Genomic DNA, 55,272 nt, shown 5'->3' with positions numbered 1-55,272 from the left:
GGTTCTGACCTGCGAATATGCACACAGCAAGTCCGGGAGGAACGATGACGGGCAGCACCGTGGCAGGCCACGAGGAGCATCCGGGGCGAGCACTCGCCGAGTTACTGAGGAACTGGTGGGAGTCGTCCGCGCGCGACGGCCGCGAGAAGCCCACTCAGCAGTCCCTCGCCAAGCGGCTGGGGGTCGATCAGACCACCCTGTCGCGTTACCTGAATCCCGCTCACGCCTCCACCGCTCCGCGCAGGACTGTCGAGCGGTTGCATGCGGTGCTGCGGGCACCGGCCGATGACCTGGTCCGGGCGTGCGCCCTGGCCGACGCCGCGGCCGGAGCCTCGACGGCCCGGAAACGCCCGGCACCCACGCCGCCGCCCGTGACCGCAGAACCTGCCGGGTCCGAAGCACCTGCCGGGTCCGAAGCACCTGCCGGATCCGCCGGACCCGCCACGGAGCGGAACGCGGAGCGGAATTCCAGGGCCCGTTGGCGGGACCGCTCCCCCATCGCGTTCCCGGCCCTGGCCGTCTCGGCGTTTCTCGTCCTCGTCCTCGGCTGCCTCGCGTGGTGGGTGGCTCCGACCACGGGACAGAGCGATGCGAAGGCCACCGCGAAGGTGTCGGACCGTCCCTCGCAGGACACGGAATGGCCGTTGGCGCGCAAGGGCAATGTGCTCTGGAAGGCCCGTGTCGTGCAGCTTCTGCTCCGGGCGAACGGCTTCGACGTGAAGGTCGACGCGGACTACGGACCGGCCACGGCGGAGGCGGTGAAGAAGTTCCAGGCCGCTCATGGCCTGACGCCCGACGGCAAGGTCGGGAAGGACACCTGGCGACTGCTGATCACGACGATCGACTCGCGGACGCCGAAGTCCGAGGCCATCACGGCCGTGCAGTACCTGCTTCACCACGCGGGGGTGCCGACCGACAGCACCGGCACGTACACTCCTTCGACCATGCGGTCACTGAAGGAGTTCCAGGCCTCCCGGAAACTGCCCGTGACGGGCATCGGGGATGAGGACACCTGGCGCGCCCTGCTCAACGCCCAGGGCCCGGACCAGCACAAGTAGCGTCGGCGGCGGGGCGGCGCACGCTCTCGGGTCGGAGTGGTCCCGGCGGGTCAGAGCGCCCAGGCCACCAGCGTGCAGATCATCGAGACGACCCAGGCCGCTCCCGCGAGAATGCCGAGCGTCATCCCCACCGCGACCCGGCGCTGGGCGAGGTAGACGGTTCCGGGTCGCGTGGATGTTCGGTGTTCGTTCATGTGTACCAGTCTGCCCGTCTTGATCGGCGGGCGTTATCCGTACGCATACTCAGGCGATCGCTCAGGCGGTCGCTTCCCGCAGGGCCTGGCGGCAGAGTGCGTCGGCCCTGCGGGTGGTCTCCGGCTGACGGAAATCACGGGCCAGCAGCAGAGTGTGGGCGCAGGCGTTGTCCAGGCCGGTCCGGTGTCCGACGGAGACGAAGACCGGCTTGACGCCATCCTGGGTACGCAGTGCCCGGCCCACCTCCTCCTCGCCGTCGAGCAGCGGCGACCAGTCGCCCCGGCGGGGGCCCGGTTGCTCGTACGAGAAGGTGAACGGGTTCTTGGCGACGCCGATCACCGGGAGTCCGGTGAGCACTCCGAGGTGGCTGGCGAGACCGAAGCGGCGCGGGTGCGCCAGGCCGTATCCGTCACAGATCACCAGTCCGGGGTCGACCGGCAGCGACTCCAGCGCGGCCAGCACGGTCGGGATCTCCCGGAAGGCGAGGAGGCCGGGGATGTACGGGAAGCTGATCCGGCCGACGGCGGTGGTCTCGGCGACCACGTCGAGCGTCGCCTCGTCCAGGACGACGGCTGCCGCCACGACGACATCGCGCTCGTCGTCGTAGGCGACATCGACCCCGGTGACCCGGCCGGTGCCGGGCGGCGGGCCGGGTTCGTCGAGCACCACACGGGAGCGCAAGGCGTCCTGAACGGCTCGGGCTTCGGCCTCGTCGGCAGGCATCGGGAGCGTTGTCATAGTGCCGTCAAGTCTAGGCAACGGGTACGACAGCCGACTCGGCGACGGGGGACGGTTGCGGTGACGGCTGCGGACGGTTGCGGTGACGGCTGCAGGCACGGCGGCGGGCCTGCCGGATACTGCCCGGGGTCGGCTCGCCCCCGTCCCGTAGCCTGGCGATCATGTTCGTACTCGAATTGACCTACACCGCCCCCGTCGAGCGCGTCGACGCGCTGCTGCAGGACCATGTCGCCTGGCTGGACGCGCAATACGCGGCCGGGGTGTTCATCGCGTCGGGCCGTAAGGATCCGCGCGACGGTGGCGTGATCCTTGCCGTCGGGGACGACCGTGCGCAGATCGAGCGGATCGTGGCGCAGGATCCGTTCACGGAGCAGGGCGTGTGCGCGTACCGGATCACGGAGTTCATCGCGACGAAGACCTCGGACGAACTCGCCCCGTACCGCGAGCAGTTGCCCGCGCAGCGATAGCGAATAACCGGCCCCGCTCCTCGATCGGCTGCCGGGCTCTCGGCGCCGCCCCCCATGGGTCCGGTCAGCAACGTCCGCTCTCCCGCTCATGTTCGTCCCAGACGATCCCGAGGGACCAGCGGCAGCAGCGCTCGCATCGCCTCCTCGGGGTCGGGGACGGAGATCGCGAGCCGGCTGAACGGTGCACTCCTGCGCAGTTCCACGCACAGCACCGGCCTGCCGGCCCGTACCCACACGAAGTCCTGTCCCTCCTGAAGGAGGCGGATACCCGCGCACAGCCGTGCGGGAATCCAGGTGCCCCGACCGCACCCACCGCGAAGCGCCCGCCACCAGTCGGGCTCGAGATACAGCCGGCGCAGCGCCGACACCGGAACCCGCACATCGCGGTGGCGTGCCGCCACCTTCTCGCGCCAGGTCAGGCGCACGACGATATCGGTGCCCTGCACCACCACCCGCGCCATGTCCTCTCCTTCGATGTCGCGGTGCGCCTGAGGCAGCCGCCGGGTGCGGATTCCTTCTACGTTCACCGTTGGATACCTGCTGCAACTGTCCCGGGTCTCGGCGGAGTCCGCCTCCGGGAATACCTGCGCAGTCCGGGTCTTCGCCGCTGGACAGCCGTATTCGTTCGGGTTTCGATGGATATCTGCCGTATTCGTTGAGCGGCCCTGCGAAGAGCGGCGGCCGGGTTCCTGGTCGCGCGTCGGCGCATGGCGCTCCCGCGGCAGATCCGGGCGGGTGCGCACCCGCCCGACAAGGAGGTGTTCCCACCATGGAGCGAGGAAGCAGCCGTGTGAGCCCCCATGAGGACGACCAGCGGAAGCACGAACTGCTGGGCTTCCTGCGGTCCGGCCACAACACCCGCACGAACGAGGCGTACGACCCCGAGCCGCCCGCCGACGACGACGTGCGCGTGGACCCGGGCGGCCCCGTCCCGCCACCCGGTGAAGAACGGGAACGGGCGCGCGCCGAGACCGCGGCCGAGGAACTCAGAGCTGAACTCGCGCGTCGCCTGAGCCGCACGGCCTTCCCGGCGGACCGCACGTCCCTCGTGCGGACTCTCTCCGGGGCGTACGCTCCGGACACGCTGGTGGACGCGGTGCGAGAACTTCCCGCGGACGACCGGTATGCGAACGCCGGAGAGATCGCCAGGGCGCTGGGATACCGGCCACGCGTCTAGGGTCTTTCGTCTGGATCAGGCCGGATCAGGGAGCGGCCCGCCGCGCAGCGGCTGATGTCACCGCGGTGCCGTGCATCGCAAGGCGGAGGAAAGAGCCGGATGGGGTCTCCCCTGCTCGGGCAGGGCCGAGAGCCTGGGGAAGACCGACGACAACGCGGCGAGGCGCGGTGCCGGGGCACGCGAGCCCGGCCTGATCCGAACGGTGCACCGGCGCGCAGCGGGCACACGGCCGGTGCGGTGGCGTGCGGTGATACAGCTCACGCCACCGACCGGTGCACGGATGAGGGAATTCCGTCGTCTCCATCAGTGCCGGAAACCGTTCATCTGGCCGAGATGAGATAGGGAGCAGGTCTTGTCCACCGTTATCGAGCAGTCCGTGCAAGCCCGCATGGTCGCGTCCGCACCGCGGATGGAGACCCTTCCTGCCACCCTGATGTACGACCGGAGGGATCCGTTCGCCGTGCGCATGGCGTTCCCCGCGACGGCAACCCTGGAGGGAACCGATGTGTCCTGGGAGTTCTCCCGCGAACTGCTCGTTGCGGGTGTGGACGGAGCCGCCGGTGTCGGCGACGTACGCATCAGGCCGTTCGGATACGACCGTACGGTCCTGGAGTTCCATGCCACCGAGGGAATCGCGATGGTGCATGTCCGGACCGCGGAGCTGCGCCGCTTTCTGGAGCGGACGCAGGAACTTGTACCGGCCGGCGACGAGCACCGGTTCCTGGATCTCGACCGGAGCCTGACCGATCTGTTCGGCGGGACCTGCTGACCGGGCGTGTTGAAGGGGGCGTTTTCGTGGCGGCATCACGGCCACGTGACATCACCGCCGGGGAGGGATGTCCGGGCCTGTGAGCGTCGGGGGACGATCGGTGCGGGGGCATCTGTGGAGCAGTGCCCAGGTCCTGCAGCCGCCGGACGAGGTCAGCGCGGGGGTCGGTCCCCGGTCCCCGCCGTGCGAATCGACCGCGGCTGCCAGCAACCACATGCCCAGTCGACGACCAGGGCAAGGCGTACATCGACTCCACCACGGACACGGCACCAATGTCAGTGACTCCGTGGAGGCACTGCGGGCACTGATCCCCGCGGTGAAGTCCGGCGCGGCCGACCACCTGCTCCGACCGTCCGGCCCGACCGGGCCCCGCACCCCGCACCCCGCGCCTCCGCACCGCGTCCGCTCCGGGTCCGCTCCGGGTCCGCCGACCGCTCCGAGCGCTCCGCGGGCGGGGGCCGGCCCGCCCCGGCCCGGCCCGGCCCCGGAAAATCCAGACAGAGGCTGTCCGGTATCGCGGATAGCTTCGGCCGCATGGATCGGAAATCGGACCGGAACATCGTCATCACCGGGGCACGCGCGAACAATCTGCGCGATGTCTCCCTCACTGTCCCCAAGGGGCGGATCACCGTCTTCACCGGAGTCTCCGGGTCTGGCAAGTCGTCGATCGTCTTCGACACCATCGCCGTGGAATCGCAGCGGCAGCTGAACGAGACCTTCACCTGGTTCGTCCGCAACCGGCTGCCGAAGTACGAGCGGCCCCATGCCGACTCCATCGACGACCTCTCGGTGGCGATCGTCGTGGATCAGAAGCCGCTCGGCGGCAACGCCCGCTCCACCGTCGGCACGATGACCGACATCTGGTCGGTGATCCGGGTGCTGTTCTCGCGGTACGGGACGCCGAGTGCGGGCCCGGCGACCGCGTATTCGTTCAACGACCCCGGCGGAATGTGCCGGGAGTGCGACGGTGTGGGGCGCACGGTCCACCTCGACATCGAGCGGGCGATCGACGTCACGAAGTCGCTCAACGAGGGCGCGCTGTTGTTGCCGGGCCTGTCCGTGGGCAGCTGGGAGTGGCAGCTGTACGCCGGTTCGGGGCGCTTCGACAACGACAAGCCGCTCGCGGATTTCACCGCGGATGAGCTTCACCTCCTGCTGCACGGAAGTGGGTTCACCGTACGGCTGGAGCTGAAGTCGGCCTCGGCCGACATGCGGTTCGAGGGGATCGCCGAACGGTTCACCCGGCTCTTCCTGAAGCGGGACACCGAGGCACTCTCGGAGCGGCGGCGGGAGGCCGCCCGGCGCTTCACGACCGAGTCGGTGTGCGCGTCCTGCGACGGTGCCCGGCTGAACACGGCCGCGCTCGCCACCCGTGTCGACGGTCTCTCGGTGGCCGACTACGGGCGGATGGAGGTGGCCGATCTGGTGGGGGTTCTGGGCAGGATCGACGATCCGGTGGCCGGTCCGATCGCCTCGGCCGCCCGCGAACGGCTGGAGCGCCTGGTGGGCATCGGCCTCGGCTATCTCAGCCTGGACCGGGAGACCACCACGCTGTCGGGCGGCGAGGGGCAGCGACTCAAGATGGTCCGGCACCTGGGCAGTTCGCTGACCGGCCTGACGTTCATCTTCGACGAGCCGAGCGTGGGCCTGCATCCGCGCGATGTCAGCAGGCTGAACGATCTCCTGGTACGGCTGCGCGACCGCGGCAACACCGTCATCGTCGTCGAGCACGACCCGGATGTGATGGCTGTCGCGGATCACATCGTCGACATGGGCCCGGGGGCGGGCACGGAGGGCGGACACGTCGTGTTCGAGGGCCCGGTGGACCGGTTGCGCGGGGCGGACACCCTCACCGGCCGGTGTCTGCGCCGCCGTACGCCGCTCAAGGAGTCCGTTCGCTCGCCCACCGGGCGACTGCCGGTGACCGGCGCCGCACTGCACAACCTCAAGGGCGTGGACGTGGCGTTTCCCGAGGGCGTGCTGACGGTGGTGACCGGGGTGGCGGGATCCGGCAAGTCGACACTGGTCTCCCGGGTGTTCACAGCGGCGTACCCGGACGCGGTGGTCGTCGACCAGGGAGCGATCACCGCGTCGTCCCGCTCCACCCCGGCCTCGTACCTCGGCGCACTGGACGCCATCCGCAAGATCTTCGCCCGGGAGAACGGCGTCGAGCCCGGCCTGTTCAGCTTCAACTCGTCGGGGGCGTGCGGGCACTGCCAGGGGCGCGGCATCATTTTCACGGATCTCGCGTTCATGGACCCGGTGACCACCACGTGTCAGGGGTGCGAGGGACGGCGGTTCCACGACGACGTGCTGAAGCATCGGGTCGGCGGCGCGTCCATCGTCGACGTACTGGAGATGACCGCCGCCCGGGCGGCCGGAATCTTCGACGACCGGGCACTGCTGCGGAAGCTGCACACGCTCGACGAGGTCGGTCTGACGTATCTGACGCTCGGCCGGCCGCTCAGCACGCTCTCCGGTGGCGAGCGCCAGCGCATCAAGCTCGCCACACAGTTGCACCGGACGGGCAGTGTGTACGTGCTGGACGAGCCGACGACCGGACTGCACATGGCGGACACCGGCACGCTCGTCGATCTGCTCGACCGGCTGGTCGACGGGGGCAACAGCGTGATCTGCGTGGAGCACAACCTCGATGTGCTCAAGCGCGCGGACTGGGTGATCGACCTCGGCCCCGAGGGCGGCAGAAACGGCGGCGAACTGGTCTTCGAGGGAACCCCTGCGGCACTGCTCGGTCATCGCACCTCGTTCACGGCCGAGTATCTGCGCCGGGATCTCGGCCTGGAGCGGCGCCCCGGCGACGGGGCGTGACAGCGCCGCGACCCCGTATCGGTGGATCCGAGGAAGTCGCGAACACCCCGGCAGTCGGGCGGACCGCCAGTCCCCGCACCCCCTCGACCTGCGTACATAACGTTACGTAATCGGGCATCCCGGGGGCCGGCTTGGCGGTGGCCTTACCGCCGCTTTAACCTACGGTCTCGTAACCTACGTATCCGTAGGTACTTCTCCCGTCCCCAGGAGTCCCCCGTGACGATCACCGCTCCCCACCTCGGCAGTCCGAAGGCTTGGACCGACGCCCAGCTGCTGTACGCACTGGAAGAGGTGGTGGAGAAGGAGCTCAACCGCCATCTCAAGGTCGCCAAGGACTGGATGCCCCACGAGTACGTGCCGTTCTCCGACGGGCGGAACTTCCCGGGGATCTTCGAGGACGGTGAGGCCTGGCAGGCCGACCAGTCCAAGGTCACCGACATCGGCAAGATCGCGCTGGTCGTGAATCTGCTGACGGAGGACAATCTCCCCAGCTACCACCACGAGATCGCCTCCCTCTTCGGCCGTGACGGCGCCTGGGGCACCTGGGTGCACCGCTGGACCGCGGAGGAGGGCCGGCACGGCATCGTGATGCGCGACTACCTGCTCACCTCGCGCGCCGTCGACCCGGACAAGCTGGAGCAGTTCCGGATGGCGCACATGGCGGAGGGCTTCGAGTCCGACAACCGTCACTCGATGCTGCACTCCGTGGCGTACGTCGCCTTCCAGGAGCTGGCCACCCGCGTCTCGCACCGCAACACCGGCCACCAGTCGGGCGACCCGGTCTGCGACCGCATGCTGGCGCGCATCGCGACCGACGAGAACCTGCACATGGTCTTCTACCGCAATCTCCTCGGTGCGGCCTTCGAGCTCGCCCCGGACCTGACGATGCAGGCCGTGCGCGATGTCGTCGTCAACTTCCGGATGCCCGGTCACGGCATGCCGGGCTTCGAGCGGGCCGCCGCGCAGATGGCGATCGGCGAGATCTACAACATGCGCATCCACCACGACGACGTGATCCAGCCCGTGCTGCGCTATCTCAAGGTCCTCGACATCGACGGCCTGGGCCCCGACGGCCTGAAGGCCCAGGACGAACTGGGCCTGTACATGGGCGGTCTGGACAGCGAGGCGTCGAAGTTCGACGAGAAGCTCGCCGCCCGCAAGGCGCGGGTGGCCGCGCGCGCCCGGGCCTGACGTCCACACGGTCGTCGCCGGCCGCCGGACGGGCCACCGCTCCGCAAGCCTGTCCGGCGGCCCGGGGCCTGTCCCGCGGCCGGAAGGGTGCCTCCGGCCGCGGCCCTGTCCAGCGCCCCAGGGGCTGCGCGGGGCGGCCGAGGGCCGGGCGCCGTGCGCCCGGGTCACATCGTTTCGTGCAGGTCCCGGGCGTAGTGCTCGATCGCCGCACGGTACTGCCGCACCTGCGGGTCCTCGCTGGTGGCGGCGAGCAGTCCCAGCAGCAACTGCGTCGACTCATGGTGCTCGCCGGTGTTGAAGAGGGCCATGGCGAGAAACGTTCGCAGCGCCCCGTCGTCGGGAAACCGCTCGACGCCGCCGCGCAGCACCTCGACGGCTCTCTCGTACTGTCCGAGCACCCGATGGGTGCTCCCGAGGCCGAGCAGCGCGCCCCGGTGGTCCTCCTCCGACAGCCCCGTCCCGTCGAGACAGCGTTCGTAGAACGGCACGGCCTCGGCTTCCAGCCCGAGCACATCATGGACCCAGGCGGTCTGGTAGGCGACTTCCGCGTCCGTGGGGAAGGCAGCGGAGAGGGCGAGCAGTCGCTGTCGGGCCTCCTCGGGACGGCCTTCGGTGCGCAGCCGCACGGCCGTAGCGAGCAGGGTGTCTCTGTCGTGATCAATCATGCGGACATTGTCCCTGGTCAACGGGCCCGTCCGGCTGCGTCGGCGCCGCCCGCACGACGGGGCTGCGGCCCTGTTCCGGACGGGCCTCGGCGTTGCACGGGCGGGGTGTGTTCAGGCCCGCTCGCGACCGGTTCTGCGCAGTCGGTCCCGCTCCTTCTCCGAGAGGCCACCCCATACGCCGAACCGTTCGTCGTTGGCAAGGGCGTACTCCAGGCAGGCTTCGCGCCCCTCGCAGGCGTTGCAGAGCTGCTTGGCCTCACGTGTGGAGCTGCCGGGGGCGGGAAAGAAGAATTCGGGCCCCGCCTGTGCGCACAGCGCTGTCTCCTGCCAGGCGAGCGCGGGGTCGGCCGCGGTGTTGATCAGCATGGCACCCACGGTGCCCGGTCGCGATAAACGACTGATCAACGCTCCATCAATGCGGCGCGCCGATGGCTTCCGGTCAACTCTCCGGAGTCTGCGTCTGCGCCGGCTTCGCACTCTTGATCAGGGCGAATTCCGCGCCGTCCGGATCGGCTGCGTCGGCGAACTTGCCCACGCCTTCCATCTCCATCGGCTCCAGGGTCAGTTTGCCACCCAGCCGCTCCACCTCCGCGACGGCCGCGTCGCAGTCGTCGACCTCGAAGTAGGGCAGCCAGTGCGGTCCGGCGACCGCCCTGGTCGCAACGGCGTCGAGCGGAACCAGACCGCCGAAGCTCGCCTCCTCACCACCGCCCCTGGTCCGGATCACCGTGTAGGACCCGCCGCCTCCCGGGTACGGCGCCAGGGCGGTCTCCCAGCCGAACACGGTGCCGTAGAACGCGGCGGCCGCCGGGACGTCCGGGGTGTACAGCTCGGCCCAGCACAGGGAGCCCGCGACGCCCACGACACCGAGGCCCGGATTCTCCTTCGGCTGCCAGACACCGAAGAACGCCCCCGCCCGGTCCTTGAATCCGGCCATCGTGCCGAAATCCAGGACGTCCATCGGGGCGAACGGCACACTGCCGCCGGCCTGCTCCACGGCCTTCGCCGTGGCGTGGGCATCCGGCGAGTGGAAGTACACCGACCAGGACGGCTCCGCCTGCTCCGCGGTGACCGTCAGCACGCCCCCGGCCGTCTTCCCGTCCAGCATGAACATGCCGTAGCCGCCGGTCTCCGGGCCGCCGGCCAGATACTCCCAGCCGAAGAGGCCGGTGTAGAACGCGATGGCCCCGTCGAGGTCGGGCGTGCCCAGATCGATCCAGTTGGGCGCTCCGGTGACAAAACGGGTGGTGAGCATGGCGAGCTCCTTCGACGAGGCCCGTTCTCGCGGTGCAGGCACGTCTTCCCTGACGTTCCGAGTCTCGCACCGGCCACTGACAGCCGCAGCCCACGCGTCGATCCTTGCCGGTGGTTCGGTCACCGTTCCTGGCCAGTGTGCATGAGTGAGTCCTGGACCCGCCGATGTGTACTGGGCGCATCCCGAACGGTGTTGGGTGCACTCGGTCCCCGCTTTCTCTTCCCGTTCGGCGGCACGCCTCCAGGGGCGTTGTCCGTTGCGGGTGGGCGAGTTCCGTCACGCCCCCGTGCACCTGGCCCGGCCCGGACGGTCCGATGCCCCGCACGATCTTCCCCAAGCTCTCAACTCCGTTCGAGCAGGGGAGACCCCATCCCGGACCGGGTGGCCGAGGGCGCGTCGTCCGATCGCGATACCGGCGGCATCATGACGGGACATTCTGCGGTGCGGGGTGGCCAGCGCTTCGCCCTCGCGGTCCGGGCCACGCCGTCCGTGATCACGGACGCGCGCACCGAGTGGTTCCTGTCGCAGGCCCGCTCCTGCGCGCGGGCCCTGGAGGTGCTGCTGCTCTCCCCGGCGGAACGCCGACCGCCCACACCCTGAGCCGAAGGCTCTGTCGGCGCCGCGTGGCACGATATGAATCGCCCGGGGCAGGTGCCGGGCAGGACGGCAGCCGGGCTGCGCGGACAGAGGGACGTACATGACAGAGGCCGGACCGACGGAGGCCGGGGCGCCCACGGGAAGGGCCGCCCGGGAGCTGCTGGCGCAGGCCGAGCGGCTGCTGGACTTGGCACGCGCGGTGCTGACCGATCACGCCCGCGCCGTCGATGCCGTGCACACCGCGCTGACGCCGCTGCTCGACTCCCTCATCCGTCGCGAACTGTCGGCCATCCCGGTCTCCAGGCTCAAGGACGTCACCGAGGGCCGACTGCGGCTGGGCGCGGTCGAGCAGGCCGGCTTCGCGACCGTCGGCCAGGTTCATGCGGCGAACCGTTACGAGCTCCGCCAGATCCCCGGCGTCGGCGCACAGACGGCCGACCAGGCGCTGGCCGCGGCCGGCCAGATCGCCCACGCGGTACGGGACACGGTCGCGGTGCGGATAGACGTGGACACCCCGGACGACTCCACGACCGCGCTGGTCACCGCCCTGCACCGGCTGGTCGAGGCCGGTCCCGACGTCCGCCGGGCGGTGGATGCGGCGGGCCGGCTCGTCGGGCGTCTCGATCCGTTGCTGGCCGCGGCGGGACCGGCGCGGAGGCGGCTGCGCATGTGGTTCACCCGGCGCCGGGCCCGTGCCCAGGCACGGGAGGCCGTCACCTCGGTACGGGCCGCGGTCGACGAGGCGGCCGCGCGCGAGCTTCCGCTGCTGTTCGGTCAGGTGTCCGTCGATCTGCTGCGGGCCCCGGATTCGGACGTCGCGGCGTGGGTCGACTTCGAGCTGCGGTCCGCCGAGTACTACAGCCTGCTCGCCGAGATGTCGGGCACCGGCCCCGACCGGGACGCCGCCGAGGGGTTCCTGCCGTCCGGGATCGCGGACCGGGTCCGCGGCCTGCGGCTGGACGACGCCCATCTGCGCGTCTCCCTGCGCGGCTACCAGTCGTTCGGCGCCCGGTTCGCGCTCGCGCAGAAGCGGGTGATCCTCGGTGACGAGATGGGGCTCGGCAAGACCGTCCAGGCCATCGCCGCGCTCGCGCACCTCGCGGCGCGGGGCGAGACGCACTTCCTGGTGGTCTGCCCGGCGAGCGTGCTGATCAACTGGGCGCGCGAGGTCCGTGCCCGCTCGACCCTGCGCGCGCTGCCGGTGCACGGTCCCGAGCGGCAGGGCGCCTTCGCCGAGTGGCGCGAGAGCGGCGGGGTCGCGCTCACCACCTTCGATGCCCTGCACACCCTGCCGGCCGCCCGGGACTGCGGCATGAGGCCCGGCATGCTGGTCGTCGACGAGGCCCACTACGTCAAGAACCCCGAGACGCGCCGCTCCCGGGCGGTGTCCGGCTGGACGCAACGCACCGAGCGGGTGCTGTTCCTGACCGGCACGCCGATGGAGAACCGGGTCGAGGAGTTCCGCAGCCTCGTCCGCCATCTCCAGCCCGAACTGGCCCCCTCGATCCACACCACCCACGGGGCCGCCGGATCGCACGCGTTCCGCAGGGCCGTCGCCCCGGCCTATCTGCGGCGCAATCAGGAGGACGTGCTGACCGAGCTCCCGGCGCTGGTGCAGGTCGACGAGTGGGAGGAGTTCAGCGCCGCCGATCTCGACGCCTACCGCGAGGCGGTGGGCGCCGGGGAGTTCATGCGGATGCGCCGGGCCGCGTACGCCCGGCCCGCCACGTCCGCGAAGCTCAACCGGCTGCGCGAGCTGGTCGCCGAGGCTGCGGAGAACGGCCTGAAGGTCGTCGTGTTCTCGTACTTCCGCGAGGTGCTCGGCACGGTCGAACAGGCCCTGGGGCCGGGGGTGTTCGGTCCGCTCTCGGGGAGTCTCCCGGCCGCCCGGCGCCAGCAGTTGATCGACGGGTTCGGTGCCGTCGACGGCCATGCGGTCCTGTTGAGCCAGATCCAGGCGGGCGGTGTCGGACTGAACATGCAGGCCGCCTCCGTCGTCATCATCTGCGAACCGCAGATCAAGCCGACGATGGAGCATCAGGCGGTGGCCCGCGCCCATCGGATGGGTCAGATACGGACCGTCCAGGTGCACCGGCTCCTCGCGGCCGACAGCGTCGACGAGCGGATGCTCGGCATCCTGGCCCGCAAGGAGCGGCTGTTCGACCTGTACGCACGGCGCAGCGACGTCGCCGAGACGACGCCGGACGCCGTGGATGTGTCGGACGGGGCTCTCGCCCGACGCATCGTCGAGGAGGAACAGCTGCGCCTCGCCACGGGAGCGGCCGGAGTGGCCGCGGCGGTTTCGGAGAGCTGACCCGTCAGGACCTGTGCGCCGCCGGGTCGTGGCCGGCCGCGCCCTTCGCCGCATCGCCGGAAGCGGTCCCGCCGGAAGCCGTCTTGTTCGGAGCCGTCTTGTCTGGAGCCGCCTTGTCCGGAGCCGCCTTGCCGGGAGCCGCCTTGTCCGGAGCCGCCTTGCCGGGAGCGGTGTCGCCCGAAGCCGTCTTGCCCGGGGCGGGCACGTCGTGGTTCGTCTTGGCGTGCGGGTCGTAGCCCGGCACGGTGCCGTCGGCCTTGGCGACCAGGAGCAGCCCGGCCATGCCCATGTCGGAATGACTCTGCACATGGCAGTGGTACATCCAGGCACCCGCTCCCACGTGTTCGCCCGCGATGACCTGGAAGCCGAAGGAGTCCGCCGGGCCGCAGATCTTCGTGTCGATGACGCGGCTCGGGTCGTCCGGGCCGGTGAGCAGCCCGGTCCGGTTGTCCGCCCAGCGATGACCGTGGACGTGGAACGTGTGGTAGGACTCGCCGTGCGTGATCATGACCACTTCGAGCCGGTCCCCCACCGTGGCCCGGAAGTCGGGGGCCTCATGGGCCGCCTTGTTGTTGATCTTCATGTCGTTGAAGACGATCGTGATCGTCTTGTCCGGCAGGATGTCGCCCTTGCGACGGACGATCAACGGACCGTAGAGGCCCTTCCGGATGCCGCCGGTGCCGTGATCCGTACCCACGACATGGTCGTGGTAATGCCAGTAACCCGCGCTGCCCGGCTGCCAGGTGCCGTCCTTGCGGCGGCCCGCCGCATGGGTGCGCCAGGTGTAGGTGCGGGTGTCACCCGGCTCGACGATGCTCTTGTTCATCCGGGTGCCGTCGCTCGCGATGTCGTAGTCGACGCCGTGCGGGTGCAGGCTGACCGGCACATCCATCGTGTTCTCGAACTCGATGTGCAGGGTGTCGCCCTCATTGATCTCGATGAGGGGACCCGGGATCGATGCCTTGCCCATCTCCGGGCCGTATCCCATCTGACCGTCCGCCAGCTTCTCCGCGTACAGCTTGAGATGACGGACGACGCCCCCCGCCGGTGCGGTCTTCGGTGGGGGTTCCGCCGAGCTGGCCTCGATCGCACCGAGGGACAACGATGTCACCCCGGTTGCGGCCGCCATCCCGCCGCCCACCAGGAACCGCCGGTTGAAGCTCCTTCTGTCCATGACGAACTCCCCACTGCACTAAGGATTTACGGAGTTTTACGCACACACCCGGATCGCGGGGACTGCCCGGATCACGGAGACTGCCAGGTCGCGGAGACTGCGGGACTGCGGAGGTTACGGAGGTTACGGCGATCGCGGCGGCTTCGGACGTCACCGAGGTTGGCGGGGCGCGGGTGCCCCCCGGACGGCCCACACCGTAGCCGGGGGATGTTCGTTTATCCCTGATGGTGCTGGGGCTGACCTCGACGGCGGCGTACGGCCGTACGGCGGCTCCGGCAGCCGCGGCGGCGGCCGACCAGGTCCTCACCTGGACGGCGGGCGACTCCATCGACCGCTATCTGTCCGCCCCGAAGACGGCGGTGGCCGGCAAGGCGACCATCGTCTTCGAGAGCAGCGCGGCGACCGGCAACACCACGGGGATGCCACACACCCTGACGGTACCGGCATCAGGTGGCCGTGGCCGCGTGCTGAGGCATGCGGTCACGGCCTCCCGGGTGCCGGTGTCGCCATACCCAGAACACCGTGCAGGAGACCAGCGCCCATCCGGCCAGCACCAGGTACGGGAAGACCCGCTGGTGTCCCTGGTAGTAGACGGCGGCGTGCTGGGCGTTGACCGAGGCGCCCGGGGGAAGCCAGCGGCCGATGAAGCCGAGCACCGACGGCAGCAGCGGCCAGGACACCGCACCACCGGAGGACGGGTTTCCCAGCATCACCATCAGTCCCCAGGTGGGAAGCATGGCCCAGCGCCCGATCAGGGTGTTGAACATGGTAAAGACCATGCCCGTGGTGAACATGGTGAAGGTGAGGATGAACCACGACTGGACGAAGGGCAGGTCGACGGAGCCGAGCAGCCAGTCCACCACGGCGGCGATGGAGAACCCGCCGAGCAGGGCGTAGGCGACGGTGAACCCGATCCGCTCCAGGGGCTCCAGCCCCTTGGCGTGCACACTCAGCTGGATCGCGCCGACGAACCCGACGATCACCGCGGCGAGCGAGATGTAGAAAAGAGCCAGACCCCGCGGGTCACCCCGCTGCAGGGGTTTCACGTCCGTGACCTTCACCGGCACATGGGCCGCCGCCCCCACCTTCAGCGTGGATTCGGCGAGCAGTTGGGCGACCGACGCTCCGGACGCGCTCGCGATGTCCATGCCGACTCCGCCGTTCTCGGACCGCAGGATGGCGAAGACCTTCTGCTCCTCGAGCGCGGTTCGGGCCTGGGCACCGGTGGCGTACTCGTTCAGCACCAGCGAGGTGTCGAGCGCGCCCTCCAGCCGGTCGAGGAAGACCTTGTCACGCGGAGTGTCGAGCCGGCCGACCACGGCGGCCGGGATGTTGCGCGGGGTCGGGTTGGCCATCGCGTACGTGTAGGAGCCCGCGAAAAGACCGGCCGAGGCCGCGATGATGAACAGGAGCACGACGGCGGGCAGATACGGGGACGCCTTGAACGCCGCCCATCGGTCACCGCGGGCCGGGGGCCGGGCGTGTTCCCCGTGCGGAGCGGAGGGCTCCAGGTCGGGTGCGCTCATGCAGCGCCGTCCTCGTCGTGCCGGGCCCGGCTCGGCTGGACCCGTTTCGGTTCGCCGGGCATCTTCGGGTACTCCGGCGGGTACGGCAGTTCACCGAGCCCGTGCTCCCGCTCGTCCCGGTCGGCCAGCTCCAGCAGCCCGTCGAGCCGGAACGCGTGCTCGTCCATGTCCGCGTGCACGTCGCCGGCCTCGGCGTAGCGCCCGGGCATGGTCCGGATGTCGAAGTCGCGCGGTTCGGCGTCGTCGATCTCCTCCCAGCGCAGCGGGGCGGAGACCGGGGCGTGCGGGAAGGGGCGTACGGAGTAGGCGGAGGCGATCGTGCGGTCGCGGGCGGTCTGGTTGTAGTCGACGAAGATCCGCTCGCCGCGCTCCTCCTTCCACCAGGCGGTGGTCACCCGGTCCGGCATCCGGCGTTCCAGTTCCCGTCCGGTGGCGATGGCGGCGCGCCGGACCGCGGTGAAGGTCCACTTCGGCTCGATGGGGACGAAGACATGGATGCCCCGGCCGCCGGAGGTCTTGGGCCAGCCGCGCAGACCGTGCTCGTCGAGGAGGGACCGCAGCTCGTGGGCGGCCCGCACCGCGTCCGCGTAGTCCGTTCCGGGCTGTGGGTCGAGGTCGATGCGCAGTTCGTCCGGGTGGTCGGTGTCGGCCCTGCGGACGGGCCAGGGGTGGAAGGTGAGCGTGCCGAGGTTGGCCGCCCAGATGACGGCGGCGAGTTCGGTGGGGCAGATCTCGTCGGCGGAACGGCCGCTGGGGAAGTCGATCCTGGCGGTGGGGATCCAGTCGGGAAGGTTCTTCGGGGCCCGCTTCTGGTAGAAGAACTCGCCCTCGACACCGTCGACGAAGCGCTGGAGGGTGGTCGGCCGGTCGCGCAGGGCGCGGGTGATGCCGGGGCCCACGGCCAGGAAGTACTCGGCCACGTCCCTCTTCGTATAGCCCTTGGCCGGGAAGTAGACCTTGTCCGGACTGGACAGCCGTACGGCCCGTCCGCCGGCTTCGAGTTCCACCGCTTTTCCCGCTGCGCCCATGACGGTCACGGTAGGCCGGGTCCGCATATGCCGCATATCGGGAGACGCAGGCGCGTCCGTCGGCAAGAATCGGGGCCATGGATCTGCCGGTGATGCCGCCTGTGAAGCCGATGCTCGCCAAGTCCGTCCCGAAGATCCCGCCCGGTATGCAGTACGAGGCCAAGTGGGACGGTTTCCGCGCGATCGTGCACCGCGACGGCGACGAGGTGGTGATCGGCAGCCGCACCGGAAAGCCGCTCACCCGCTACTTCCCCGAGCTGGTCACCGCCGTACGCGACAATCTGCCGCCGCGCTGTGTGATCGACGGCGAGATCGTCGTCGTGTACGAGGGCCGGCTGGACTTCGACCGGCTCAGCGAGCGCATCCACCCCGCCGATTCCCGGGTGCGGCTGCTCGCCGAGCGGACCCCGGCCAGTCTGGTCGCCTTCGACATCCTGGCGGTGGACGACGATTCGCTGCTCTCCCTCCGGCAGTCCGACCGGCGTGCTGTGCTGGAGGCGGCCCTGTCCGCCGCGTCGCCGCCCGTCCACCTCGCGCCTGCGACCACGGACCCGGCTGTGGCCCAGGAGTGGTTCGACCGGTACGAGGGCGCGGGGCTCGACGGTGTGGTCGCCAAACCGCTCGATCTGCCGTACCGCCCCGACACCCGGGTGATGTACAAGATCAAGCACGAGCGGACCGCCGACTGCGTGGTGGCGGGCTACCGCCTCCACAAGAGCGGCCCGGTCGTCGGCTCGCTGCTGCTCGGTCTGTACGACGCCGAGGGCGTCCTGCAGCACGTCGGGGTCTGTGCGGCCTTCTCGATGAAGCGGCGCGCCGAGCTCCTGGAGGAGCTGGAACCACTGCGCATCGAGCCGGCCGACCACCCGTGGGCGGCCTGGACGGACGCGGCGGCGCACGAGGGGTCACGGCTGCCCGGGGCACCGAGTCGCTGGTCGGGCAAGAAGGACCTGTCCTGGGTGGCGCTCAGCCCGGAGCGGGTGTGTGAGGTGGCGTACGACCACATGGAGGGCGACCGTTTCCGGCACACCGCGCAGTTCCGCCGGTGGCGTCCGGACCGCGCCCCGGACGGCTGCACGTACGCGCAGTTGGAAGAGGTGGTGCGGTACGACCTGGCCGAGGTGCTGTCAGTCGGCGGGCGCTGAGCCCGAGGGCGTGGCGCACGGCTCCTCGGTCGTGCCCGGATCGGGCGTCGGGGACTCGGTGGTTCCGGTCGAGCCGGTGGGGTCCGGTGACGGCGAGCCGCTCGGGCAGCCGGGGTCCGTTCCCGGATCGGGGGCCGAGGTGCTGGGGTCGGGGCTGGTGCCGGGGTCCGGGGAGGCCGGTGCGCTGCCGGTCGGGTCGGGTGAGGCGGTGCCCGGATCGGTGGGGTCCGGGGAGCCGGTCGGGCCCGGGGAGCCGGTCGATGAGCCGGAGGGCTTCGGGGAGGTGGAGGGCGAGGGTCCGTGCGAACCGCCGGGCTGCGGGCCGATGACGATGCCGCCGCCCGGGGCTCCGGGACCGCCCACCGGGTGCGTCGGCTTGTTCGGTCCGCCCGCGCCGGGACTCTTCGGGACGTTGCCCTTGCCGTCGGCCACCGGGTGACTGCCCTTGCGGTAGAACTCCAGCCAGGACAGCACGGTGCGCAGGTAGGTGTCCGAGTGGTTGTAGCTGAGGATCGCCCGGTCCAGGTCGGCCTTCACCGACAGCTCGCGCGGTCCGGCACAGAGGTAGTACCCGGCGGCGAGGGCGGCGTCGTAGACGTTGTTCGGATCGCGGCGGCCGTCGCCGTTGCCGTCCTTGCCCCAGTGGGCCCAGGTGGACGGGATGAACTGCATCGGGCCGACCGCCCGGTCGTAGGTGCTGTCGCCGTCGTACTCGCCGCCGTCGGTGTCCGGAATGTTGGCGAATCCGGCGCCGTTCAGCACCGGCCCCAGGATCGGGACGGGCGTCGTGCCGTGGGCGTCGACCCGTCCCCCGCCCGCCTGGCCCGACTCGACCTTGCCGATCGCCGCGAGCAACTGCCACGGCAGATGGCATCCGGGGTCGGTACGTGCGAGCGCGCTCTCCGCCTTGCGGTAGGCGGCGAGCACCGTGGCCGGGATGCCCGCCTCGGCCCACGACCGCGCGACGGCCGGGCTCTGCTTCACACCGGCGTTCGGCGGCGTCGGCGACTGCAGCGGCGGCAGTTCGGTGTGGTAGGAGTCGTCGTTGGACACGTGCGACCACGTGACCTCGTCGGACTCCTGGCGCTCCTTCGCGGTCGGTTCATGGCGGACGAGTCCCGGTGCCTGGGACCCGGTGAGCGCGGCCATCGCGGCGACCGCGGCTGCCGTGCCGCCGATTCCGCGGCGCATGGTGCCGTTGAACCTCATGCGTGCTCCCCTCTCCCCCGGGTCACCGGGCGAACGTATCGATGCCGGAGATCCGCCAGGTGTCGCCGCGGCGGACAGCGTCCACGGCGAACATGGCCGCCGCGTAGGTCGTCTCGTCCGACGTGCCGGTACGGGTGTTGCTCTGGTCGGCGTAGATCAGCAGCCGGGCCCGGTCGCCGTCGAGGAGTTCCACACCGCTGTCCGTGACGGTCGTGGTCAGCACGAGCTTCTGCTTCTGCCCCTGCGCCCGTACCTGCGCGAGCATGTCCGCGTGCTGCTGGACCGCCTTGCCGACCAGGTAACTCTTCACCGAGCGCTCGGACTTGGCGGGCGAGGCGTAGTTGTACGAGAACACCGCGCCCACCGCCTCGGAGATCTGCCCCTTCACCTCGCTGGTGCGGCCGATGTCGGTGAGGGCCGTGTTCCGGCGGGCCGGGTCGTCGCGCAGGCTCGCGGCCGAGCCGAACGCCCAGGCGGCGAAGGCGCCGAGGAGCACCGTGAGGGCGCAGAGGACGGCGGGCAGCCGGAGACGGAGGCGGGGCGGCCGCTTGCGTCGCGGTGCCGCCTCCTCCTCCCGCTCCCCCGTGTCGGCGTCGTCGGTGACCGCGTCCTCGACCGTGGTGTCTTCCCCGGCCGTGGTCCCTGCGGGCTCGTCCCGTGCGGCGCCGGGGGGCGCGGGCTTGCCCGGCGGGGCGGCAGCGGTGGCGGTGGCGCGTTCCGCGGCGACGGTGGCCAGACGGCGTTGGCGGTTGACGAGGTGACGGGTCGTCGACATGTCCGGGGTCCTCTCGGGTGGCGGGGTGGGAGTCGGTGGCGTCAGAGGCTGTCGGGTGACCTCGGATCGGAAAGCGGACGCGGTCTGGTGCGTGCGATTCCAAGGCGGAGGAGGGAGGCGACGCGGAGCGTCGTCGACCGACGACAACGCAGGAAGCGTGCGTGCCAGGGCGTGGCCGCCCGGTCAGAGGTCACCCGACAGCCTCTCAGCCGGCCGTGTTGCCGACGGGCGCCTGGCCGAGAGCGCTGAGCTTCCACCCCTCGGAGGTACGGGTGAGCTGCCCGAGCATCCGGCTCTCCTTCACCGCGGGCTTGCCCTTGGGCGCGGTCACGGTGACGCGCAGCGCCACCATCACCCCGGCCTTGCCGGCCCGGTCGTCGAGTTCGGTCACCGCCCCGGACAGGATCTGGGCCGTGCTGACGGTTTTCGCCTGCTGGATCTGCTTCACGAACGCGTCGCGTCCGTCGACGAGTTGCCGGTGCAGATCGCCGGTGGTGGAGTCCTCCCAGCTGTCGAGGCCCTTCGCCAGCTTCCGGTGGTCCAGGGTGTTCATGTTCTGCACGGCCTGTTCGCCCGCGGCCAGCGCGTCGTCGCGGGCCCGTGCGTACGCCGCCGATTCGTCGTGCGCGGCGTCGTACCGGGACACCCCGCCCCAGCCGGCCGCGACGGCCGCCGCGACCGTCAGCGCGATCGCCACCGCCACCAGCGGGTTCCTCGTCATCCGTACCCGTGCCATTGCTGTCTCTCCCCTGCGGCCGATCCGTGCTGAGCTGGACGAGTGTGGGCTCTGCTATCTGGAGGTGATCTCGACGACGGTCCAGTGGCCGTCTTGCAGTTCGGCCGTGACGGAGAGCTGTGCCGCCGCCGTGGTGGCCGGTTTGCCTTCGCGTTCGTAGACCTGGTCGAGGAAGACGAGCAGGTGGGCGCTGCTGTCCGTCAGCCGGGTCACTCCGGCGCGTACGACCTGGGTGGTCAGTGTCAGCTTCTGGTCGGCGGCCTGCTTCTCGACCTGGCCGAACAGGGCCGCGTACTGCTTGAGCGCCGTCCCTGCCAGGAGTTCTTTCGCCGACTCCTTGGTGACGCCGGTGGCCTGCGGGCTGTACGAGAAGACCTTGCCGAGCGCGTTGCTGACATCGCCGGCGACCCGGGTGGTCGCCGCGCTGTCGGTCAGCGCCCGGTTCGAGGTGGCGGGGGTGTCGCGCAACTGCCTGCCCTTGGCGAAGAGTCCGCCACCGGCCGCGAGGAGTGCCACGACCAGAACCGCTGCCACGACATGCGGCCACCGGCGGCCCGCCCCGGGCGGGACCGTGCCGTCCTCATCGGCGCCCGCGTCGAGTTCCTCCGTTTCCTCGACGGCCTCCGCGTCCACGTCCGTGCTCACGACCGCCGCCCCTCCCCGCTCCTTCATGCGCCGCCCCCGACCGGAATCGCCGTGAGGGCCTTGACCTTCCAGCCGTCCGCGGTACGGGCGAGCGTGGCCTCGAAGCGTTTGCGTTCGGTGCCGCCCTTGCCGGTGCGCGGGGTGACGTCGACATCGACCGTCGCGATCAGTGCCGCCGTACCGGTGCGCTCGTCGAGTGCGGTGAGCGCCGCGTCGGTGACCTTGCCGCGGGCGGTGGAGCCGGACTTCGTCAGTTCGCTCGCGTCCTTGCTCCGGGTGCGCCCCAGCTGGTCGTGCAGCGGCCCGGTGGAGGAGTCGAGCCAGGTGCCGAGGCCCGCGTCGACACTCTTGGCGTCCTTCCCGTCGAGGCTGTTCAGCCGGGCGAGGTGGCGCTTTCCGTCGGCCAGCGCGACATCGCGGTTCTTCGCGTACGACAGGTCTTCGTCGCCGCGCGCGTCGGCGTACGACCAGCCGCCGAGTGCGCAGATCACCGCCGCGGCGAGCAGCGCCGCCCAGCCGCTCAGGGTCTTCGTACGGGGCGTCATGCGCCGCCTCCCTGTCCGAGTCCCAGCAGGCCGGCCATGCCGTCGGCGGCCGGCGGGGTGGCCCCGGTGACGCCGAGGGTGCCGGGGAGCCGGTGCGCCGAGCCGTGTCCGAGGAGCATCGATCCGGGTTTGGCGGGCTCGGGCACGGCGCCGCCCTTCGGTGCGTTGGCGCTGCCCCGGACGTTGATGCCGGTGCCGGACGCCGAGGTACAGCGGGCCTTGGTGTTGACGGGTGGTCCGGCTGAGGTGTCGAGACCGCTGCGGTAGACCGTGGAGCCGTATCCGGCGGTGCAGGGCAGGGGTTCGAAGAAGGTGACCGACATGCCGAACCGGGCTCCGTTCCGGTCCACCGCGCTCGATCCCGCGGCTGCCACCGCGGGCAGTTTCACCAGGAGTTCCTCCAGTCCGCGCTGCCGGGTGACGGCGACCTCGGAGGTGGTGAGGAGGTTGGCGACGACGACGCCGAAGCTCGGGTCGAGGTCCCGCAGCAGTCCGCTGATCTGTCCGGTCGCGTCGGGGGCGACCGCGATCAGCCTGCGCAGGTCGGTGTCCGATCCCTTGATTTCGGCGGCCAGTTGCTCGGCGCCGGAGGCGAAGCCCTTGAGTGCTTCGCCCTGTTCGGCCTGGGTGCGCAGCACGGTCTCGCCGTCGGCCATCAGCCGGGTGTTGACGGGCAGTGCGTCGTCGGCCGCCCGGACGAAGTCGCTCCCGGTGTCCAGGAGGACCTGGAGGTCGTCGCCGCGCCCCTCGAACGCGGCGGCGAACTCGTCGACGACCGTGCGCAGGGATTCCAGGTCGACGGAGCCCGCCAGGTCGTTGACGCTGGTGAGGACGTTGGTGACGGGGGCCGGGACGGTGGTGTCGGCCTGGTCGATGACCGACCCGTTCGCCAGGTACGGGCCGTCGGTGCGGGTGGGCCGCAGGTCGACGTACTGCTCGCCGACCGCGGAGAGGTTGGCGACTACCGCCGTGAGGCTGTCCGGGATCTTCGGGGCGTCCTTCTCGATGCGCAGTTCGGCCTCGACTCCGTCGTCGGTGAGCGCGATCGGCCCGACCCGGCCCACGGACACGCCCCGGTAGGTGACGTCGGAGTGGGTGTACAGGCCGCCGGTGCGCGGGAGTTGGACGGTGACGGTGTAGTAGCCGCGCAGGCCGATGTAGTGGCCGAGGTCGGCGTACCGCACCCCGAGGTAGCCGAGGACGAGCACCGCGACGACCAGGAAGGCGATGTTCTTCAGCCGGATGGCGAGGGTGATCACCGGCCGCTCCCGTCCGTGACCGCCGTGGAGAGGGGGGGCAGTGGCAGGGGCGGCGCCGAGCCGGAATTCGCGCTCGTGGCGCCCGCGGTGGGCTGGGCGGTGTCCGGGACCAGCGGCGGGATGATCTGCGTGCCGGGCATGGCCGTCACATCCAGGTAGACGTTGAGGTAGTCGCCCTTGACCCCGCGGAGCACCTCGTCCGTGAACGGGTAGGTGAGCAGCACCTGGAGGGAGTCCGGCAGGTCGCTCCCGGAATCGGCGAGCGCTTTGAGGGTGGGGGCCAGGGCCTTGAGGTCGGCGATCATGTCGGCCTTGCTCTTGTTGACCGTGTCGACGGCGACGGCGGAGAGGGTGTCGAGCGAGCGGAGCATGGTGAGGAGCGAGCCGCGCTGTTTCTCCAGGACCTTCAGGCCGGGGCTGAGCCCGGTGAGGACCGTGCCGACGTCCTGTTTGCGGGTGGCGAGGGTGGCGGAGAGCCGGTTGACGCCGTCGAGTGCGTCGGTGATGTCTCCCTTGTGGCCGTCCAGGTTCGTGACGAGGGTGTCGACCCGGTCGAGCATGGAACGGACCTGGGGTTCCTTTCCGGCGAGCGCCTTGTTGAGTTCGGTGGTGATGGTCTTGAGCTGGTTGACGCCACCGCCGTTGAGGAGCATCGACAGGGCGCCGAAGACCTCTTCGACCTCGGGGTTGCGGTTGGTCCGGGTCAGCGGGATCCGGTCTCCGTCGGCGAGCCTGCCCCGGGCGGTGCCGCTCGTCGGCGGCGAGAGCTGGATGTACTTCTCGCCGAGGAGGCTGGACTGTTCGAGGTGGGCGTAGGCGTTCTCGGGCAGTTCGACCTTGCCGTTGACCCGCATGGTGACCTTGGCGTTCCAGCTGCCCGAGTTCAGGGAGATCTTGGTGACGCGGCCGACGGCGACGTCGTTGACCTTCACCGAGGACTGCGGGGCGAGGCTGAGGACGTCCGCGAATTCCGCGGTGATCTCGTACGGGTGGTCGCCGAGGTCGGCGCCGCCGGGCAGCGGCACCTGGTCGATGCCGGTGAACGACGGCAGGCCGGTGCCGGTGACGACCAGGGCCAGGCCGATGCCCACGGCCAGCACCGCGACGACGCCGGTCGTGCGGGCTCCGGGTCTGCGCAGGGCGCGGCTCATCGGTTCGCCCCCTTCTTCTCCGTGGCGGTCTTCGCCGGGGTGCCGTAGACGGTGCCGACGGGCGGGAGCGGCAGGGCGGGCAGCGCCTTCTGGCGCGCGGTGTCCACCGGTGCGAGTCCCGCGAGTGCGGGGGTCTCGGTGAGCGGCCCTCCCATGGAGAGCTCATTGAGGTTCGTACGGCCGTTGAGGGTGCGGTTCACCGGGTCGTAGGCGTTGACCACGTTGTCCGCGGCGAGCGGCAGCGTGTCCATCGACTCGGCGAGCGAGGCACGCTGGTCGACCAGGGTCTGGGTGAGCGGCACCAGGGCGTCCACGTTCGACTTCAGGGCGCCGCGGTTCTTCTGGATGAAGCTCTTGACCTGGCCCAGGGCGGTGCCCAGCTCCTTCAGTGCCGCGCTGAGGTTCTCCTTGTCGTCGGCGAGGAATCCGGTGACGGAGTTCAGTTGCTGTTCGGCGGCGCGCACACTGCCGTCGTTGTCCTTCAGCACGGTGGTGAAGGTCTGCAGGTAGGACAGTGTGTCGAAGAGGTTCCCGCTGCTCTTGTCGAGGGTCTTGGTCGCCTTGCCGAACTGTTCGATGGAGTTCCCGATGGCCTTTCCGTTGCCGTCGAGGTTCTTGGCGCCGGTGTCGAGGAGCCCGGAGAGCGCACCGTCCGCGTTGGCTCCGTCGGGGCCGAGGGCCGTGGAGAGTCTGGTGATGGACTCGTACAGTTGGTCGACCTCGACGGGGGTGGCGTTGTTCGCGGCGGGCAGTACGGCGTTGTCCGCGATCTGCGGGCCGCCGTTGTACGCGGGGGCGAGCTGGACGTAGCGGTCGGCGACGAGGCTGGGGGCGACGACCACGGCGTGCGCCTCCTTGGGGACCTTGATGCCCTTGTCGACCCGCAGGGTGACTTCGACCTCGCCGCCGCGCGGCGTGACCGATTCGACCTTGCCGACCCTGACGCCGAGGATCCGCAGGTCCGATCCGGCGTACACACCGGTGGCCTGGTCGAAGAAGGCGGTGATGGTCGTCGTTCCTTCGTCGTCCATCGCCATCACACCGGTGGTGGCCGCGACGGCCACGACGGCGAGTCCGGCGCCGATGCCGACGATGCGCGTCATTCTCATCTCATCGGCCGCCTTGCTGCTCGGGTGGCTTGCATTCGGGTCCTGCGGGGGTCCCGGCGGGCAGGTAGTTCTTCGGGACGACCCCGCAGACGTAGTTGTCGAACCACCGGCCGCTGCCGAGGGTGTTGCCGACCAGCCGGTTGTACGAACCGGCGAGCGACAGCACCTTGTCGAGGCTCTTGCGGTTCTTCACCAGGACCGCGGTGACCCGGCCGAGCGACTCCAGGGTGGGCCTCAGCTGTTTGTTGTTGTCCTCGACGAGGCCGGTGAGCTGGGTGCCCAGGTTCCGGGTGCCGGTGAGCAGCAGATGGATGGAGTCGCGGCGCGCCTGGATCTCGCCGAGGAGCAGATTGCCGTCCTCCAGCAGGGTTTCGAAGCTGCTCTTCTTGTCGGCGAGGGTCTTGGTGAGCTGCTTGCTGCCCTTGAGGAGGGTGGCGAGCTGGGCGTCGCGCTCGGAGACCGTCCTGGAGAGGGCAAAGAGCCCGTCGGCGGCGCTCTTCACGTCCGGCGGGGAGTCCTTGAAGGTGGCGGAGATCGTCTCGAAGCTTTTGGCGAGCTGCCGGGTGTCGATCTCCCCGATGGTCTCGCCGAGTCCGTTGAATGCCTGGGTGACGTCGTACGGGGAGGTGGTGCGGCTGACCGTGATGCGCTCGTGCGGATCCTGCGGGGCGTCGCCGAGCGGGTCGACGGCGAGGTACTTCTCGCCCAGCAGTGTCTTGATGGCGATGCCGACGGTGGAGGAGTTGCCGATCCAGACGTCCTTGACCTTGAAGCGGACCTTCACCTTGGAGCCGTCGAGCGACACGCCGGTGACCTCGCCGACCTTCACTCCGGCGACCCGTACCTCGTCGCCCTCGGCGAGTCCGGCGGATTCGGTGAAGTCGGCGCTGTAGGTGGTGCCGCCGCCGATGAAGGGCAGCGAGTCGGCGCGGTAGGCGGCCAGGCCGACGAGGGCGAGGACGATCAGTCCCACGAGGGCCACGGCGACGGGATTGCGTTCCCGTACGGGTTTGATTCTCATGCCTGGCACCTCGGCTTCGCGACCACGATGCCGGTGGGCGGTGCGCTGCCGTCGTCGGTGCTCACGCCGCTGACCTTGGCCTCGCAGAGGTAGAGGTTGAGCCATGAGCCGTACGAGGCGAGGCGGCTGATCGCTTCCATCTTGGCCGGTGTCTTGTGCAGGAAGTTCTCGATCTGCGGGGTGCCCTTGCCCAACTGGTCGGAGAGGCGGCCGAGTTGTCTGATGTCGTCCTTGAGGGGTTTGCGGCCGTCGTCGAGGAGGTCCGCGGTGACGGTGGTGAGCGAACCCATCGCGGTGACCGCCCGGCCGAGCGGTTTGCGGTCGCCGGAGAAGCCGGTGACGAGCTTCTGGAGGGTGACGACGAGGTCGTTGAAGCCGGCCTCGCGATCGTTGACGGTCTTCAGGACCGTATTGAGGTTCTTGATCACCTCGCCGATCACCTTGTCCTTCGCGGCGACCGTGCCGGTCAGCGAGCCGACGTGCTGGAGGATGCTGTCGACGGTGCCGCCCTCGCCCTGGAGCACCTGGACGATGGAGCCCGCGAGCTGGTTGACGTCCGGCGGGGAGAGCCCTTCGAAGAGCGGCTGGAAGCCGTTGAAGAGCTGGGTGAGATCGAGCGCCGGGGTGGTGCGCGAGAGCGGGATGGTCGCCCCGGCGGCGAAGCTGCGGCCGACCGGTCCGGCGCCCTGGTCGAGGTCGATGTACCGCTGGCCGACCATGTTGAGGTATTTGATCGAGGCGGTCACCGAAGCGGGCAGCCTGCGCCCCTTGCGGACGGCGAAGCCGACCTCGGCGAGCCGCTTGTCGGCCACCTCGATGGACTCGACCTGCCCGACCTTCACCCCGGCGATCCGGATGCTGTCACCGACGATCAGTCCGGTGACGTCGGTGAACCTGGCCTTGTACGTGGTGGTGTCGCCGACGCCCGTATTGGCGATGGACAGGGCCAGGACGGTGGTGGCCAGAACGGTCACCAGAATGAAGACGATCGATTTCGCGAGCGGCCCGGCGAGAGAGCGGCGCTTCACTTGAGCTTCACCTCCGCGCCGCGGAAGGCCGGACCGATGAGCACGCTGCTCCAGTCGGGCAGGGTCTGCGGCTGGACTTTCAGTGAGGGGGCGACCAGTTCGTTGACGAGTCGGCTCTCCTGCGGGGAATTGGGCATGCCGAGGGCGGAGTCCGTGTCCGGGGGCGCGGTGCCGGTCGGCTCATCGGCGCGTGGCCGGCCGGCCGGTGCGAGCGCCCCGGCCGTACGGGCGTCGGCGGTCGGTACGGTCCGGCCGACGTACGGCACGGAGTAGCAGTGCGGTCCGCCGGTCGCGTCGTACACCGGGGTGTCCTTGCCGGGCACGTACTTGCCCTTGGACTTCACGGCCTTGACGGTGACGTGGAGTCCGGGCCGGTTCGTGCCCTTGCCGAGCGCCTTGTCCATGGCCGGGACGAAGCCGGCCATGGTCCGCAGGGTGCAGGGGAATTCGTCCGAGTACCGTGCCAGCAGTTCCAGCGTCGGCCGGCCCGTGGCGGAGAGCCGGATCAGGTTGTCCTTGTTCTCCCGGAGGAAGGACGTGATGTCCTGCGCGGAGGCGGTCGTGGACCCGTACAGGTCGGCGAGTTCCGCCTGCTGTTCGGCGACGGTGCCGCTGGTGGTGGTGAAGTCGGTGAGCGCGTCCAGGACATCGGGCGCGGCATCCCCGTACACCTTGCTCACCTTGACGAGTTCCTTGATGTCGGCGTTGAGGGTGGGGAGTTGGGGGTTGAACTTCTTGAGGTGGGCGTCGAGCGTGAGGAGGGTGTCGCCGAGCTTCTCACCGCGTCCTTCGAGTGCCTGGGAGACCGCGCCGAGGGTGGCGGCGAGCTTCTCCGGCTTGACGGCGGTCAGCAGCGGCAGGACGTTGTCGAGGACCTCCTCCAGCTCGATGGCGTTGCTGGAGCGGTCCTGCGGGATGACGGCTCCGGCCCGCAGGGACTGCGCGGACGGCGTCCCGGGCGGTACGAGCGCCACGAACCGTTCCCCGAAGAGCGTGGTGGGCAGCATCTGGGCGGTCACGTCGGCGGGGATGCGGTCGAGCTTGTCGGGCTGGATCGCGAGGGTGAGCCGGGCCCCGTCCCCGTCGGCCGAGATGGTGCGGACCTGCCCGACGACGACGCCGCGCAGCTTCACATCCGCGTTGTCATGCATCTCGTTGCCGACGCTGCCGGTGCGTACGGTCACGGTGGCGTCGTCGGTGAAGTCCTTGTTGTACACGGAGACCGATACCCATACGAGCACGGCGGGCACGAGGAGGAAGGTGACTCCGGCGAGTCTGCGGCGCACGGTCTGCGCCCGGTGGGCATTCATCAGCCGGCCACCTTCACCGTCGTCGTGGCACCCCAGATGGCGAGCGAGAGGAAGAAGTCGGTGACGCTGATGAGCACGATGGCGTTGCGCACCGACCGGCCGACGGCCACCCCCACTCCGGCGGGTCCGCCGGTGGCGTGGAAGCCGTAGTAGCAGTGGGCGAGGATCACCATCACGCTGAAGATCAGCACCTTGAGCACCGACAGCAGCACGTCGTCCGGGGAGAGGAAGAGATTGAAGTAGTGGTCGTAGGTGCCCGCGGACTGTCCGTTGAACAGGATCGTGATGTAGCGGGACGCCAGGTACGAGGAGAGCAGCCCGATCGCGTACAGCGGGATGATCGCGACGACTCCGGCAATGATCCGGGTGGTGACGAGGTACGGCATGGACCGCACGCCCATCGCCTCCAGGGCGTCGACCTCCTCGTTGATCCGCATCGCGCCGAGCTGGGCGGTGAAGCCGGCGCCGACGGTCGCGGAGAGCGCGAGTCCGGCGACGAGCGGAGCGATCTCACGGGTGTTGAAGTAGGCGGAGATGAAGCCGGTGAAGGCGGAGGTGCCGATCTGGTTGAGGGCGGCGTAACCCTGGAGGCCGACGACCGTGCCGGTGAAGAGGGTCATCGCGATCATCACGCCGATGGTGCCGCCGATGACACCGAGACCGCCGCTGCCGAACGCCACTTCGGCCAGCAGTCGCTGGACCTCGCGCAGGTAGCGGCGCAGAGTCCGCGGGATCCAGATCAACGCCCGCACATAGAAGGTGAGTTGTTCGCCCGATCGATCCAGCCAGCTGAGCATCGACATCGGTCAGCTCCCCTTCGCGGGGACGATCTGGAGGTAGATCGCCGTGAGGACCATGTTCACGAAGAACAGCAGCATGAAGGTGATGACGACCGACTGGTTGACCGCGTCACCGACGCCCTTGGGGCCGCCGCGCGGGTTGAGTCCGCGATAGGCGGCGACGACGCCCGCGATGAAGCCGAAGATCAGCGCCTTGACCTCGCTGATGTACAGGTCGGGGAGCTGGGCGAGGGCGGAGAAGCTGGCGAGGTAGGCCCCGGGGGTGCCATGTTGCAGGATCACGTTGAAGAAGTAGCCGCCGAGCGTGCCGACGACGGAGACCAGTCCGTTGAGCAGGACGGCCACGAGCATGGTGGCGAGGACGCGCGGGACGACGAGGCGCTGGATGGGCGAGACGCCCATGACCTCCATCGCGTCGAGTTCCTCGCGGATCTTCCGCGAGCCGAGGTCCGCGCAGATCGCCGAGCCCGCCGCACCGGAGATCAGCAACGCCACGATGATGGGGCTGGCCTGCTGGATGACGGCGAGGACACTGGCGCCGCCGGTGAACGACTGGGCGCCGAGCTGCTGGGTCAGCGAGCCGACCTGGAGGGCGATGACCGCGCCGAACGGGATGGAGACGAGGGCGGCGGGCAGGATGGTGACGCTGGCGACGAACCAGAACTGTTCGATGAACTCCCGTACCTGGAAGGGCCTGCGGAAGATGTCGCGGCTCACGGTCCCGGCGAGGGAGAACAGTTTCCCGGTCTCGCGCAGCGGGGCGAGCAGCCGCGTGGGAGGCCGCTGCTCCGGCGTCTTCGGCCCGGTGGCGTCGGCCACGCCGGCCGTGGGCGGCTCGGGGGGCCGCACCGGCATGGGGGCCGTCACGGGCGTCCACCGCCCGTGGCCGGGGTGTAGCTCTTCATGATGGCGGTACGGGCGGCCTCCGGCAGCTGGCCCATCATCGAGAGGACCCGTTCCCGGCGGCGCAGCGCTGCCTGCCGTACGGGCATGCCGGGCGACGGCTCCAGCTGCGGTACGACGGTGCGCGGGCCGTTGGCGGAACTGATGCCGACGCCGTAGCCGTTCATCTCCTCGGCGGCGAGGGTGGCGGCGTCCTTCTCCTCGGCCATCCCGATGGGGCCCTCGCGGCGCCCTGCGAGGAATTGGGCGACGACCGGCACATCGCTGGTGAGCAGCACCTCACGCGGTCCGAAGGTGACGAGGTTGCGGCAGAACAGCATGCCCATGTTGTCCGGGACGGTGGCCGCGATGTCGAGGTTGTGGGTGACGATGAGCATCGTCGCGTCGATCTGCGCATTGAGATCGATGAGCAGCTGGGAGATGTAGGCGGTGCGGACCGGGTCGAGTCCGGAGTCCGGTTCGTCGCAGAGAATGATCTGAGGGTCCAGGACGAGGGCTCGGGCCAGGCCGGCGCGCTTGCGCATGCCGCCGGATATCTCGCCGGGCAGTTTGTCCTCGGCGCCGAGGAGACCGACGATGTCGATCCGCTCCATGACGATCCGGCGGATTTCCGATTCCTTCTTGCGGGTGTGCTCACGCAAGGGAAAGGCGATGTTGTCGAACAGTGACATCGAGCCGAAGAGCGCGCCGTCCTGGAACATGAGACCGAAGAGCTTGCGGGTCTCCATGATCTCGCGCTCGGGGCTGTTGACCATGTCGACGCCGTTGATGAGGACGCGACCCCGCTCGGGCTTGAGCAGACCGATGATGGATTTCAGGAAGACGGTCTTTCCGGTGCCGGAAGGGCCGAGCATCACGCTCACCTCACCGGCGGGCAGTGTGAGACTGACGTCCTGCCAGATGTTCTGTCTGCCGAAAGACTTCGTCAGGCCCTCGACGACTACTTCGATTCCCATCGGCCCTCCCTCGACGTTGTGGTGAACGTAGTCATCTGTCAGCGCTCCGGCTCTGAGGAATCCAATAGCGGCTCGTCACCCGTGCACCAGGAGGCGCACGGTATGTCCGTCGAAACCGCCAGGACAAGCCGTTGAACAGCGGAAATCAACGAACCAGGTGCTGGGAGTGGATCACTTGTCACTCGTTGACAAATCAGTCGCCCGGCTTTGTCGAAACATGCGCAAGCACTCCGGTGGAGAGGTTGGGGCCCACGGCCCGATGAGCCGGAGCCGCGGGGCCCCGACAAGCGGATACTGGCGCATTTCCGTGCTGGCCATACGGGACGCTACGACCGGGTAACCTGACTTCGCAATACTGGACGCCGAACTTTCTCCACGCTGCCCAAGGGGCAGCGATCACTTGTAATCGAGTGAGTGGTCGACAGGAAAAAGCTGTCCGGGAGTGATGAATTGCGAAGGGCGTGGGGAGGCCGTCCGCTCGGGGATTGGCACCTGCCGCACGTACGGTGTCCACGGTGCAGCGCACGCCCGGCCGCACAGCAGCACGGCCGCCGGCCCCGGCCCTTTGCAGGGTCGGGGCCGGCGGCCGTCGGACGGGGTCAGCGTTCCGGAATAGGCTTCTTCGCGGGACAGTCCGGGCTGTCGGGGTTGCTGACCACGCACAGCGGGGCCTGCGTCATCTTGATGTAGTTTCCGCCGCCGGAGATGGATGCCGTCATCAGTGGTGACAGGTCCTCGTCGACACCGCAGCCCGTGAATGCCGGGATATAGGTTTCACCACTCATGGTGCCGCCGCGGTTGACCGTGTATCCCGAGGGCGGATTACCTGTACCGAACGCGTAAAGTGTCTGTTTGATCGGTTTGACCGTCCGGCAGTTGGGGCCCACGTCGAGGGGTTCGCCATTGACACGGACATCACTGATGGTGAGTTCGAAGTCGGCGGTGACGGTCGTGTCCTCCGGGATCCTGGGGTCGGAGTTGTGGCTGACGGACTTGATGAGGGCGGGCGGGCCCACCTGGGACAACACCATGGTCGCGGTGGTCGGCATGAATCCGTAGGTGAGGAATGTCCCCTGCGACGGAGGCAGTTGCCGACGCCCGTTGTAGTCGAAGTCCGCCTCGCTGAGCACCGTGAAGGTGTCCGTGCACGGATCGGCGATGTACGTCTTCATCAGAACAACGTTCAGGTGTGCGGGCCCGAGCAGCGCCGCCGAGTCGAGCTTCTTGACGTTCGTGAACCCTGCCACATATGTCTCGGCCGGCGTGGGAATGGAAAGCGGCGGGAAGGGGCACGGTTCGGGATCGGTGTCGCCCTGCGCCCTGGCCGCGCGGCGGGCGTCGTTCAGCTTCTCCCGCTGGCTGGGCGGGAGTTTCCCGGCGAGGTCGGGTAGGTCGGGAAGGTCGGGAGTGGGCTCGACGGGTTTCTCCGCCGCTGGGCCGGCGATGGTCAAGGAGGCGAGCGTGCCGTCCGCTCCGTCCACGAGCCGGCAGGCGACGTCGATGCCGTCCGGTACGGCGGCCGAGCCGTCCTCTTTCAACGGGCTCAGGGCCAGCGTCAGGTCCGAGGCGGACAGCGTGGCGGTGCCGGGCGAGCCGAACGTGGCCGTCGGGACCGCACCCGCGGCTTCGATCTTGAGACTTTCCTGCCCCGCGATGTCCTGCGCGGGAGCCTCGAGTCCGGACCAGTCGGCGGTGGCGGACTCCTTCGACATGGCGTGCAGGACCTTCAGTTGCACGACGGCCGACACTGTTGTGGCGTCGAGCCCCGCCAACTCGTCCAGCGCGGCCTTCGGCAGGTCGACCTCCACCGTCACATCGCGGGGCTCCACCGGTCGGCCCACTCTGCCGCCTGCCGGAAATCGCCCCGCGACGACGGCCGTCATCGCATACGAACCATCCGGGAATTGGCAGTTGTAGCCGAGGGATATCTCCGCCCGTTGCGAATCGGCCGCCGAATCCGCGCCCGGAAGAAAGGTGGCCGCGACGACCAGGAGGCCACCTGCGGCAAAACGCGCGGGCTGGCGAGCTGTCCAGCGCACGTTGCTTGCCATGTCTCGATACCTCCGGGGCTCACATTCAGAACATCGCGTGGACTTTTGATCCAGCAGCACCGCCCGACTTACTGGACGGTACGGTACGCGCCGTCGTAACCGAGGGGAAGCAGTGAATCTTGAACGATTCACGAGGCACGACGACCGCTGTTCTTCTTGGCAATCCGTGACAATCGACGAGCGGGAAACTGTCAGTTCTTGAGTGTCGCGCACGCGTCCCGGGGCACCGGCGCCACACCGGATGGCCCGGCCGTCACTGCTGTGGCCGGGCCATCCGCTCCGAGCGGGAGATCGCGCGCGTGGCCGGTCAGCTGTAGGTGATGACGGGCGAGACGCTGCCGCTCTTGACGGTGTAGGTGCCCTTGAAGGTCGCCGTCGCACCGACTATTCCGCAGCCGCCGCCCACCTTGTTGCTGATGGTCAGTGTGCGCGGGCTGGTCGCGGCGGGCGCGACGGCGAGGGTGCCGTTGGCGCCCCCGGCGGTCGGGTTGTTGTACTCACTGTCCACCGAGCCCGTCACCACGAAGGTGCAGGGGCCGAGAACGCTGGAACCCGAGACCGTGGCCTTGATGTTGTCGATGTATCCCTTGGTCAGACCGGTCTTGTTGGCACCGGCGCCCGCCGTGTAGCCGCCCGGCGTATTGCCGTTGATCCGCCACGGACCGTTCGCCCCGGAGGTCTCGCTGGTGACGGTCCAGGTGCTGCTGAACGGACCGGTGCACGGCGCGTTGAACGTGGCCGTGGTGATCTGCGCGAGCACGGGCCCGGCGACGGGCGAGGCAGGAGCGTTGCCGTTGGCCGCGGCGGTGCCGCACTTGATCTGGTTGCCGACGTTGTCGGTGAGGATGGTCTGGCCGGCGGCGCCGGTGAAGTTGCCCGTCGGCGTGATGTTCCAGGCCGCGGTGGGCCCGGCCATCGCCGACGGGGCGGTCAGAGCGACCGCGGCGGCAGCGGCGGCGGCCGCTGTCAGGATGCTCGTCTTCTTGCGCATAGAACTTCTCCCTTTTCCTGTCCCGTTGCTGAATCAGTGGGGGGCGACGCAGAAGGAAAGGACTGTCACGACCCACCGTGGAATTTTCTTGGGGAGGTACTCCCGCCCGATGTGGCGAGCGGGTTACTGCTTCGCCGGAAATCTTTCGGACGCCTCATGGGTGCGACTTGTCTCGGCGGAGTTGATATTCCGCCGGAACGCCTTGTTCGGATTCGGGCGATGCTATTGATTGATGCGGTGTCTTCCCGACTACCGGGCGGTACGTTACTCCACCAATTCGGAGTTGAGAAGAGATACGACCCTTCCTTTCTTTCGCTCTGCATTCTGGTGGCGCGGCGCCTGCCGTGGGTGCGGAAAACCGGGCTCTACCGCGCCGCCGAGTGCCAGTACCGCGAGAGCGCCTTGCCCTCGTCCGGGGCCAGGCCCGCCGGGTCGTAGGGGCTCGCGAAGTACGTCGCGGTGTCGTTCAGCACGACGTTGTTCTTGCCCGCCGCCGAAGGCAGGCCGGTCTTCAGGTTGACCGCCCAGTCCAGCAGGCCGGCGCCACAACCGCTGGCACCCGGCACCGCGTAGCCGGAGTCACCCTGGTCGGCGCCGCCGAAGACGTAACGCCCCATCTCACCGGTGTCACTCGGCGTCCCGTCGCCGGCGAACTGCTGGAGCGAGAGGGAGGGGACCGTCGCGTTCTGCGGCTTCAGCACGATCGGGTTCGAGGTGGTCCCGATGTAGCACTTGTCGCCGAGGAACGGGTTCCGCAGATGAATACGGACCGGAATCGACAGGATCGGCTGGCCGGTGCCGAAGCTCGCGGCCATATTGAAGTCCCTCGGGGCACCGGCCGGCTCGATCGTAGCGGTCACCTTGTTGAGAGTGCTGTTGGTGATCTGGTTGCAGATTCCCGAGACGACGGGGATTCCGCTCGGGCACATGAGGCCGAGCAGACCACCTGGCAGATCCGCGGAGTCGGCGACGAGCGCACCCTCCGAGGGAGCGATCAGCGACGTGGTGCCGTCGCTGTGCTGGATCACTCCGAGTTGGAGGTCGGTGTTGCCGGTCTGCACCTGCGTATTGCCGAGTTTGATCGACCCGCCGGCCGAATGCGAGGAGATGCAGGTCGCGATGTTCGTCACGCCGTCGGCCGCCAGCATGGCGGGCGCATCCACCGGGCACCGGTTGAACGGCGCCCAGTGCCCGTTCAGTTGAGTGGCCGCGGTGGCTGTTCCGGTGGAGAGTACGGCGACGAACGCGGTACAGGCTGCCAGCAGCCCCACGCGCGCTCCGGTCGAAGCGATTCTCATGTCGTCCCCTCTTGACTGCCGCCCCGCTGGGCGGCGTCGTACATGGAGTTGGCCGGTTTCAACGCAGGCGGCATCGGCGCCAAGAGTGACTGCGTGCGTTGCGTGCGTTGCGTGCGGGACTTTCCGGGGCACAGCTGCGTCAGTTGAACGCTGACGGCCCGGTTTCAGTAGTACGTCGCGGGTGGATCCGGAGCCGGAAGACCGAGCAGTGATTTACCGGCGAATTGCATGCCTCAATTGGCCGAGCCGTGATGTTACTTGCGAGAAACACGGCGACACAATCCTGCCGGTTAAGATCTTTTGCGATACCCGGTTTTTGATCCGGAAATGAGCATACGGACGCCGAGGGCTTGTCAACGGATGCGCATTCAGAGGCGCGGAGGACGTGCTCGCGGCCCAGGCCGGCGGGCCGGCTGCGTGCGGTCGTCGCGCGGGCGCGACCGCGCAACCGGGGAGGCCGACCCAGGACGGCGTGAACACGGCGGACGCCGTCGGCCGCCACTCCTGCCGCACGCCGCCCCACGCCCACTGGTGCCGGCATTTTGTCGTCGAGGAACAAGCGGCCGAAATACATTGTCCGAAAGTGAGCACTGCCGCCCACCTGCGCCGAAGTCCACAATGCGGCCGAGATGTATGCCCCCTACACTTCGATCTTGCTCAAGTGGTGGGCAGCGCAGCTCACTTGGTCTATCTTCATCGCGAACTTGGTACGCACCTGCCGGTTGATGGGAGCGCTTTCCCCCCACCGCCTCACCCCCACCGGGCGCCGGAGAGCAAGGGGACAGTCATGCCAGGACTTATACAGCCGTCGGACACCGGAGACCCACTGGGCCCGCTCCCGCAGGAATTCGCCGCAATCATGCGGCCCGAACTGCCGAGCCTGATCAAGGAAATCGGCGTCGAGGTCACCCGGGCCTATCCGGAATACGCGCGTCTGCTCAACGGACCGAACGGTCAGGCCATTCGCGTCGGCGTGGAACAAAGCCTCGCGTCGTTCGTCGATCTGGTCGCCGAGCCGTCCACCTCCACCACGCTTCGCGACGACATGTGCCGTCGTTTCGGACGGTTCGAGGCCTATGAGGGCCGCACCATGGAAACCCTGCAGGGCGCCTATCGGCTCGGCGCCCGGGTGGCGCTGCGCCGGGCCAAGAAGGTCGGCCGGAGCTACAGCTTCTCGCCCACCCTGATGCTCAGCTTCGCCGACGCGCTGTTCGCGTACATCGACGAGCTGGAATCACTGTCACGTGAGGGTTTCCTCGAGGTGCAGTCGCAGTCCGGCGAGCAGAGCGAGGCCATGCGCCGACGTCTGCTGCATCTGGTTCTCACCGGGCGGCCGGTGCCCCGCAGCGCCATCGCCGAGCTCTGCGAGCAGACCGGCTGGGCGCTGCCGGAGGAGGTGACCCTGGTCGCCGCCCGAGCCCCGGCCGGCCTGGACCGGGCCGGCCTGGACCGCGATGTCCTGGTCGATCTCAGCGATCCCCAGCCCCACTTACTCATTCCGGGGCCGCTGGACGACGTGCGAAGACAGATGCTCCAACGCACTCTCCTCGGCACCCGGGCCGCCATCGGGCTGACCGTCCCCACAGCGCTCGCCTCGGACTCGATCCGCTGGGCGCGCAGGGTCCTCGAACTCATCGACGCCGGGATCATCACGGACGCGCCGCTCGTTGTGTGCGAGGACCACCTCATCACGCTGTGGCTCCTCTCCGACCCGGCCCTCCTCGATCAACTCGCACGGCGCGAGCTGGCTCCGATCGCGGGGATCAGCACCAGTCGGCGCGAGCGGCTGATCGAAACACTCCACGTCTGGCTCGAAACCAGAGGGACCGCGGCCCACATGGGAGAGCTGCTCGATGTGCATCCTCAGACCGTCCGCTACCGGATGCGCAATCTGGAGACCATCTTCGGTGAACAACTGGTCGATCCCGAAAGCCGGTTCTCGACCGAGGCCGTACTACGGGCACTCCAGCTGCGAGAGCGCGGCACCGACGCGTCGCTCTAGCTGCAGCACGTACGTCACGATGGGTCAACTTACCTACGGGTAAGGGGAAATACCCGGTCACTCCCAAACGGTTGCCACACGGAGACGTTCTCAACGAGAAACCCGGAACTGCGTCCCGTACACATGGAGGCGTCGGCCGCCCACCCGGCGGCCGTACCGACGTCCACCTCCTGGCCAACCATCCGAGAGGGAACCCCTCATGACCGCCTCCCACCTCCTCGTCCCCGTGCCGATCCCCGACCGGGTCGCCGCGCTGATCGGGTCCTGCATCCCGCCGCACATCCTGCAGGCGGAGTTCGACGCCGAGTGCGCCGCGCGCGAGGTCCGCAGCTTCCGCGGCCCCCGGCTCGGCATCGAGGACCAGGCCGACCGCGAGCAGGCGCTCTCCGAGTTGGCGCGCGCCAACAAGGTCCTCTCTGCCCACCACCCCCGGCTGGCGGTGCGCCCCGGCAGTTCCTGGTGACTCCGGACTGTTCGTGGCCTCGTGCCGGATCAGCGGGGCGCTCTCGCGCGTGATCCGGTACGCCCCGTAGGGATCGGCCGCGAAGGCGGGCGAGAGAATGTCGGGCAGTGGCGACGCTTGCGATGCGGCCGACTCGTGCGGGGCAGACGTCATGACGCTCCAGGGTCGTGAACGGGCGACGCCGTCAAGGTCATTGAACAGCCGTCCACCTACACACCCTCTGGGGGAACACCATGCCCGTCGGCCCGCGCCCGTCCGTCCTCTACGTCACCGACCTCGCCTACGAGGCACGCGGGCGCCGCTACTGCGACGAGGACATCCATCTGACGTCGCGACTGCGCGAGGAATTCGATGTCGCGCTCTGTCACCCCCGGGACGCCGCCGCGCTGCTCGACGGGTTCGACGCGGTCGTCGTACGCAACAGCGGTCCGGTGCTGCACTACCAGGAGGCGTACGACGCCTTCCGCGCGCGGGCGCGAGAGCTGGGCGCACGGGTCTACAACCCGCTGCACGGCCGCGGCGACATGGCGGGCAAGCAGTATCTGGTCGATCTGAGCCGGGCCGGATTTCCGGTGATCCCCACGGTGGACCGGGCCGCGGACCTGGGGCTGCTGCCCGGGGCCCCGGAGTATGTGGTCAAGCCGAAGCTGGGGGCGGACTCGGTCGGACTGCGGTTCGTACGGGAGGCCGCGCTGCCGGAGGGCGCCGACGGCACGCTGCTCGTCCAGCCCCGGATCGACTTCCGCCACGAGGTGTCCTTCTACTTCATCGACCGCGATTTCCAGTACGCGCTGTACGCACCGCACCCGGACGAGCGGTGGGTGCTGGAGCCGTATGCGCCGAGCGCGGCGGATCTGGAGTTCGCCCGGAAGTTCGTGGAATGGAACAGCCTCGACCACGGCATCCAACGGGTCGACGCGTGCCGGACCGTTCAGGGCGAACTGCTGCTCGTGGAGCTGGAGGACCTCAATCCGTATCTCTCGCTGGACCGGGTGGCGGAGCCGGTACGGGAGGCGTTCGTGACCCGCATGAAGGCGTCCGTACGGGATCTGCTGGCCTGACGCCCCGTCCGGCGGTCCCCCACATGCGGCAGCGGGGGGCCGGTGTGAGCGTGCAAGCGTGACTGCTGCCGGCGAGACCGCCCCCGCCGCGCAGAGTGCCGCCGCGCCGCCCGTGCTCGATCCGCGCCGCCGGAACATCGTCTTCGCGACGATCGTGCCGGGGATTCTGCCGGCCGCCCTGGACCAGACGATCGTCGGCACCGCGCTGCCGACGTTCGTCTCGGACCAGATCGCCAAGCGGCTGCCGGCGGAGGACCTGGCGCAGGAGCTCTCGCCGGAGAAGTCGCGGGTGGGGGCCGCCGTGCGAAACGGGCGCCATCGCGCGGCCCGGTCAGTCGGCGAAGACCGCGGTCGCGTACACCCAGGCGCCCTCGTACCGGACGAAGCGGCTCTTCTCGTGGAGCGATTCGGGCCGCCCGTTCTCCGTGTAGTGCGCGCGGAAGGTGACCGTGCCCGTGGCGTGGAACGCGCTGCCGTCCGTCGTCTCCAGGATCTCCAGGCGCACCCACCGCGTCCCGGGATCGAAGTCGACGGCGGGCGGCCGGGTGTCGGGGTGCCAGGTACGGAGCAGATACGCCTCGTTCCGGACGACGAACGCGGCGTACCGGGAGCGCATCAGCGCCTCGCAGGTCGGCGCGGCGAGGGTCCCGGCGTGCAGGCGGCCGCAGCAGCCCGCGTAGGCGGCGGGCAGGCCGCACGGGCACGGCGATTCCGCGGTGATCGCGGAAGGCCGCGCTCCGGCGGTGGCTGAGCGCCTCGGTCGTGTGGTGCGTCGTGACATACGCCCATTGTCACCCGCGGTCCGGGCGGCTCAGCCGGGCGGGGTGAAGCGGCGCCGGTACTGGCTGGGGGTCGGTCCGGTGCGGCGGCCGAGCTGGGTCCGCAGATTCGTCGCCGTACCCGGTCCGCCGGCGCGGGCGACCACGTCGAGGCGTTCCTCGCCGCGCTCCAGCAGCCGGCGGGCGAGGGTGATCCGGCGTTCGGCCAGCCGGCCGAGCGGGGTCGTGCCGAGCTGGGCGCGGAAGCGGCGGTGCAGGGTGGCCGGGCTGACTGCGGCGCGGGCGGCTCCGACGTCCAGGCCATGCGGATCCGGGTCGAGGGGCGGACCGATGTCCGCGGCAGCCGGATACCGGGGCAGTTCAACCTCGCGTACGCGCGGCTGTCGAACCCCGGCGGTGTCGCCGTCCGTGCCAGCAGCTGCACGGTGGGCGAGCTGTGGCTCCGGGAGGCCGCCCCGATCGAGGGAAGGGTGAATCCGCGCCACGCGCAGATCGGTCTCATCCATGCCGATCCGGCGGCCTGGCCACGCGCCGGGTGACTGCTCGCCACGACGGTCACCGCGGGCATCACCCGGTCGGTCAGCCGTCAGTGACGGGCGTGGCCGGGCGGTCAGGCCTTGCGGGCCACGCCCGCGTAGCCCGGGATCGGCTCGTCGCCGGCGACGTCCACGCGCTCGCCGAGTTCCGGGTGCCAGTCCGCGGAGAGCGAGACGCCCGGCTCGACGAGTTCGAGTCCGTCGAAGAACGTGGTGAATTCGGCTTGGGAACGGAGGCGCAGCGTCATCCCGCGGGCCTTGTACAGGGCGGACGCCTTCGCTGCGCTCTCCGGGTCGAAGTCCCCCGTGGTGTGCGAGAGCACCAGATAGCTGCCGGAGGAGAGCCGCTCGACCAGGCGGTCGACGAGTTCGGCCGCGCCGTCCTCGTCGTCCACGAAGTGCAGCAGGGCCAGCAGCGACAGCGCGATCGGCTTGTCGAAGTCGAGGACCCGGCCGGCTTGTTCCAGGATGACTTCCGGCTTGCGGGCGTCGGCCTGGATGTACTCGGTGGCGCCCTGCGGGGTGGAGCGCAGCAGGGCCGCGGCGTGGGCGAGGACGATCGGGTCGTTGTCGCAGTAGACGATGCGGGAATCCGGGGCGGTCCGCTGGGCGATCTGGTGGAGGTTCGGCTCGGTGGGTATGCCGGTGCCGATGTCGAGGAACTGGCGGATGCCGTTCTCGGCCAGCCACCGGGTGGCCCGGTGCATGAAGGCCCGGTTGACCCGGGCCATGTCGCGTCCCCTGGTGTCGAGGGCCAGCAGTTGCCGGGCCATCTGTTCGTCGACCGGGTAGTTGTCCTTGCCGCCGAGGAACCAGTCGTACATCCGGGCGGGATGCGGCTTGCTGGTGTCGATCTCGATGGCTTGAGGGTCTTGCCCGGTCATAGCGCGCTCCATGGGTTCATAGGCCGGCGAACAACAAGACTGCGGGTCGGGACGGGCTCCGGCGCTGCGGATTGGGCATGAAGGCCGTCGATTCGGGTCAAAGGGCCGCTGATTCGGCCGAGAGGGCAGTTGGTTCAGGTCAGAAGGAAGTCCGCCTGGCCGGACTTGGCGCCCTGGATGAAGGCGGCGATCTCACGGGGGGAGTAGATCAGGGCGGGCCCGTCGGGATCGGCGGACTGACGTACGGCGACCCTGCCGTCGGACAGCTTCATGGCTTCGACGCAATTGCCTCCGTTCCCACCGCTCCACGGCTTGTACCAGCCCTCGGAGCCGAGTTCGGCGGCAGGCATGCCGTTGTATATGGGATCCATCACAGCTCCTTGCGGAAGTCCCGGAGGATTTCCTTCGTGCGTTGTGCAGTTGCGGCCTGAGCCGCCATGCGGTCCATGACTTCGAGGTAGGAGGCCACCTCGGGGCGCGCGTCGAAGTAGACGGCTCCGGTCAGGTACTCGCTGTAGACCATGTCGGGGAGTTCGGGGACGCCGAAACGGAAGAGGACGAAGGGGCCGTAGGTGCCGGGGTGGTGGCCGGTGGAGAATTCCGCGATCTGCAGCGTCACATGGGGCATCTCGGTCGCTTCGAGCAGCCGGTCGATCTGCCGGCGCATGGCGTCGGCGCTGCCGACGGGACGGCGCAGCACCGTCTCGTCCATCACCACCCACAGCTTCGGGGCGTCCGGCCCGGCCAGCAGGGACTGACGCTGCATCCGCAGCGCCACGTGGCGTTCGATGTCCTCGGGTCTGGTCTGGCCGACGGCTCCGGTGCGCATCACCGAGCGCGCGTAGTCCTCGGTCTGCAGCAGCCCGGGGACGAAGTGCGGCTCGTACATGCGCAGGAGGCTCGCGGCGCCCTCCAGGCTGACGTACATGCTGAACCAGTCGGGCAGCACATCGTGGTAGCGCTGCCACCAGCCGGGTTTATTGGCCTCCTCGGCGAGCTCCACGAAGGCGTCGGCCTCGTCGTCGGCGATCCCGTACGCCTTCAGCAGCAGCTGAACATAGGGGATCTTGAGAGCGACCTCGGCGGTCTCCATCCTGCGTATCGTCGCAGGTGCGACCCGCAGCACCTTGGCAGCCTGGTCACGGCTCAGGCCGACGCGCTCCCGCAGATCCTGCAGGCGCTTGCCGAGAACGACCTGACCCACGGTCGGGGCGGACCGCGGTTCGCTCACTTCAGACCTCCCGATGCGCTGTTTGGCAGCAGTGTGCCATGCGCGGGCCATCCACGACACAGCCACTCTGAAATTTTCAGAGTGCCCCTTGCCAAGTGTTCTCGACAGGGGGAGAGTTGGTGAGTGAACCAGTTCACGCAGTCACGTCCGCCCCTGTTCACATGGGATGGCGGAGCGTGACCCAGCCCCCACTGTGAGGAATCGGTTGTGGCACCTGGCAGTGCGCTCATCCCCCGGCTCATGGACCTCAGTCCCGGCACGGAGGCGCTCCGGCACTGCTTCGCGCTGCCTGCGCACCCGGAGTCGGTGGCCGGTGCACGGCGCCTGACGCGGGCCAGACTCGACGAGTGGCGGCTGGACGAGGACGCGCACGAGGCGGCGGTCCTGATCGTCTCGGAGCTGTTCACCAACGCGGTGGTGCACACGATGAGCGCGCGCGTCGTGTGCGAGCTGCGCTGCCTGGACGGACGGCTGCGGATAGCCGTACAGGACCAAGGACACCAGCCCGGCGGGCCACAGCTGTGCCGCACCGCCGATGACGAGCACGGACGCGGCCTGCTGCTCGTCGACGCGTTGAGCAGTTCCTGGGGTTCCCATGGCGCGGGCAACGGCTCGGGACGCATCGTCTGGGCAGAACTACCGCACGGCACGGAGCAGTCATGCTGAAGAACGCGATGTCTCATCTCCTCGGGGCGCGGCGCTCCCACGAGCCCCGGCGCGCCGCCGACACGGGCACGGTGCAGTTGCCGCTGCCGCCCGCGCTGTCGGCGAGCCTGGGCTGCGACGCGGTGGGGGTTCCGGCGCGCTACGGCTTCCGGCTGATGTCTCATCTGCCGCGCACCGGCTGCGTGTTCGCGGACGCCGATCGCTGGTGGTGGATCGTGCCCGCGGGTTCCGACCTCGATCTGGACTGGCCCCGGCAGGCCGCCTACGCGAAGGGTGCGTTCGTTCCGGCGGTACGGCCCCGGCTGATCCACCAGCCCGACAACCGCACGCCGTACACGCCGCCGATCCCGCTCTTCCTGATGGTCTGTCAGGTCACTGGCGTGACACCGTCGTGGGCACCGTCCGGTGGCGCCCGTGCGGTGTCCGCTCCCTGACGCGGCCGGTCCGCTCCCGGCCGCGTCAGGGAGAGAGAGGGGGGCGGGGTTCGTTCAGCGGATTCTCGCGAGGAACCCGGGGCTTCAGTCCCGGGGGAAATCGCGTCCTTGGTGGGTGGCGCGGAGCGCCGCACTACCGGGCGCTAGTTGCACTGACCCGTGAGGTTGGGGACGCGGCTGGCGGGTGGTTGGCCCTTGAGCGCGGTGTGTCCGCGGTGGTGATTGTAGGTGTGCAGCCATGCGGGGTAGGCGTCGCGTCGCTCGGCCTCGCTTCGGTAGGGCTTGGCGTAGGCCCATTCGTCGAGGAGGGTGCGGTTGAACCTCTCCACCTTCCCATTGGTCTGGGGCCGGTAGGGACGGGTCCGCTTGTGCGAAATCCCCTGTCCGGCAAGGGAGTTGCGCCAGAGATGGGATTTGTAGCAGGCGCCGTTGTCAGTCAGGACCCGTTCGACGGTGATTCCGGCCTGCGCGAAGAACGCGTGGGCGCGCTGCCAGAATCCGACGGCGGTTTCCTTCTTCTCGTCGGAGAGGATCTCGCTGTAGGCGAGGCGGGAGTGGTCGTCGACGGCGTTGTGTAGGTAGCTGTAGCCGACGCCGGAGCGGGTCTTGCGGCCGGCCTGACGCCCGAGGGTCTTGTGGCCTCCGCCGTCGGGGATGTTGCCGAGCTTCTTGATGTCGACGTGCACCAGTTCGCCGGGGCGCTCACGTTCGTAGCGGCGTATGACGCGGCCGGTGGCACGGTCCAGATGGGTCAGGCGGGCCAGGCCGTAGCGGGTCAGGACCCGATGGACGGTCGCGGGGTTCAGCCCCAGGAGGTAGGCGATACGGGCCGGCCCCCACCGGCGCAGGACGCGGACCTTGATGATCCGCCGCTCGGTACGGGTCGGGGTCCGTCGCGGGCTGTGATGCGGGCGCGAGGACCGGTCGGTCATGCCTGCCTCGCCCAGCTCGCGGTAGCGGCCTGCCCATCGCTGGGCCGTCGTGGGCGAGACCTGGAAGCGTTCGGCGGCCCGGCGAAGGGTCCAGCCGTCTTCCACGACGCAGCGGGCCAGACGCAGGCGGCCGGTCTCGGTCAGGGGTGCATTACGGTGGGGCATGAGGGCCTTCTGCTGGTCGGTGGAGATGTCGCAATCCACACCGAACCCGGAAGGCCCTCACTCGTTCAAGATCACCCAACCGTGGAATCCGTCACTAACCTCCGTGGACAGAACAGCTAGTGCCCGCATAGCCGCTCGGCGGAGTCGGGCGAGGCGGTGGGCGCCGGAAGCGAACACGTGAGCGATGGATCGCTGGTTCAGGCGGAAAGTGTGCGAGCCCGGCTGGTTTGTGCGATTGGCGCACTAGGGTCCGTGGTTGTGAAGTTGGTGGTGCGGGTCAAGTTGCTGCCGACGCCTGTGCAGGCGTCGGTGCTTGAGGCGACCCTGACCGCGTGCAATGAGGCTGCGACGTGGGCCGCGCAGGTGGCGTTCGACGAAGGTGTGCGTAAGAACCTACCCCTGCGCAGACTGACGTACCGGGAGATCAAGTCCAGGTGGGGTCTTGGGGCGCAGGCCGCGCAGCACGCGATCAAGAAGACCTGCGACGCTTACACCACCCTGGCCGTGAACCTTCGTAACGGCCGTTGCGGCAGGCCCGGTTCGAGGCGTCATACCCGGGCTTCGGGCAAGCCGGTCGTCTTCCGGTCCGGGGCGGCGCAGCCGTATGACGACCGGATGCTGTCCTGGCAGCAGGAGCGGCGTACGGTGTCGATCTGGACCATCGGCGGGCGCATGAAGAACGTGGCCTTCACCGGACAGGCGCAGCAGTTGGAGGTCCTGGCCCGGTACCGGCAGGGTGAGTCCGATCTGATGTGTGAGGGCGGGCAGTGGTATCTGCTCGCGACCTGCGAGATCCCCGAGGCCGAACCAAACGCACACCCGGCCGCGTTTATCGGTGTGGATCTCGGGATCGTAAACATTGCCGCCACGAGTGACGGTGCCAGGTACTCCGGGCGCCGGATCAATCGTAGGCGGGCCCACGGCCGGAAGCTGCGCTCCAAGTTGCAGAAGAAGGGTACGAAGTCCGCGAAGCGGCGGGCGAAGAAGTACGCCGGAAGGGAAGCCCGCCGCAATAAGGACATCAACCACAAAATTGCGAAGCGGATCGTGGCGGAGGCTGCACGCACCGGTCGCGGAATCGCCCTGGAGACACTCACGGGCATTCGCGAGCGGGTCCGGCTGAGGAAGCCTCAACGCACCACGCTCCACTCCTGGCCGTTCGCCCAGCTCGGCACGTTCATCGGCTACAAGGCCGTGCGGGCCGGGGTGCCGGTGGTGTATGTCGATCCGGCCTACACCAGTCAGCAACCGGCCCTCCCAGGCCGTGTTCGCCTGCCGGTCCTGCGGCTTCGTTGAGCACGCGGACCACAACTCGTCCCACAACATCGCCCACAGAGGGTGGTACGTGTGGGTCCGCGGGGCCGAGTCAACGGCCCCTGCTCTCAAACTGATCGCGTGAGAGCTGGACGCAGCCGGACCCATCGAAGCCATCGATGACCCGAGCAGCAAACCCGGGAGCTTCAGTACCGGGTCGTTGACGAAGCCCCGCCCCTCCACTCACTCGCTCACTCACCCACTCACTCACTCACGGAAAGTCAGCCAGTCAAGGCCGGTTCAGATAGGCCAGTCCGGGATGGACCTTCAGGTACCCGTCGAGGAGACGGCCGGCCACCGTCACCGAGTCGACCAGCGGGTGCAGCGCGAAGGCCTTCACGGCGGCGGCCCGTGAGCCGCTCTCCGCCGCGTCCAGCACCGCGCGTTCGACCGCCTTGACCGCGGTGACCAGACCGACGGCATGGTACGGAAGCGGGTCGACGGCCACGGGATGGGCGCCGTTCGCGTCGACGAGGCACGGCACCTCGATGACGGCGTCCGCGTCGAGCACGGAAAGCGTCGTGCGGTTGCGGACGTTGAGGATCAGCGAGGTCCGTTCGTTGCGGGCGACGGCCCGCATGAGGGCGAGCGCCACCTTCTCGTAGCCGCCGGACTCCAGATCGCTCTCGTCCCGCTCACCGACCCCGGCGACCTCCCGGTTCTCCGACATGTAGGTGGCTTCGCGTTCGGCGCGGGTGCGGTCCCAGGCCTGCAGCGCGGGGACGGCCGGGTCCTTCATCCGGGCGTAGAAGCCCTCCTGCTGCTCGCGGAGGAAGGCGCCACGGGTCTGCTCGGCGTCCTGGTAGGCGCGCACGGCCTCCCGGTTGAAGTAGTAGTAGTGCAGATACTCGTTGGGGATGGCACCCAGCGACCGCAGCCAGTCGACGCCGAAGAGCCGGCCCTCCTCGAAGGAGCCGAGCAGTTCCGGGTCCGCCAGCAGGCGCGGGAGTTCGTCGCGGCCGTCGACACGCAGTGAGCGGACCCAGCCCAGATGGTTGAGGCCGACGTAGTCGATCCGGGCCCGGTCGGGGTCGGCGCCGAGCACCCGGGCGATCCGGCGGCCGAGGCCCACCGGGGAGTCGCAGATGCCGATGACCCGGTCGCCCAGGTGCCGGGACATGGCCTCGGTGACCAGGCCCGCCGGGTTGGTGAAGTTGATGACCCAGGCGTTCGGGGCGAGCCGCGCGACGCGCTGCGCGAGGTCGGCGGCGACGGGCACGGTGCGCAGCCCGTACGCGATGCCGCCCGCGCCGACCGTCTCCTGGCCGAGTACGCCTTCGTCGAGGGCGACCCGTTCGTCGGCCGCCCGGCCTTCGAGGCCGCCGACGCGGATCGCCGAGAAGACGAAGTCGGCGCCGCGCAGTGCCTCATCGAGCTCGGTGGTGGCGTTGACGACGGGGGCGTCCGGGACGGTCGCGGCCTGGTCGGCGAGCACCCGGGCCACGGCGGTGAGCCGGTCGGCGTCGGTGTCGTAGAGGGTGACCGCGGTGACGCGGCCCTCGGCGTGATCGGCGAGCAGCGCCCCGTACACGAGTGGAACCCGGAATCCGCCGCCGCCCAGAATTGTCAGCTTCACGCTTCCGCATCGTACGGGGCCGGGCCCGGACGGGGCCCGAGCGACTCCGGACGGCGGCTCTCACCCGGCGCGCATGGCGCCCGGCCCGGTGGCCGGAAACCCACGGGTCCACGGCCACCGGGCCGGTCATCGGTCTCGTCTGCGTCGCCGCGGACGGATCGGGGGTCAGTCGCCGCTCCACCAGCGCGAAACGGCGCGCCACAGCCGCGCCGGTGCGGTCTCGCCCCGCTGCTGCGGAATCCGCCCGGCGGCGGACTGTCCGGCGGACTCCCCGGCAGGGGCGACTCCGGGCTCGTCGGCAGCCGTCGCCGCAGGTGTCGTACCCGCCCCTGTGCCCGCGGCGGCCGGGGCAGTGGCCGGAGCGGGGGTGCGGCCGGGTGTGGGGGCGGTGTGCCGGACCGTCGACCGGACCTCCCGGTCCTGGCGCTGCGGGTTCGGCCTCCCCATGGACGGCGGTTCCTTGTCGTCCTGCGGCGGACGCGCGGCGAAGTCCGCCGGAAGCTCCACCAGATGCCGGCCCATGAAGTTCCCGATCCAGCTCAGCTCGCTCTCGTCGACGGCGAGTTCGAGATCGGGGAGGCGCATCAGCAGGGCGTCGACGCCGACGTCGGCGATGGCGCGTCCGATGTCCTGCCCGGGACATTCATGGGGGCCGCCGCTGAACGCGAGGTGGGCGCGGTTGCCTTCCATGTCGGCGTTGAGATCGGGCCGTACGACGGGATCGGAGTTGGCCGGTGCGATGCCGACGATCAGGGCGTCGCCCGCCTTGATCTGCTGACCGCCCAGTTCGGTGTCGCCGACCGCCCAGCGGCCGAAGACCGCGGTGAACGGCGGTTCGTCCCACAGCGTCTGCTCCACCGCTTCGGGCACCGTCATGTGACCGCCGCTGAGCCGGGCCCGGAAGCGGGGATCGGTGAGCACCATCCGCAGGACGCTGGCGATCAGGTTGGCGGTCGCCTCGTACGAGGCGATGAGGACCAGCCGCAGATGCTCGCTGACCTCCTGGTCGGTCATCCCCGACGGATGCTCGACGAGCCAGGTGGCGAAGTCGTCCGCGGGTTCGCGCCGGCGGCGTCGGACGAGCCGGGTCAGCGCGCCGATGACGTAGGCGTTGCTCGCGACGGCGGTCGCCGTGCCGCGGGTCATGTCACGGGCGGCCTGGACCATCCGGTCGTTGTACTCCTCGGGCATGCCGAGGATCGCGCACATCACCATCATCGGCAGCCGCTCGGCGAACTGGCTGACCAGGTCGACGCGGCCTTCCTGGCAGAAGTCGTTGACGAGCCGGTTGCTGTGGCGGTTGACGTGGCGGCGCACCCCGCGGGTGTCGATGCGGCCCATGCTGTCGGTGACCGCGCCGCGTTGGCGCTCGTGGGTGGCGCCGTCGGCGAAGACACAGATCGGCTGCCAGGTGAAGATCGGGGCGAGCGGGTGGTCCGGGGCGACGGTGCCGTCCTGCAGGGCCCGCCACCGCCGCGAGTCGCGGGAGAACTGCGAGGGGGTCCGGGTCATGTGCAGGTTCTCGCTGTGGCCGAGGACCAGCCAGGCGGGCACGTCCCCGTGCAGCAGGACGGGGGCCACGCTGCCGTGTTCGGCGCGCAGCTTGTCGTACAGCCCGTGGGGGTCCCGCTCGGCCTCCGGGCCGTAGATCCGGCGTCGCCCGCCGGGGCCGATACCGAGGCCGTGGGCCGGGCACTCGGGGGGCGGAACCGGCCCCTGGGCCGCTCCGCGCTCGTAGGGGAATGGGGTTGTCACGATCGCTCCAGGGATCAGGATTCCAAGGACCAGACGGATGGGAAGCGCGGGGGGTGTGTACTGCGGTCAGGCGAGCGGGAGGGCCAGACTGTGCAGATAGCGCATCAGCGTCATCAGTACGTCGCGGCTGGAGGCACGCAGCCGGGCGTCGCAGTCGATCACCGGAACCTCTTCGGGAAGGTCGAGGGCGCCGCGCAGCGCCTCGACCGGGTGTTTCGGCGCGTCGGGGAAGGTGTTGACGGCGACGACGAACGGGACGCCGCGCTCCTCCAGCCGCCCGATGACGTCGAAGCTGACTTCGAGGCGGCGGGTGTCGATGAGGACCACCGCGCCGAGGGCGCCTTCGAACAGGCCGTTCCACAGGAACCAGAACCGTTCCTGGCCCGGGGTGCCGAACAGATAGAGGATCAGTTCCTCACTGATGGAGATCCGGCCGAAGTCCATGGCGACGGTGGTGGCGGTCTTGCTCTCCACCCCGAAGTTGTCGTCCACGCCGACTCCGGCCTGGGTCATGGTCTCTTCGGTGGTCAGCGGCCGGATCTCGCTGACCGATCCGACCATGGTCGTCTTGCCGACCCCGAACCCGCCGACGATCACGACCTTCACCGCGGCGGTCGCCGTGGTGGGAAGGACGTCCTCGCGCCGGGGGCCGGTGACCGTGTCAGAGCTTCTGAAGTCCATGCATCACCGCTTCGAGAAGGGACCTGTCCGGGAGAGTGGCACGGACGATGGGCGCGCGCGATTCGATGAGGTCGGCCGCGAGGAGTTCCGTGAGGAGCGATGTCACCACGCTGAAGGGCAGACCGAGGTACGCCGAGATCTCGGCAACGGATAATGGCGCCTGACAGAGCCGCAGGATCACGGCCTGCTCGGGCTGGACCGTCGGCGTCGGCCGGGCCTTCGCGACGACCATCGTGACCAGGTCGAGCGACGCCCGCTCGCTGCCGTCGGGATCGCCGGTGATCACGTACAGCCGTTCCGGATCGCTCAGTGCCGGATCGGCCTTTCGGCGTTCTCGTCGGGGAGAATTCATCCGGCCTGCCCGTCATGGCGCGGCGGGCTCGTCAGGTGGGCGCCGATCCTGACGACCATGTCGCGCATCCGTGATCCGACGAGCCCCGCGTCGACCGTCTCACCGGCGAGGACGGCGAGGTAGGCGCCCGTTCCGGCGGCCATCAAGTAGAAGAAACCACCGGTGACTTCGATGACGACCAGGCGCATCAGGCCGTCGCTGTACGGGATTTCGGAGGCGACGGCGGCGGCCAGGCTCTGCAGTCCGGCGCAGGCCGCCGCGAGGCGGTCGGCGACATCGGGATCGCCGCCGTGCCGGGCGATGCGCAGGCCGTCGGCGGAGAGCACCACGATCTGGTGGATGTCCGGTACGTCGTCGGCCAGTTCCTTGAGCATCCAGTCCATGTTTCCCCGCTGCTGGATCACTTCAGGTCTCCCTTGTCGCAGGCATCGTCAGAGTCTTCGTCGGTCTTCGGGTCCTGCGGCACACCGTTGACGGCGTTGGTGAAGGCCTCCAGCCAGAGTCCGGGGGGCTGTTCCCTGCCGCTGTCGCTTCCCTGGCCGTGGCCGTTGGCGTGGCCGTTGCGCTGTCCTGCGGTGGGGTCGACGGGCTGTGCGGGGAGGTTGTGCGAGCCCAGGGGGGCGCGGCCGCGGCTGCGGCGTTGCGGGAGCCCTCCGGCGGTCCACTCGGTCACCACGGGGACGTCGTCCTCCATGACGGCCGGGGGGAGCACCGGCCGGGTGACGGGTGCGGCAGGTGCGACGGGTCCGGTGGCGGGGCGCTGGGCCACCGGGCGGGGCTTGCGGCGGGGCGGCACGACGTGCTTCATCGCCTCCTGGTCGATGTCGCTGGTGGGCCTCGACGTGGCGCCGATGCCGTGGGCGATACCGGGAGCGGGGCCGGTGGTGATCATCGCGCGGGGCACGATGAGTACGGCGCGTACACCGCCGTACGCGGACTGCCGCAGCGAGACCTGGAGGTCGTACATCCGCGCGAGCCGTCCGACGACGGCCATGCCGAGCCGCGGGGACTCGCCGAGGTCGTTCATGTTGGAGCCGGCCTGGGCCCGGGCGAGCATGTTCTCGGCCCGTGACCGGGCCTCCTCGCTGAGCGAGACGCCGCCGTCCTCGATCTCGATGGCGATACCGGTCTGCACCTCGACGGCGGTGACGTGCACCCGGGTCTGCGGCGGCGAGTAGCGCGTGGCGTTGTCGAGGAGTTCGGCACAGGCGTGGATGAGCGGCTCGACAGCCGTGCCGATGATGGCGACCTTGGCGATCGAGTGCAGATCGATCCGCGGGTACTCCAGGATCCGCGACATGGCGCCGCGCAGCACGCTGAACAGCGGTACGGGCTTGGGCCACTGGCGGCTGGGGCGGGCGCCGCCGAGTACCGCGATGGAGTCGGCGAGACGGCCGATCAGCGCGGTGCCGTGGTCGATGCGGAGCAGGTCGTCGAAGACGTCGGGGTTGCGTCCGTGGTGCTCCTCCATCTCCCGCAGTTCACTCGCCTGGCGGTGGACGATCGCCTGGACGCGCCGCGCGACGTTGACGAAGGCGCGCTGCGCGGAGTCGCGCATCGCCTCTTCGTTGTCGATGATGTTCAGCACCGTGTAGACGAGGGTGCGTTGGGCATCGGGGAGGTCGCGGTACGTCTCGTCCGCGTCGACGACGTCCCGGAGCACCTCTTCGGGTGAATTGCCCACCCGCAGCCGGTGGATGGCGGCCGGCAGGAGCTCCTTGCTGATCCGCACGGTCTCGTCGTCGTGGGTGGCGATGCGCCGTTCCAGGTCGGCGAAGCGCCGTTCGTACACCGTGCGCTGGGCGCGCATGTCGCGTGCCCGGCGAGCGAGTCGAACGGTGAGTGCGGTGACCACGACGGTAGCGAGCGCGCCGCACCAGACGACTGGTATCCGCGCGGCCACGGAAACCAGCGCCACGGCGGCGGCGGTTGCGCCGCCCATCAGAAGCACGGGCAGCAACATGGCGCGGACGACGGGGGTTTCTCGTTCGATCGGCGGTGATTCAACACGAACCATCTAAAACCTCTGGCGGTTGATTCGGGAGGTAAACGCGCTTGCAGGACACTCGGGAACAAGCGGTCGAATTCGTCTCAACTCGACTTCGCTGCGCGTGAGCTTAGTCAGATCGAATCAGGGCTTCGGCACATTCACCCAACCCTCTGCGCGAGCGCTCCCGCGGTAATACACTCACGAGCTTTTAACACGCACCGCTTCCGCGCATGCGCAGGGAGTGACGATCAAGGGAGATCCGCGGTCCGGGCACCTGTCGTCCCGCAGTGCGGGACACTTTCGCGGCCCGCTCGGAGAATTGCTCCGGGAGCTCCGGGTGTCATGACAGCCGTCCCACGGTGAGGGACGCGCGCACATGCGATCGAAGTGGATCGAAAGGAGCGCATTGATGACCGAAGGACGGATGTACGGCAAGGTCGCCAGAGTGACGGGCGGTGCGGAAAGTATGGGGGGTGCGGAAGGAACAGTCAGTGCGGAAGGTACGGCCAGTGCAGGCGGTACGGCGGATGCGAGCGGTACGGGGCCGGCGCGCGGTACGGCGGATGCGAGCGGTACGGGGCCGGCGCGCGGTACGGCGGATGCGAGCGGTACGGGGCCGGCGCGCGGCTGCACCATCGAGTCGCTGGACACCGGACTCCGGCTGATGCAGCTGTTCCTGACCCATGACACGCTGACCGTCTCCGCGGCGGCAGGGCTGCTCTCCATCGGCCGGTCCACCGCCCACCGGGTCCTCAGCACCCTGGAAGGACGCGGCTTCGCGGTCCGGGAATCCTCCGGGCGCGGCTACTCGGCAGGTCCGGAGCTGGCGCGGCTCGGCCGTCCGGCGGGCTTCGGCGCGGCCGTCCGCGAACAGCTCGGAGTCGTACTGGACGACGCGGTACGGCGCACCGGCGAGACCGTGCAGAGCGCGGCGCTCATCGGCGACCGGATCATTGTCACCGACGGCCGCGAGTCGCCGCACCCGGTCCGGGTGATGCCGGAGAGGGGCCGTACGCACCCCGCCCACGCCACCGCCGGCGGCAAAATGCTGCTCTCCCGGATGGCAGCGGAAGAGCTCCACGCCCTCTATCCGCGGGAGGAACTGCCCGAGGTCACGCCGAGCACCCTCACCTCACGGTCCGCGCTGTTCGCGGAGCTCGACGCGATCCGCTCCTGCGGATACGCCCTCAGCCGTGGGGAGTCGGTCCCGGGCCTGAACGCCGTGGCCGTTCCCCTGGCCGCGTCGAGCCGCCGGGACCGGCTCGCCCTGATGGCCTCGGCACCCGCCGACCGCGGCGACGACGTGGCGCTCGCCGGCCTGGTCGGCGAACTGCGCCGGTCCGCCGCACTGTTCGGCGCGGACTGATGTCGGCCTGGTCCACACGAAAGAAGCTAGTTCCAGAGGTCGGTGCTGTGGGCGTCGATGAGGGCGGCGATGCGGGCGAGGACGTCGTCGGCGGGCCGCGGATCGTGCCGGCGTCCGTCGCGCAGACGCAGGGCGACATGGTCGTCGGCGGCTTCCCTGGCACCGATGACGGCTTGGTAGGGCACCAGACGGGCTTCCCGGATGCGGGCGCCCAGGGTGCCGCGTTCCGGTCCGGCGACCTCGGCCCGCAGCCCGAGGCCGGTGCAGCGCCGGGCGAACGCCTCGGCGTCCGGCAGTTCGGCTTCGGAGACCGGGAGGATCGCCAGCTGGGTCGGGGCGAGCCAGGCGGGGAAGGCCCCGCCGTGTTCCTCGATGAGGTGGGCGACGGCGCGCTCCACGCTGCCGATGACGCTGCGGTGAATCATGACCGGCCGGTGTTTCGCACCGTCCGCGCCGATGTAGTGCAGGTCGAACCGGGCCGGCTGGTGGAAGTCGACCTGGATGGTGGAGAGAGTGAACTCCCGGCCTGCGCTGTCGACGACCTGGACATCGATCTTGGGGCCGTAGAACGCGGCTTCCCCCTCGGCCGCCTCGTAGGGCAGTCCGGAGCGGTCGAGGACGTCGGTCAGCAGGGCGGTGGACCGCTGCCACAGCTCGGGGGCAGCGACATACTTCCCGCCGGGTCCCGGGAGGGAGAGCCGGTAGCGGGCCGGGCTGATGCCCAGCGCCCCGTACGCCCGGCGGATCAGTTCCAGCGCGGCCCGTGCCTCTTCGGCGGCCTGGTCCAGGGTGCAGAAGATGTGCGCATCGTTCAGCTGGATGGCCCGCACACGGGTCAGTCCGCCGAGCACCCCGGAGAGTTCTGAGCGGTACATGCCTCCCAACTCGGCCATCCGCAACGGAAGTTCGCGGTAGCTGTGGGAGCGGGAGCGGTACATGAGCGCGTGGTGCGGACACAGACTGGGCCGGAGCACGACCTGTTCCCCGCCCAGGTCCATCGGCGGGAACATGTCGTCGCTGTAGTGCGACCAGTGCCCGGAGATCTCGTACAGCTCCCGCTTGCCGAGCACCGGTGAGTACACGTGCCGGTAGCCCGCCCGCCGTTCGGCGGTGCGGATGTACTCCTCCAGGGTGTGGCGCACGACAGCGCCGTCGGGCAGCCAGTACGGC

Annotated in this window: 53 protein-coding genes and 3 pseudogenes (1 of these 56 cut by a window edge); 17 read left to right on the top strand and 39 right to left on the bottom strand. The window is 69.5% G+C overall.

The genetic code is table 11. The annotated features are described in order from the left end of the window. Positions 1 to 44: 44 nt before the first annotated feature. On the top strand, positions 45 to 1,058 hold the full coding sequence (locus ACFVV1_RS13335; RefSeq protein WP_389988999.1) for a peptidoglycan-binding protein: 1,014 nt from the start codon (positions 45 to 47) through the stop codon (positions 1,056 to 1,058). A gap of 50 nt (positions 1,059 to 1,108) precedes the next feature. On the opposite strand, the gene mmpA is transcribed toward ACFVV1_RS13335, so the two are convergent. Further along, on the bottom strand, positions 1,109 to 1,252 hold the full coding sequence (mmpA, locus tag ACFVV1_RS13330) for a morphogenic membrane protein MmpA (RefSeq protein WP_389988997.1): 144 nt from the start codon (positions 1,250 to 1,252) through the stop codon (positions 1,109 to 1,111). Between the two features lie 61 nt (positions 1,253 to 1,313). After that, complete coding sequence (locus ACFVV1_RS13325; protein WP_389988995.1) at positions 1,314 to 1,991, bottom strand: endonuclease V; 678 nt, start codon at positions 1,989 to 1,991, stop codon at positions 1,314 to 1,316. A 161-nt stretch (positions 1,992 to 2,152) separates the two neighbouring features. Here ACFVV1_RS13325 and ACFVV1_RS13320 point away from each other — a divergent pair, with 161 nt between their 5' ends. Further along, positions 2,153 to 2,458, top strand: coding sequence for a YciI family protein (locus ACFVV1_RS13320; protein ID WP_389988993.1), 306 nt, complete (start codon positions 2,153 to 2,155; stop codon positions 2,456 to 2,458). An 86-nt stretch (positions 2,459 to 2,544) separates the two neighbouring features. Here ACFVV1_RS13320 and ACFVV1_RS13315 read toward each other — a convergent pair whose 3' ends face one another. Next, entirely contained in the window at positions 2,545 to 3,201 is a 657-nt protein-coding gene (locus ACFVV1_RS13315) for a hypothetical protein (RefSeq protein WP_389988991.1), read from the bottom strand. 47 nt (positions 3,202 to 3,248) lie between these two features. On the opposite strand from ACFVV1_RS13315, the gene ACFVV1_RS13310 reads away from it, so the two are divergent. The 4 genes from ACFVV1_RS13310 (at position 3,249) to ACFVV1_RS13295 (ending at position 8,424) form a co-directional block, all read left to right on the top strand. After that, the gene (locus ACFVV1_RS13310; protein ID WP_389988989.1) at positions 3,249 to 3,635 is read left to right on the top strand and encodes a DUF2795 domain-containing protein; all 387 of its coding nucleotides are present in this window, start codon (positions 3,249 to 3,251) and stop codon (positions 3,633 to 3,635) included. Positions 3,636 to 3,987: 352 nt separating this feature from the next. Continuing rightward, positions 3,988 to 4,404, top strand: a complete 417-nt coding sequence (locus ACFVV1_RS13305) for an SsgA family sporulation/cell division regulator (protein ID WP_389988987.1) — start codon at positions 3,988 to 3,990, stop codon at positions 4,402 to 4,404. Between the two features lie 534 nt (positions 4,405 to 4,938). Further along, positions 4,939 to 7,233, top strand: coding sequence for an ATP-binding cassette domain-containing protein (locus tag ACFVV1_RS13300; RefSeq protein WP_389988985.1), 2,295 nt, complete (start codon positions 4,939 to 4,941; stop codon positions 7,231 to 7,233). 216 nt (positions 7,234 to 7,449) lie between these two features. Further along, a complete protein-coding gene (locus tag ACFVV1_RS13295; protein WP_389988983.1) occupies positions 7,450 to 8,424 on the top strand; it encodes an acyl-ACP desaturase in 975 nt (324 codons plus the stop codon). A gap of 164 nt (positions 8,425 to 8,588) precedes the next feature. Here ACFVV1_RS13295 and ACFVV1_RS13290 read toward each other — a convergent pair whose 3' ends face one another. The 3 genes from ACFVV1_RS13290 to ACFVV1_RS13280 all read right to left on the bottom strand — a co-directional run bounded on the left by ACFVV1_RS13290 (position 8,589) and on the right by ACFVV1_RS13280 (position 10,344). After that, the gene (locus tag ACFVV1_RS13290; protein WP_389988980.1) at positions 8,589 to 9,089 is read right to left on the bottom strand and encodes a tetratricopeptide repeat protein; all 501 of its coding nucleotides are present in this window, start codon (positions 9,087 to 9,089) and stop codon (positions 8,589 to 8,591) included. 111 nt (positions 9,090 to 9,200) lie between these two features. Further along, positions 9,201 to 9,455, bottom strand: a complete 255-nt coding sequence (locus ACFVV1_RS13285; RefSeq protein ID WP_266355898.1) for a WhiB family transcriptional regulator — start codon at positions 9,453 to 9,455, stop codon at positions 9,201 to 9,203. 73 nt (positions 9,456 to 9,528) lie between these two features. Next, positions 9,529 to 10,344 carry a VOC family protein gene (locus tag ACFVV1_RS13280; RefSeq protein WP_389988978.1) on the bottom strand — a complete coding sequence of 272 codons (816 nt, stop codon included), beginning with the start codon at positions 10,342 to 10,344 and terminating at the stop codon, positions 9,529 to 9,531. 423 nt (positions 10,345 to 10,767) lie between these two features. Here ACFVV1_RS13280 and ACFVV1_RS13275 point away from each other — a divergent pair, with 423 nt between their 5' ends. After that, on the top strand, positions 10,768 to 10,944 hold the full coding sequence (locus ACFVV1_RS13275) for a hypothetical protein (RefSeq protein WP_389988976.1): 177 nt from the start codon (positions 10,768 to 10,770) through the stop codon (positions 10,942 to 10,944). A gap of 97 nt (positions 10,945 to 11,041) precedes the next feature. Then, entirely contained in the window at positions 11,042 to 13,255 is a 2,214-nt protein-coding gene (locus tag ACFVV1_RS13270) for a DEAD/DEAH box helicase (protein WP_389988974.1), read from the top strand. Between the two features lie 4 nt (positions 13,256 to 13,259). On the opposite strand, the gene ACFVV1_RS13265 is transcribed toward ACFVV1_RS13270, so the two are convergent. Beyond that, entirely contained in the window at positions 13,260 to 14,429 is a 1,170-nt protein-coding gene (locus tag ACFVV1_RS13265; RefSeq protein WP_389988972.1) for a multicopper oxidase domain-containing protein, read from the bottom strand. A 224-nt stretch (positions 14,430 to 14,653) separates the two neighbouring features. Between ACFVV1_RS13265 and ACFVV1_RS13260 the strand changes: the two are divergent. Next, positions 14,654 to 14,878 (top strand): annotated as a pseudogene (locus tag ACFVV1_RS13260) (glycosyl hydrolase); the annotation flags it as partial. On the opposite strand, the gene ACFVV1_RS13255 reads toward ACFVV1_RS13260, so the two are convergent. Further along, on the bottom strand, positions 14,876 to 15,955 hold the full coding sequence (locus ACFVV1_RS13255) for an ABC transporter permease (RefSeq protein WP_389988970.1): 1,080 nt from the start codon (positions 15,953 to 15,955) through the stop codon (positions 14,876 to 14,878). The pseudogene ACFVV1_RS13260 and the gene ACFVV1_RS13255 overlap by 3 nt on opposite strands. Continuing rightward, positions 15,952 to 16,962: a non-homologous end-joining DNA ligase gene (gene ligD, locus ACFVV1_RS13250; protein ID WP_389989081.1), complete on the bottom strand. Its 1,011-nt coding sequence runs from the start codon at positions 16,960 to 16,962 to the stop codon at positions 15,952 to 15,954. The genes ACFVV1_RS13255 and ligD overlap by 4 nt, the downstream gene beginning before the upstream one ends. Before the next feature lie 98 nt (positions 16,963 to 17,060). Here ligD and ACFVV1_RS13245 point away from each other — a divergent pair, with 98 nt between their 5' ends. Next, positions 17,061 to 18,128 carry an ATP-dependent DNA ligase gene (locus ACFVV1_RS13245; protein WP_389988968.1) on the top strand — a complete coding sequence of 356 codons (1,068 nt, stop codon included), beginning with the start codon at positions 17,061 to 17,063 and terminating at the stop codon, positions 18,126 to 18,128. Here the strand turns inward: ACFVV1_RS13245 and ACFVV1_RS13240 are convergent. The 17 genes from ACFVV1_RS13240 to ACFVV1_RS13160 form a co-directional block, all read right to left on the bottom strand. Next, positions 18,111 to 19,337 (bottom strand): lytic murein transglycosylase, encoded by a 1,227-nt coding sequence (locus ACFVV1_RS13240; RefSeq protein ID WP_389988966.1) that lies wholly within the window; start codon positions 19,335 to 19,337, stop codon positions 18,111 to 18,113. The two genes, ACFVV1_RS13245 and ACFVV1_RS13240, sit on opposite strands and share 18 nt — an antisense overlap. Positions 19,338 to 19,359: 22 nt before the next feature. Continuing rightward, positions 19,360 to 20,112, bottom strand: coding sequence for a hypothetical protein (locus tag ACFVV1_RS13235; protein ID WP_389988964.1), 753 nt, complete (start codon positions 20,110 to 20,112; stop codon positions 19,360 to 19,362). Between the two features lie 205 nt (positions 20,113 to 20,317). Further along, positions 20,318 to 20,848: a nuclear transport factor 2 family protein gene (locus ACFVV1_RS13230; protein WP_389988962.1), complete on the bottom strand. Its 531-nt coding sequence runs from the start codon at positions 20,846 to 20,848 to the stop codon at positions 20,318 to 20,320. A 54-nt stretch (positions 20,849 to 20,902) separates the two neighbouring features. Further along, complete coding sequence (locus ACFVV1_RS13225) at positions 20,903 to 21,520, bottom strand: hypothetical protein (RefSeq protein WP_389988960.1); 618 nt, start codon at positions 21,518 to 21,520, stop codon at positions 20,903 to 20,905. Then, the gene (locus ACFVV1_RS13220; protein ID WP_389988958.1) at positions 21,517 to 22,038 is read right to left on the bottom strand and encodes a hypothetical protein; all 522 of its coding nucleotides are present in this window, start codon (positions 22,036 to 22,038) and stop codon (positions 21,517 to 21,519) included. The genes ACFVV1_RS13225 and ACFVV1_RS13220 overlap by 4 nt, the downstream gene beginning before the upstream one ends. Continuing rightward, positions 22,035 to 23,297 carry an MCE family protein gene (locus tag ACFVV1_RS13215; RefSeq protein WP_389988956.1) on the bottom strand — a complete coding sequence of 421 codons (1,263 nt, stop codon included), beginning with the start codon at positions 23,295 to 23,297 and terminating at the stop codon, positions 22,035 to 22,037. Before ACFVV1_RS13215 ends, ACFVV1_RS13220 begins: the two co-directional genes overlap by 4 nt. Beyond that, positions 23,294 to 24,448, bottom strand: a complete 1,155-nt coding sequence (locus tag ACFVV1_RS13210; RefSeq protein WP_389988954.1) for an MCE family protein — start codon at positions 24,446 to 24,448, stop codon at positions 23,294 to 23,296. Before ACFVV1_RS13210 ends, ACFVV1_RS13215 begins: the two co-directional genes overlap by 4 nt. Further along, positions 24,445 to 25,557: an MCE family protein gene (locus ACFVV1_RS13205; RefSeq protein ID WP_389988952.1), complete on the bottom strand. Its 1,113-nt coding sequence runs from the start codon at positions 25,555 to 25,557 to the stop codon at positions 24,445 to 24,447. Before ACFVV1_RS13205 ends, ACFVV1_RS13210 begins: the two co-directional genes overlap by 4 nt. A gap of 1 nt (position 25,558) precedes the next feature. Beyond that, complete coding sequence (locus tag ACFVV1_RS13200; RefSeq protein ID WP_389988950.1) at positions 25,559 to 26,578, bottom strand: MCE family protein; 1,020 nt, start codon at positions 26,576 to 26,578, stop codon at positions 25,559 to 25,561. Beyond that, positions 26,575 to 27,606 carry an MCE family protein gene (locus ACFVV1_RS13195; RefSeq protein ID WP_389988948.1) on the bottom strand — a complete coding sequence of 344 codons (1,032 nt, stop codon included), beginning with the start codon at positions 27,604 to 27,606 and terminating at the stop codon, positions 26,575 to 26,577. Before ACFVV1_RS13195 ends, ACFVV1_RS13200 begins: the two co-directional genes overlap by 4 nt. Next, a complete protein-coding gene (locus ACFVV1_RS13190) occupies positions 27,603 to 28,916 on the bottom strand; it encodes an MCE family protein (protein WP_389988946.1) in 1,314 nt (437 codons plus the stop codon). The genes ACFVV1_RS13195 and ACFVV1_RS13190 overlap by 4 nt, the downstream gene beginning before the upstream one ends. After that, positions 28,916 to 29,719, bottom strand: a complete 804-nt coding sequence (locus ACFVV1_RS13185) for an ABC transporter permease (RefSeq protein WP_266750262.1) — start codon at positions 29,717 to 29,719, stop codon at positions 28,916 to 28,918. The genes ACFVV1_RS13190 and ACFVV1_RS13185 overlap by 1 nt, the downstream gene beginning before the upstream one ends. Positions 29,720 to 29,722: 3 nt before the next feature. Next, positions 29,723 to 30,583 carry an MlaE family ABC transporter permease gene (locus ACFVV1_RS13180; protein WP_389988944.1) on the bottom strand — a complete coding sequence of 287 codons (861 nt, stop codon included), beginning with the start codon at positions 30,581 to 30,583 and terminating at the stop codon, positions 29,723 to 29,725. Beyond that, positions 30,580 to 31,575 (bottom strand): ABC transporter ATP-binding protein, encoded by a 996-nt coding sequence (locus tag ACFVV1_RS13175; protein ID WP_389988942.1) that lies wholly within the window; start codon positions 31,573 to 31,575, stop codon positions 30,580 to 30,582. Before ACFVV1_RS13175 ends, ACFVV1_RS13180 begins: the two co-directional genes overlap by 4 nt. A 599-nt stretch (positions 31,576 to 32,174) precedes the next feature. Beyond that, positions 32,175 to 33,626: a DUF6801 domain-containing protein gene (locus ACFVV1_RS13170; protein ID WP_389988940.1), complete on the bottom strand. Its 1,452-nt coding sequence runs from the start codon at positions 33,624 to 33,626 to the stop codon at positions 32,175 to 32,177. A 307-nt stretch (positions 33,627 to 33,933) separates the two neighbouring features. Beyond that, positions 33,934 to 34,617 (bottom strand): hypothetical protein, encoded by a 684-nt coding sequence (locus ACFVV1_RS13165; protein WP_389988938.1) that lies wholly within the window; start codon positions 34,615 to 34,617, stop codon positions 33,934 to 33,936. A gap of 365 nt (positions 34,618 to 34,982) precedes the next feature. Continuing rightward, the gene (locus tag ACFVV1_RS13160) at positions 34,983 to 35,915 is read right to left on the bottom strand and encodes a hypothetical protein (protein WP_389988936.1); all 933 of its coding nucleotides are present in this window, start codon (positions 35,913 to 35,915) and stop codon (positions 34,983 to 34,985) included. A 787-nt stretch (positions 35,916 to 36,702) separates the two neighbouring features. Here ACFVV1_RS13160 and ACFVV1_RS13155 point away from each other — a divergent pair. The 3 genes from ACFVV1_RS13155 (at position 36,703) to ACFVV1_RS13145 (ending at position 39,441) form a co-directional block, all read left to right on the top strand. After that, a complete protein-coding gene (locus ACFVV1_RS13155) occupies positions 36,703 to 37,917 on the top strand; it encodes a helix-turn-helix domain-containing protein (RefSeq protein WP_389988934.1) in 1,215 nt (404 codons plus the stop codon). A gap of 199 nt (positions 37,918 to 38,116) precedes the next feature. Continuing rightward, positions 38,117 to 38,380, top strand: a complete 264-nt coding sequence (locus tag ACFVV1_RS13150; protein WP_389988932.1) for a hypothetical protein — start codon at positions 38,117 to 38,119, stop codon at positions 38,378 to 38,380. 233 nt (positions 38,381 to 38,613) lie between these two features. Next, a complete protein-coding gene (locus ACFVV1_RS13145; RefSeq protein WP_389988930.1) occupies positions 38,614 to 39,441 on the top strand; it encodes a hypothetical protein in 828 nt (275 codons plus the stop codon). Positions 39,442 to 39,772: 331 nt separating this feature from the next. Here the strand turns inward: ACFVV1_RS13145 and ACFVV1_RS13140 are convergent, their stop codons facing one another. From ACFVV1_RS13140 to ACFVV1_RS13120, 5 genes and pseudogenes are all read right to left on the bottom strand, one after another. Then, a complete protein-coding gene (locus ACFVV1_RS13140) occupies positions 39,773 to 40,222 on the bottom strand; it encodes a YchJ family protein (RefSeq protein WP_389988928.1) in 450 nt (149 codons plus the stop codon). 30 nt (positions 40,223 to 40,252) lie between these two features. Continuing rightward, positions 40,253 to 40,507 (bottom strand): annotated as a pseudogene (locus ACFVV1_RS13135) (helix-turn-helix domain-containing protein); the annotation flags it as partial. A gap of 323 nt (positions 40,508 to 40,830) precedes the next feature. Further along, a complete protein-coding gene (locus tag ACFVV1_RS13130) occupies positions 40,831 to 41,640 on the bottom strand; it encodes an SAM-dependent methyltransferase (protein ID WP_389988926.1) in 810 nt (269 codons plus the stop codon). Between the two features lie 134 nt (positions 41,641 to 41,774). Continuing rightward, positions 41,775 to 42,011: a DUF397 domain-containing protein gene (locus ACFVV1_RS13125; protein ID WP_266750243.1), complete on the bottom strand. Its 237-nt coding sequence runs from the start codon at positions 42,009 to 42,011 to the stop codon at positions 41,775 to 41,777. Continuing rightward, a complete protein-coding gene (locus ACFVV1_RS13120; protein WP_389988924.1) occupies positions 42,011 to 42,871 on the bottom strand; it encodes a helix-turn-helix domain-containing protein in 861 nt (286 codons plus the stop codon). Before ACFVV1_RS13120 ends, ACFVV1_RS13125 begins: the two co-directional genes overlap by 1 nt. Before the next feature lie 207 nt (positions 42,872 to 43,078). Here ACFVV1_RS13120 and ACFVV1_RS13115 point away from each other — a divergent pair, with 207 nt between their 5' ends. Beyond that, positions 43,079 to 43,537 (top strand): ATP-binding protein, encoded by a 459-nt coding sequence (locus ACFVV1_RS13115; protein ID WP_389988922.1) that lies wholly within the window; start codon positions 43,079 to 43,081, stop codon positions 43,535 to 43,537. After that, on the top strand, positions 43,531 to 43,971 hold the full coding sequence (locus tag ACFVV1_RS13110; RefSeq protein WP_389988921.1) for a hypothetical protein: 441 nt from the start codon (positions 43,531 to 43,533) through the stop codon (positions 43,969 to 43,971). The genes ACFVV1_RS13115 and ACFVV1_RS13110 overlap by 7 nt, the downstream gene beginning before the upstream one ends. A gap of 143 nt (positions 43,972 to 44,114) precedes the next feature. Here the strand turns inward: ACFVV1_RS13110 and ACFVV1_RS13105 are convergent, their stop codons facing one another. Then, positions 44,115 to 45,068, bottom strand: coding sequence for an IS481 family transposase (locus ACFVV1_RS13105; protein WP_389988919.1), 954 nt, complete (start codon positions 45,066 to 45,068; stop codon positions 44,115 to 44,117). Between the two features lie 258 nt (positions 45,069 to 45,326). Here ACFVV1_RS13105 and ACFVV1_RS13100 point away from each other — a divergent pair. After that, positions 45,327 to 46,467, top strand: a pseudogene (locus ACFVV1_RS13100) (RNA-guided endonuclease InsQ/TnpB family protein). 144 nt (positions 46,468 to 46,611) lie between these two features. Here the strand turns inward: ACFVV1_RS13100 and ACFVV1_RS13095 are convergent. From ACFVV1_RS13095 to ACFVV1_RS13070, 6 genes are all read right to left on the bottom strand, one after another. Then, complete coding sequence (locus ACFVV1_RS13095) at positions 46,612 to 47,958, bottom strand: 6-phospho-beta-glucosidase (protein ID WP_389988917.1); 1,347 nt, start codon at positions 47,956 to 47,958, stop codon at positions 46,612 to 46,614. 165 nt (positions 47,959 to 48,123) lie between these two features. Beyond that, positions 48,124 to 49,713: a cytochrome P450 gene (locus ACFVV1_RS13090; RefSeq protein ID WP_389988915.1), complete on the bottom strand. Its 1,590-nt coding sequence runs from the start codon at positions 49,711 to 49,713 to the stop codon at positions 48,124 to 48,126. Between the two features lie 66 nt (positions 49,714 to 49,779). Further along, entirely contained in the window at positions 49,780 to 50,394 is a 615-nt protein-coding gene (locus ACFVV1_RS13085; protein WP_389988913.1) for an ATP/GTP-binding protein, read from the bottom strand. Further along, positions 50,375 to 50,746: a DUF742 domain-containing protein gene (locus tag ACFVV1_RS13080; RefSeq protein ID WP_389988911.1), complete on the bottom strand. Its 372-nt coding sequence runs from the start codon at positions 50,744 to 50,746 to the stop codon at positions 50,375 to 50,377. Before ACFVV1_RS13080 ends, ACFVV1_RS13085 begins: the two co-directional genes overlap by 20 nt. Beyond that, a complete protein-coding gene (locus ACFVV1_RS13075; RefSeq protein ID WP_093896207.1) occupies positions 50,743 to 51,150 on the bottom strand; it encodes a roadblock/LC7 domain-containing protein in 408 nt (135 codons plus the stop codon). Before ACFVV1_RS13075 ends, ACFVV1_RS13080 begins: the two co-directional genes overlap by 4 nt. Continuing rightward, positions 51,147 to 52,763, bottom strand: coding sequence for an ATP-binding protein (locus ACFVV1_RS13070; protein ID WP_389988910.1), 1,617 nt, complete (start codon positions 52,761 to 52,763; stop codon positions 51,147 to 51,149). Before ACFVV1_RS13070 ends, ACFVV1_RS13075 begins: the two co-directional genes overlap by 4 nt. Before the next feature lie 382 nt (positions 52,764 to 53,145). Between ACFVV1_RS13070 and ACFVV1_RS13065 the strand changes: the two genes are divergently transcribed. Beyond that, positions 53,146 to 54,102 carry an IclR family transcriptional regulator gene (locus tag ACFVV1_RS13065; RefSeq protein ID WP_389988908.1) on the top strand — a complete coding sequence of 319 codons (957 nt, stop codon included), beginning with the start codon at positions 53,146 to 53,148 and terminating at the stop codon, positions 54,100 to 54,102. Positions 54,103 to 54,128: 26 nt separating this feature from the next. On the opposite strand, the gene thrS is transcribed toward ACFVV1_RS13065, so the two are convergent. Then, positions 54,129 to 55,272, bottom strand: the 3' portion of a protein-coding gene (gene thrS, locus ACFVV1_RS13060) for a threonine--tRNA ligase (protein ID WP_389988906.1). 71 nt of this gene lie beyond the right edge of the window; the window shows 1,144 of its 1,215 coding nt (coding positions 72-1,215); the start codon falls outside the window, past its right edge — the gene reads right to left on this strand; it ends in the stop codon at positions 54,129 to 54,131.

Origin of the sequence: Streptomyces sp. NPDC058092 (assembly GCF_042884935.1) — a bacterium.
Taxonomy (GTDB): domain Bacteria; phylum Actinomycetota; class Actinomycetes; order Streptomycetales; family Streptomycetaceae; genus Streptomyces.
Note: the sequence above shows the minus strand (reverse complement) of the source record. Positions and strands in the feature narration are given on the sequence as shown.

Excerpts from the sequence above, each read along its gene's own strand:
- ACFVV1_RS13335 (WP_389988999.1), top strand. The coding sequence starts at position 45 with ATGACGGGCAGCACCGTGGCAGGCCACGAGGAGCATCCGGGGCGAGCA.
- mmpA (WP_389988997.1), bottom strand. The coding sequence starts at position 1,252 with ATGAACGAACACCGAACATCCACGCGACCCGGAACCGTCTACCTCGCC.
- ACFVV1_RS13325 (WP_389988995.1), bottom strand. The coding sequence starts at position 1,991 with ATGACAACGCTCCCGATGCCTGCCGACGAGGCCGAAGCCCGAGCCGTT.
- ACFVV1_RS13320 (WP_389988993.1), top strand. The coding sequence starts at position 2,153 with ATGTTCGTACTCGAATTGACCTACACCGCCCCCGTCGAGCGCGTCGAC.
- ACFVV1_RS13300 (WP_389988985.1), top strand. The coding sequence starts at position 4,939 with ATGGATCGGAAATCGGACCGGAACATCGTCATCACCGGGGCACGCGCG.
- ACFVV1_RS13290 (WP_389988980.1), bottom strand. The coding sequence starts at position 9,089 with ATGATTGATCACGACAGAGACACCCTGCTCGCTACGGCCGTGCGGCTG.
- ACFVV1_RS13285 (WP_266355898.1), bottom strand. The coding sequence starts at position 9,455 with ATGCTGATCAACACCGCGGCCGACCCCGCGCTCGCCTGGCAGGAGACA.
- ACFVV1_RS13280 (WP_389988978.1), bottom strand. The coding sequence starts at position 10,344 with ATGCTCACCACCCGTTTTGTCACCGGAGCGCCCAACTGGATCGATCTG.
- ACFVV1_RS13275 (WP_389988976.1), top strand. The coding sequence starts at position 10,768 with ATGACGGGACATTCTGCGGTGCGGGGTGGCCAGCGCTTCGCCCTCGCG.
- ACFVV1_RS13270 (WP_389988974.1), top strand. The coding sequence starts at position 11,042 with ATGACAGAGGCCGGACCGACGGAGGCCGGGGCGCCCACGGGAAGGGCC.
- ACFVV1_RS13265 (WP_389988972.1), bottom strand. The coding sequence starts at position 14,429 with ATGGACAGAAGGAGCTTCAACCGGCGGTTCCTGGTGGGCGGCGGGATG.
- ACFVV1_RS13255 (WP_389988970.1), bottom strand. The coding sequence starts at position 15,955 with ATGAGCGCACCCGACCTGGAGCCCTCCGCTCCGCACGGGGAACACGCC.
- ACFVV1_RS13245 (WP_389988968.1), top strand. The coding sequence starts at position 17,061 with ATGGATCTGCCGGTGATGCCGCCTGTGAAGCCGATGCTCGCCAAGTCC.
- ACFVV1_RS13240 (WP_389988966.1), bottom strand. The coding sequence starts at position 19,337 with ATGAGGTTCAACGGCACCATGCGCCGCGGAATCGGCGGCACGGCAGCC.
- ACFVV1_RS13235 (WP_389988964.1), bottom strand. The coding sequence starts at position 20,112 with ATGTCGACGACCCGTCACCTCGTCAACCGCCAACGCCGTCTGGCCACC.
- ACFVV1_RS13230 (WP_389988962.1), bottom strand. The coding sequence starts at position 20,848 with ATGGCACGGGTACGGATGACGAGGAACCCGCTGGTGGCGGTGGCGATC.
- ACFVV1_RS13225 (WP_389988960.1), bottom strand. The coding sequence starts at position 21,520 with ATGAAGGAGCGGGGAGGGGCGGCGGTCGTGAGCACGGACGTGGACGCG.
- ACFVV1_RS13220 (WP_389988958.1), bottom strand. The coding sequence starts at position 22,038 with ATGACGCCCCGTACGAAGACCCTGAGCGGCTGGGCGGCGCTGCTCGCC.
- ACFVV1_RS13210 (WP_389988954.1), bottom strand. The coding sequence starts at position 24,448 with ATGAGCCGCGCCCTGCGCAGACCCGGAGCCCGCACGACCGGCGTCGTC.
- ACFVV1_RS13205 (WP_389988952.1), bottom strand. The coding sequence starts at position 25,557 with ATGAGAATGACGCGCATCGTCGGCATCGGCGCCGGACTCGCCGTCGTG.
- ACFVV1_RS13200 (WP_389988950.1), bottom strand. The coding sequence starts at position 26,578 with ATGAGAATCAAACCCGTACGGGAACGCAATCCCGTCGCCGTGGCCCTC.
- ACFVV1_RS13190 (WP_389988946.1), bottom strand. The coding sequence starts at position 28,916 with ATGAATGCCCACCGGGCGCAGACCGTGCGCCGCAGACTCGCCGGAGTC.
- ACFVV1_RS13185 (WP_266750262.1), bottom strand. The coding sequence starts at position 29,719 with ATGTCGATGCTCAGCTGGCTGGATCGATCGGGCGAACAACTCACCTTC.
- ACFVV1_RS13175 (WP_389988942.1), bottom strand. The coding sequence starts at position 31,575 with ATGGGAATCGAAGTAGTCGTCGAGGGCCTGACGAAGTCTTTCGGCAGA.
- ACFVV1_RS13170 (WP_389988940.1), bottom strand. The coding sequence starts at position 33,626 with ATGGCAAGCAACGTGCGCTGGACAGCTCGCCAGCCCGCGCGTTTTGCC.
- ACFVV1_RS13165 (WP_389988938.1), bottom strand. The coding sequence starts at position 34,617 with ATGCGCAAGAAGACGAGCATCCTGACAGCGGCCGCCGCCGCTGCCGCC.
- ACFVV1_RS13160 (WP_389988936.1), bottom strand. The coding sequence starts at position 35,915 with ATGAGAATCGCTTCGACCGGAGCGCGCGTGGGGCTGCTGGCAGCCTGT.
- ACFVV1_RS13155 (WP_389988934.1), top strand. The coding sequence starts at position 36,703 with ATGCCAGGACTTATACAGCCGTCGGACACCGGAGACCCACTGGGCCCG.
- ACFVV1_RS13150 (WP_389988932.1), top strand. The coding sequence starts at position 38,117 with ATGACCGCCTCCCACCTCCTCGTCCCCGTGCCGATCCCCGACCGGGTC.
- ACFVV1_RS13145 (WP_389988930.1), top strand. The coding sequence starts at position 38,614 with ATGCCCGTCGGCCCGCGCCCGTCCGTCCTCTACGTCACCGACCTCGCC.
- ACFVV1_RS13140 (WP_389988928.1), bottom strand. The coding sequence starts at position 40,222 with ATGTCACGACGCACCACACGACCGAGGCGCTCAGCCACCGCCGGAGCG.
- ACFVV1_RS13130 (WP_389988926.1), bottom strand. The coding sequence starts at position 41,640 with ATGACCGGGCAAGACCCTCAAGCCATCGAGATCGACACCAGCAAGCCG.
- ACFVV1_RS13125 (WP_266750243.1), bottom strand. The coding sequence starts at position 42,011 with ATGGATCCCATATACAACGGCATGCCTGCCGCCGAACTCGGCTCCGAG.
- ACFVV1_RS13110 (WP_389988921.1), top strand. The coding sequence starts at position 43,531 with ATGCTGAAGAACGCGATGTCTCATCTCCTCGGGGCGCGGCGCTCCCAC.
- ACFVV1_RS13105 (WP_389988919.1), bottom strand. The coding sequence starts at position 45,068 with ATGCCCCACCGTAATGCACCCCTGACCGAGACCGGCCGCCTGCGTCTG.
- ACFVV1_RS13085 (WP_389988913.1), bottom strand. The coding sequence starts at position 50,394 with ATGGACTTCAGAAGCTCTGACACGGTCACCGGCCCCCGGCGCGAGGAC.
- ACFVV1_RS13080 (WP_389988911.1), bottom strand. The coding sequence starts at position 50,746 with ATGAATTCTCCCCGACGAGAACGCCGAAAGGCCGATCCGGCACTGAGC.
- ACFVV1_RS13070 (WP_389988910.1), bottom strand. The coding sequence starts at position 52,763 with ATGGTTCGTGTTGAATCACCGCCGATCGAACGAGAAACCCCCGTCGTC.
- ACFVV1_RS13065 (WP_389988908.1), top strand. The coding sequence starts at position 53,146 with ATGACCGAAGGACGGATGTACGGCAAGGTCGCCAGAGTGACGGGCGGT.